Origin of the sequence: Croceicoccus sp. Ery5 (assembly GCF_020985325.1) — a bacterium.
Taxonomy (GTDB): Bacteria; Pseudomonadota; Alphaproteobacteria; order Sphingomonadales; family Sphingomonadaceae; genus Croceicoccus.
The window spans coordinates 1,578,165-1,634,730 of record NZ_CP087587.1 but is presented as its reverse complement, the minus strand read 5'-3'; the positions used below and the strand labels follow the sequence as shown (position 1 = coordinate 1,634,730).

Here is a 56,566-nt window from a genome sequence, read left to right as displayed (position 1 = left end):
CCCCCACCGACACTGGCGCATGGAACAGCATCTTATCCATCGCCACGGTCACCGCGCGCCCCTTGCCGCGGCGCGAGGCAATCAGCCCCGCCGCATTATCCATCACGCTGACCAGCCACCCGCCGAAAATATCGCCATAGACATTGGTGTCGGCCGGCATGGCGACCACGCGGATCGCCGGTTCGCCTTCGGGCGGCTGTTCGTCGGCGCTGGCCATGGGCAGTCCGCTGTTACGCCAGCATGCCCAGCGGGTTTTCGACCAGTTCCTTGAATGCAGCCATCAGGCGCGCACCATCGGCACCGTCGATGGCGCGGTGGTCGAAACTGCCGGTCGCGCTCATCATCATGGCAGGCACAATCTCGCCGCTTTCGTCCACGATGGCGCGCTTTTCGCCTGCACCAATGGCAAGAATCATACCCTGCGGCGGATTGATCACGGCCTCGAACTGCTTGATGCCCATCATGCCCATGTTCGACAGGCTGGCAGTGCCCCCCTGATATTCGTCGGGCTGCAGCTTGCCTTCGCGGGCGCGGCCGGCCAGATCCTTCATGGCCTTGGCGATCGAGCTGACCGAACGGCCATCGGCATCGGAGACGATAGGCGTAATCAGGCCCGCGGGGATCGACACGGCGACCGAGATATCGGCACGCTCGTACTGGATCAGCTCGTTACCGGCGAAGGCGACATTGCATTCGGGCACGGCGATCAGCGCCTTGCCCAGGGCTTTCACCAGCAGGTCGTTGACCGAAACCTTCACCCCCTGGCTTTCCAGCGCCTTGTTCACCTCTGCCCGCAGCGCCAGCAGCTTGTCGAGCCGCACATCGACGGTGAGGTAGATATGCGGAACCTGCTGCTTGGATTCGGTCAGGCGGCGCGCGATGGTTTTGCGCATGCCCGACAGCTTCGATACCTGATGCGGAATGCGGGCATCGAGGATCGCGCGGGTTTCGTCTGCCATCTCGACACCGGAAGCGGGTGCGGCGGCAGCGGGCGCAGGCGATGCTGCGGGGGCAGCTGCCGGTGCGGCGGTGGCCGTGCCTTCCTTAGCGCCCTCGATATCGGCCTTTACGATCCGGCCATGCGGACCGCTGCCCTGCACCTGACCCAGATCGACCTTCTTTTCCGCAGCGAGGCGGCGTGCCAGCGGCGATGCGAATACATGTTCGCCCGAAGCCGCGGGCGCTGCCGGAGCGGGTGTTGCGGCCGGTGCCGATGCTGCGGGCGCAGGTGCGGCATCCGCCGCGGGAGCGGGAGCGGGAGCCGGTGCCGGTGCCGGTGCTGCGCTGCCACCGCTCTTGGCGGCTTCCTCGACATCTTCGCCATCCTCGGCAAGGATCGCGATTACGGTGCCGACTTTCACATTCTCGGTCCCTTCGTCGACCGAGATGGCAGCAATCGTGCCTTCGTCAATGGATTCGAATTCCATCGTCGCCTTGTCGGTCTCGATCTCTGCGATAATGTCGCCGGGTCCGATCTTGTCGCCCGCTTTCACGAGCCACTTGGCCAAGGTGCCCTCTTCCATAGTGGGGGACAGGGCTGGCATCTTGAGAGAGATGGGCATGATCGTCAGCGTTCCTGGTTCGATTGCCGCCCGTGCCGCCGGAATGGGCAGGGCGTTTGAAGAAAGATTTCGTCGCTTATCTCTAGCCTTAACCGGCAAGGGTCAAGGCCCCAGTTGCCGCAGCACACTTGCGAAAACCCGCGCCGTGCCGCAGTCTTTGCGTATAGCTCAACTGGCAGGCCGATAATCGCAATGCGCATCTATCTCGTCATTATGGACGAAACCCCCGAATCCCGCACGGCATTGCGCTTTGCCTCTCGCCGCGCGGCGGACACGGGCGGATCGGTCCATATCATCGCAGTCGTGCCCAAACAGCAATTCGTGGCGTTCGGCGGTGTGCAGGCGACAATAGAGGACGAAGCCAAAAGCCGCGCCGAAGTGCTGGTGATGGCGGCGGCGGGCTCGCTGTTCGAGGAAGTGGGCCGCATGCCGTCGATTGCCGTCAAAGTCGGCGATGCGACCAAGGTGGTACAGGACTATCTGGCCGAACACGAAGGCATCGCCGCGCTGGTGCTGGGCGCAGCCGCCGACGGCGCGCCGGGCCCCTTGGTGGCGCATTTCGCCGGTCACCGCGCGGGCCAGTTGCCCTGCCCGCTGATGATCGTGCCGGGCGGTCTGACCGATGAAGAGATCGACGCGCTGAGCTGAGACCTACTTCTTCCGGCCCTGATGCCGGATATTGCCCGGCCTGCCGCGCTTGCCCACCATATGCTTGCCCTTGTGTTTCAGCGGCGGACCGCCGCGCTTCTTGCGGGCGGCAGGCCGGCTGCCGCGCGGCTCGATGCTGCCGGCAAACTCGGGCGGCTCGAACTTCAGCGCGCCCGACAGCGGATTGGCTTCGGCCAGCCGCAGGGTCAGCCGGTCGCCCGCGCGATAGACCGTCCCGCTTTCCTGCCCGACGAGCACCTGCGCCTTGTCGTCATAGTTGAAACGTTCGTCGCCCAGCACCGAAACGGGTACCAGACCGTCACCGCCGACGCCCAGAATGGTCGCAAACAGGCCGAATTTCTGCACGCCGGTGACGCGGGTTTCGAATGTTTCGCCCACGCGGCCCGACAGCCATGCCGCGACATAGCGGTCGATGGTATCGCGCTCCGCCTCCATCGCGCGGCGTTCGGCGCGGCTGATCGCCTCGGTCACGCGGTCGAGCGATTCGCGGTCAAGGTCTGACAGACCGCTGCCCGCCGGGATCGCATTGCCCTGCGGCTTCGGCTGTTCCAGCCGGTACGCATCGACCAGCGCGCGATGCACAAGCAGGTCGGCATAACGGCGAATGGGCGAAGTGAAATGCGCATAGCTGCCCAATGACAGGCCGAAATGCCCCGCGTTTCGCGGCCCGTAATAGGCCTGCATCTGCGTGCGAAGGACCTGCTCCATGATCAGCTCCTTTTCCGCCACATCGGCCACATCCTTGATGAGGCGGTTGAACAGCGAAGGGGTGATCACCTGCCCTAATGACAGGCTGCGATCCATGGTCTTCAGATAATCGCGCAGCGACACCAGCTTTTCGCGGCTCGGCGTCTCGTGCACCCGATAGACGACCGGCGCGGCCTTGGCCTCCAGCGCCTTGGCGGCGGCGACATTGGCGGCGATCATGAAATCCTCGACCACGCGATGCGCGTCGAGCCTTTCGCGCACGACGATGGCGTCGATCCGCCCCTTCTCATCCAGCACCACGCGCCGTTCGGGCAGGTCGAGATCCAGCGGCTCGCGGTCATCGCGGGCAGCGGCCAGCAATTTCCAGCAACCCCACAGGTTCTTCAGATGCGCGGGCGCCTGATCGCTGTCGATCCGTTCCTGCGCATCCTCATAGGCGATCACTTCGTGAATGCGGACGATGGCGCGGGTAAAGCGGAAGTTCTTCACCCGCCCGTCGGCATCGATGGTCAAATGGCACGCCATCGCCGCGCGGTCTTCCCCCTCGCCCAGCGAACAGACGTCGGCGGACAGGACTTCGGGCAGCATGGGCACGACGCGGTCGGGGAAATAGACCGAATTACCGCGCTTGCGTGCCTCGCGGTCGATCTTCATGCCGGGGCGCACATAGAAGCTGACATCGGCAATCGCGACCAGCGCCTTCCATCCGCCCGCGTTGTCGGGATTATCGTCGGGCGCGGCCCAGATCGCATCGTCGTGGTCGCGGGCATCGGCAGGGTCGATCGCGACGATGGGCAGCGCGGTCAAATCCTCGCGCTGCTCTTTCGACAAGGGCAGGCGCGCCGATGTCTCCGCTTCGTCCAGCACCTCGTTGGTGAAGACATGCGGGATTTCATATTTATGGATCGCGATCAGGCTGAAGCTCTTGGGCGCAAGCGGATCGCCCAGCACCTCGGTCACCTTCACACCCGAACGCGGCGATTTGCCCGCCGGTTCGGCCAGCACAAGCTGTCCTTCCTCGGCATCGGCCAGATCGGCGATAGGGATCGAATTGCGCACCGACTTGTCGGTCGGCGCCAGCCAGCCCTTGCCGCTGCCGTCGATCTCCACCACGCCCATCAGCACATCCGCCCTGTCGGGCAGCTTGCGCATCACATGGGCAAGCCAGCCCTTCCCGACCTCTTCTGTACGGGCAAGGACGCGGTCGCCCTTGCGCAAGGCAGGGCCCGCGCGTTTCGCCTTGCCCTTGGGTTCGACCACGCGCAGCCGCGGGGGCGCCTGCCCGCTGTCGGGGTCCCATGTCTCGGGCACGGCGATCGCCTCGCCATCCTCGATCTCCACCACGCGCAGCACCGTCACCTTGGGAACGCCGCCCATGCGGTGATAGGCCGTGCGCTTGCCGTCGATCAGCCCTTCCTCTGCCATGTCTTTCAACAGCGCTTTAAGCGCGATCTTCTCTTGCCCCTTCAGCTTGAAATGGCGCGCAATCTCGCGCTTGCCGACGGGCGTGTCAGAGCCTTTGATCAGCTCCATCACCTGCTCCTTGCTGGGCAGGCCTTCGAATTTTCTTGGATTAGCCATCAGCGCCTATGTGGCCCTGACGGCGGCGCTTGCCAAGCGGTGCCTATTCGCTTTCCGGCGCTTCTTCCTTTGGCAGGGGATAAAACGCCCCGCCGGGCACTGCCGCCGCAACGGGGCTTTCCGCGCCATTGCCCGCGATGGACGATACGCCAACGATCCAGTCGTCGCCGCGCAGATCCAATGTCGTGCTGGTGGTCGACGCCGGAAGCTCGCGCACGCGCTGCCACGCGGCATCGTCTGTGCGCCGCCGCCAGACGGCATAGCCGGTCGCACCCTCGGCACTGTCCCACTCGACCAGAGTATCGGTGCGTACGGCGGCATCGGCCTTTACCCGCGGCGGCATGGGCGTGCGCGCCAGCCGTGCCAGTGCCAGCGTGTTCAGCCGTGTGACCCGCGCCAGATAGGGAAAGTCCATTTCCGCAGGCACGTCGCCATAGAATGTCCCGCCTTCGGTCCGCACATTCTGGTGCTGGTGTTCGTAATCCTCGACCGCGACCGAAATGCGCACGGCGGGAAAGCCCTTGTCCAGCATCGGCAAATGATCGCCGCCCCGTCCCATGCGATCGGCACGCCAGACCTGCCGCACGCTCAACGCATCGTCGCCGTCATTTTCCGACAAGTCCGCCAGCCAGCGCGACAGATTGCGCGACGGGGCATCGTTCTCGCCCCCGTTGCGGCGCATATCGGCGCGCTCTCCATCGCCTGCATCGGCGCGAACCGCTTCGGAAAAAACCCGCACATGGGCATCGTCGACAATGCCGTCCGAACCATGGCTGCCGCCGACGATGTCGTTGTTCAGAACGGCCTTGACCACCCAGCCCTGCTCTTCGGCGTAATCGGCCAGCAGCTTGCCGCCATACAGGCCCTGCTCCTCGCCCGAAAGGACGGCATAAACGATGGTGGTCGGAAATTTGAAGCGCGACAGATTGCGCGCCGCTTCGAACACCAGAACCGTGCCCGAACCGTCATCATTCGCGCCGGGGGCGTCGGTGGTCGCATCGGTGGGATCGGACGCCATCGAATCGATATGGGCCGAAACGATCACTACCTCGTTCGGGCGCTCCGTTCCCGGCTGGATGGCCAACACGTTGACGAGGCGGGTCGGCTGCGCGATGCGGCGGCCCTGCACCATGCGTTCGGGTAAAGCGATTTGCAGGCAATCGCCGCAGTCCGCCGAAATGCGGCGGAACTCTGCCTCTGCCCAGCGGCGCGCCGCGCCGATCCCGCGTGTGGGGTGATCCTGTACCGACAGCGTGTTGCGCGTTCCGAACCTGACAAGAGTATCGATATCGGCCCGCAGCCGCTCTTCCGATATGGCAATATCCGCCTCGCTTTGCGCGAGCGCGGTGGCGGGAATGACGGGGGCGCACGCCAGCGCGGTCAGCGCGGCGGTTATCAGGCGGATATTCATGCCCCGCACTGTGATCTGCGCCCCTCGCCTTGGCAAGAGGGTCGCCGGAAAAGCGGACCGCTTAGTAAGAGCGGGCGATATAGATATATTCGGACGCATCCCCGCCCGTGAAGATGCACGGTTCCTCCGGCTTGCCGCCGTCGACAGGCGTGTTGCGCATGGTCAGTTTCAGCGTCTTCAACTGTTCGACGATCTTGTCCAATGCTGCGCCGGTAGGGCGCGACCATGCTGCACGGATCCAGCCCGGCTTGACCGCGCCTTCCGCGAAATATCCGGCCACACCGTCCCAGTCGGTAATATCGGTGCGGATCGAATCGTCGCGGCGGGTTTTGGCCTCGGTGAACAAAGCTTCCTGAATTTCCTCCAGCAGGCCCGCTGCATTGAACAGGAAATCGTCACGGCCTTCGCCATTGATGTCGGCCTTCCCATCCTCGCGCCACAGGCGATCGCGGCGCAGCACCGAAACCTGCTCGCTCGCCATATCGCGCGGGCCGACTTCGACGATGATGGGCGCACCCTTGCGCACCCAGTCCCACCGCTTTTGCGCCGCCTTGCCGGGCCGCTGGTCCAGCAGCACACGCACGGGCTCGCGGAATGCGTCCTGCGCGGTCAGCGTTTTGCGGATTTCCTCGCAATAGGCGATCAGGTCGCTGTCGCCTTCCTTGCCGCGCAGCATGGGCAGCACGATGATCTGATGCGGCGCGATACGCGGCGGCACGCGCAGCCCGTCATCGTCGCCATGCGTCATGATCACGCCGCCGATCAGCCGCGTCGAAACGCCCCAGCTGGTGGTGTGGCACAGCTGCTCGACCCCCTGATCGTCCTGATATTTGATGTCGGCCGCCCTGGAAAAGGTCGTGCCCAGATAGTGCGAGGTGCCGGCCTGCAAAGCCTTGCCGTCCTGCATCATCGCCTCGATCGAATAGGTCGCATCAGCGCCCGGAAAACGCTCGTTCTCGGGCTTTTCGCCTGCGATGACCGGCATCGCCAGCACGTCTTCGGCAAAGCTGCGATAGACTTCCAGCATCAGCAGAGTCTCGTCCATCGCGTCTTCACGGTTGGCATGGGCGGTATGCCCTTCCTGCCACAGGAATTCGCTGGTCCGCAGGAACATGCGGGTGCGCATTTCCCAGCGCACGACATTGGCCCACTGGTTCAGTTTCAGCGGAAGATCGCGCCAGCTTTGCACCCAGCGGCCCATCGCCTGCCCGATCACCGTTTCCGATGTGGGGCGTACGACCAGCGGCTCCTCCAGTCTGGCATCGGGATCGACGACCAGCGATCCGTCCTGCGACTTCAGCCGGTGATGGGTGACGACTGCCATTTCCTTGGCAAAGCCTTCGACATGCTCGGCTTCCTTGGCGAAATAGGACAGCGGGATGAACAGCGGGAAATAGCAATTGTCGTGGCCGGTTTCCTTGATCCGGTCGTCCAGCAGGCGCTGGATACGTTCCCAGATGCCCCAGCCCCACGGCTTGATCACCATGCAGCCGCGCACGCCCGATTCCTCGGCCATGTCGGCCTGGCTGATCACCGCCTGATACCACGCGGCGAAATCGTCCTTGCGCGAAATGTCGAGCGCGTGGCGGATCGTCGCCTTCTGGGGCTGGTTCTGTTGGGTCGAGGGCGCGTTCACGAAGCGGCAAACCTTGGAAATTGGGGCCCTGCGCCTTGGGCGAAACATCGGCGCATCGGACCGGCACGAAAAAAGGGGCCCGAAACGAGCCCCCATATGACCGCGCGGCACCCTTGCCAAGGGGCAGCGCGCGTGAAGAACCTTTGTTTTCCGCCGCGCACCGCACGATGCAGGCGCGGCGGATGGAAATTCAGCTGCTGAGCTTGTCGATCTGCTCTTTCATGGCGGCCATCTGCTTGCGCAGCTCGTCCAGCTCGTTACCCGATTGCGGAGCGGCAGGCTTGTCTTCGCCTTCGGCCCCTTCTTCGTCGCCCATGCCCTTGGCAACGCCGGGCATAAAGGCATCGGTCGCCGCCTTGAACATCGCCATGTTCTGCTGCGCCAGCTTGGCCAGCGGATTGCTGCCCATCGAATCCTCGAACGCCTTGCGCATCTTCATCTGGTTGTCGCGAAACTGCGACATCGACATTTCCAGATAATGCGGGACCATCGCCTGCATCGAATTGCCATACATGCTGATCAGATCGCGCAGGAAAGTGACGGGCAGCATCTGCGAACCGGCCGCTTCCTCGTCCATGATGATCTGGGTCAGGATCTGGTGCGTAATATCGGCGCCGCTTTTGGCGTCGATCACCTGAAATTCAACACCCTCGCGCGTCATCTCCGCCAGATGATCGAGCGTAATATAGCTCGACGAATCGGTGTTATACAGACGCCGGTTGGCGTATTTCTTGATGATGATCACATCACCGGATTTTTCTTTGTCCGCCACATATCCCCCAAGATAGAATTGCGCCCCAGACTAAAATTGCGGATGCAACCCGAACATCTCTAGCTAATGCTGCGCAAGTTTGCTGCAAATGCTAATAGCACGGTGTAGCCGCCCCCCGCAAGCTATCCGGCCCGCAGCCTTGGCCCCGCCAGCGTCAGCAGTTCATACTGCGACAATCCGGACATTTCCGCCGCTGCGGGCAGATCGTAACCGGCGCGCAGCCAGTCTCCTTCACGCAAATGCGGCGCTGCGGTGATATCGACGGCGGTCAGGTCCATCGAAACCCTGCCCAGCACCGGCAGAACCGCTCCGTCCGTTGCCGTAAATTCCCCCTTGCCCGACCAGCAACGCAGATATCCGTCGGCATAGCCCAGCGACAGGATCGCCACGCGCATATCCGACGCAGCGGTAAAGCTGGCACCATAACCGATGCTCTCGCCCGCAGGCAGCGTGCGGATTTGCACGATGGCGGCTTCGGGCGCGATCACCTGTTGCAGATCTTGTGCAAGTTCACCGCGCGGAACGCCGCCATACAGCGCAAGACCCGGACGGGTCAGATCGAAGTGATACCCCGCACCCAATGCTATTCCCGCACTATTGGCAAGGCTGGCGCGGCGATGCTGCAATTGTGGCAACAGCGAAGCGAAAATACTCCGCTGCCGGTCGTTCAGTGCGGACTCTTCATCTGCGCAGGCGAGATGGGACAGCACTATATCGATATCGAGCGCAGCGATGGCCGGATCGCCCAGTTCTTCGGGCCGCACTCCCAATCGGTTCATGCCCGTATCGACCATCAGATCGCATACGCCCCCGCCCGCCGCCGTCCACCGGCGCGCCTGTTCGATGCTGTTGATCACGAGGCGCACCCCAGTCTCGCGCGCAAATCGCACATCGGCATCGCCCATCGGACCAAGCAGGACCGAAATGGACGATGAAGGTGCGTAATGGCGCACGGCTGCCACTTCGGACCAGTGCGCGACAAAGAAATCGCGGCACCCCGCATCCCACAGCGCCGGCATCGCCCGGTCGATCCCTATGCCATAGGCATCGGCCTTGACCGCCGCGCCGGTCCGCGCCTTGCCCGAAAGCCGGTCCATCGCGCGCCAGTTCGCCGCAAGTGCCCCGCCGTCGAAGGACAGGCGAAGCGGGGATGGATGGGATCGGGGCAGCTCGCCGGTTTCAGCCGTCATTCGCCGCCGTTCGCATATCCCCGCCCTGCACACCAGACCCCTATGCGTCGAATTCGCTTTCGTGGAAATCTTTGGGCGGCCCGCCCTTAAGCCCGATGACTGCGAAGATCAGTCCCAGCAGCATGAACACCCACGTATACCACAGCCCCGCATAGGCATCGCCCGTGCGCGCAATGATATAGGCCGCGATCAACGGCAGGAACCCGCCGAAATAGCCCGCCCCGATGTGATAGGGGATCGACATCGAGCTATAACGGATGCGCGGCGGAAACATTTCCGCCAGCAAGGCCGCAACCGAGCCATAGGTCAATGCCGACAACACCGATAACACGACCAATGCCCCGAGTATGCCTGCAATGCGCGCCCAGCCCGGATATTGCGTGCCGAAGTCGTAACCCGCCCGTGCCAGCCGTTCCTGCAAGGCAGCGCGGCGAAGCTGCGGATCGTCCGCCGGGTAGGACGGCACGGCGCTGCTTTCGGCGCCGACCGACAAGGTCAGTTCGGGCGCTTCGGTCAGGCTATAGGGCACGCCGCTGACGGTAAGGTCCTCGATCAGGCGGCCGCAATCGGTGGCCTGCGCATCGGCAAAGGGATCGTAGCTGCAATCGGGCCCTGCCACCACAACGGGCGCGCTTTCGGCCGAAGCGACCATGCCGGGATTGGCCATTTGTCCCATGAACCAGAACACCGGAAACAGCAGGACCAGCGACAATATCTGGCCGATCACGATCGGCTTTTTGCGCCCGACCCGATCGGACCACTTGCCGACGATGACATAGAGCGGCATGGCGATGAGCCCGCCCGCGAACAGCATCAGTTCGGTCGTCAGCGCGTCGACCCGCATCGGCCCTTTCAGGAACGACAGGCTGGAGAAAAACGCAGTGTACCAGATCGTCGTCAGCGATCCGGTAACCCCGAACAGGGCGACGACGATCCGCCATTTATTGCCGGGATAGGTAAAGCTTTCGACGAAGGGGTTTTTCGCTGTCTCTCCTGCTTCCTTCATCGCCCGAAAGACGGGGCTTTCCGACAGTTTCAGGCGCATCCACAGCGACACCGCCAGCAGCACCAGCGACAGCAGGAACGGCAGGCGCCAGCCCCATGCCGCGAATTCATCGGCGGGGATAAGGAAGCGGCAAGCCAGCACGACCGCGATCGACAGCACGAAGCCGCCCACGACGCTGGCCTGAATGAAAGAGGTATAAAACCCGCGCTTTTCGGGCGGCGCATGTTCGGCGACATAGATTGCCGCACCGCCATATTCGCCGCCCAGTGCGAGCCCCTGCAAGATGCGGAGCAGTATGACGATGATCGGCGCCGCGATGCCGATCGTCGCGGCAGAGGGGATCAGACCGACGCCCGCCGTTGCCACGCCCATCAATGTCACGGTGACGAGAAACGTATATTTGCGGCCCAGCCGGTCGCCCAGAAATCCGAACAGGATCGCGCCCAAAGGGCGGAACCCGAACCCTACTGCAAAGCCTGCCCACACCAGCAGCAATTGCAGCGTTTCGTTACCCGAAGGAAAAAAGGCGGCCCCGATCAGACCGGCCAGCGTGCCGTAGATGAAGAAATCGTACCATTCGAAGATCGTCCCTACCGAGGAAGCCCCGATCACCAGCCGAACATCCGATCCGCTCAATTCCTTGTCGAAAGCGGTTTCACCACCGCCCTGCGACTGGCCCGCTTGCGTCATTCCCGTCTCCCGTTCCCTTTTGCCGATCACTAGCGCGGGAAAGCGGCGTTTGCCAAGAAGCCTTGGGACTGGCCCTGCCGGTCAGGCCAGAGCCTTTTCGGCGGCATCCCATGCCAGCAGGATCGCGCCGTGTCGTGCGGGATAGGCACGCGCCGGCGCGATCAGCTCCAATCCGGGCCAATCGGGAAGCGGCGCATCGCCAGCCAGCCAGGCGCGCAATCCCCTCGACGCCGCGGCGATGCGCGCAGCATTCATCCCCGCCGCATGTTCGGCAAAGATCGCCGCCGATGCCTGACCCACCGCGCAGGCCTGCGCCGCAATACCGGTACGCGTAATCACGTCGTTACCGTCGGTTGCCAAACCCAGCGTCAAAACGCTGCCGCAACTGGCAGACCGCGCTTCGCCACGAAGCGGCAGATCGTCCGTCAACGGAAACCGCGCCAGCGATACTGCCGCGGCCAGAACCTGCGGTGTGTAAAGACGGGCCGCATTCATCGCCGGTGAAGCCTGAACAAGAGGCGCATCAGATCGAGTCTGCCGCGTCCTGCAATTCCTCGCGCCGTTCCGCGATGGTCTCTACCAGCGCATTGCTGGCTGAGTTCACAAAGGGATAGCTGCGCGCAAGCTTGATCCAGTCGGGCCTCCCCTCGGCCCCCCAAGCCATGTCGTAACCCAGCGCAAGGATAGAGAAGGACAGCACCACAAGGATCGCGCCCTTCACCACGCCGAAACCCATGCCCAGCATCCGATCGATCGGGCCCAGCACCGAATTGCGCGATTTACCCCCTGCCCAGCGTGCAATCAGCTTCATAACGGCATAGGGCACTAGCAACAGCAGCACGAATGCCAGCAGCCCCGCATTGGTTTGGTTATCCTCGAAAAACTCGGTCAGCATCGACGTCAGCGGCTCGTGGAGGAAATAGATCGCGGCAATCGCGGCGATCCATGCGCCCAGCGCCAATACCTCGTGCACGAAGCCGCGCAGCAGACCGCCAACGGCAGCCAGCCCCACGATCACCAGCACGGCAAGGTCGAAACCGGTAAAATCCATTCCGGAAATTTCCATGAAATCAGTCTGCGCCCACTACCCTGTCGACGAGCCCTATCAGAAGGTCGAGCGGATCATACCGTCCCGTCCCTTGTTCGGAGCTTAACGAAGCCGAGTTTAGAGACGGTCCGAAAGCCTTGTCAAAGCCCAGCTTGGCCGATTCCCGCAATCGCAGGGGCGCGTGGGCCACCGAACGGATCTCGCCCGATAACGAAACCTCTCCGAACCATACCGATTGCTTGGGCAAAGGCTTGTCCGCCAGAGCCGAGACCAATGCCGCCGCCACGGCCAGATCGGCGGCAGGATCGGAAAGGCGATAACCGCCCGCCACGTTCAGATAGACTTCTGCCGAAGAGAAATTCAGCCCGCACCGCGATTCCAGCACGGCCAGCAACATGGCAAGCCGCCCCGAATCCCAACCGACGACAGCCCTGCGCGGTGTTGCGCCGGATTGCAGCCGCACGATCAGCGCCTGTATCTCGACCAGAACGGGCCGCGTGCCTTCCAGCGCCGGAAAGACCGCACTGCCCGCGACAGGCTCGTCACGGCTGGACAGGAACAGGGTCGAGGGATTGGCCACTTCGGTCAGGCCCGCCCCTTCCATCGCGAACACGCCGATTTCATCGACCGCGCCAAAACGGTTTTTCAGCGCGCGCAGCACGCGATACTGGTGCGACCGCTCCCCCTCGAAACTCATCACCACATCGACCATATGTTCGAGCACGCGGGGCCCTGCGATAGTGCCGTCCTTGGTCACGTGGCCGACCATCACCAGCACACAGCCCGATTCCTTGGCATAGCGGATCAGTTCCAGCGCGCAGCCGCGCACCTGGCTGACCGTGCCCGGCGCGCCCTCGATCTGGTCGGAATGCATGGTCTGGATCGAATCGATCACCAGCAAGGCGGGCGCGTCCATCCCCCCCAGAGTCGTCAGAATATCGCGCACCGATGTCGCGCTGGCGAGCTGGATCGGCGCATCGGCCAGACCCAGACGCCCGGCACGAAGGCGCACCTGCCCCGCCGCTTCCTCGCCGCTGATATAGACCGCCGCCTTGCCCGCCCGCGCCACGCTCGCGCTTGCCTGCAGCAGCAGCGTCGATTTGCCGATACCCGGATCGCCGCCCATCAGGATCGCGCTGCCCGGCACCATGCCGCCGCCCAAAGCACGGTCGAACTCCGCCATGCCGGTTGGCTGGCGCACCGGCAAAGGCGTCTCGGCATCCAAGGGCGTGAACGCGATCGGACGCCCGCCGCCCGACAAATCATGCTTGGCCGCGAACACCGTCGCGGGCGCTTCCTCGACCAGCGTGTTCCATTCTGCGCAATCGGCGCATTGCCCCTGCCAGCGGTGGGCGACGCTGCCACAGGCCTGGCACACGAATCTGCGTTTGGGTTTCGCCATGGCCTCGCTTATCCGGAACGGATCGGGAACGCAATTGCCGATGGGTGTGATTTTCCCGTGCAATTTGCTTGGCTTTTTGAACCCGCTGCTGTCACAATCATGCGATGCGGGAGAAGGAACTGAGGATCGCGCTGGTTTGCTACGGCGGAGTCAGCCTTGCGGTCTATATGCATGGCGTCACCAAGGAGCTTTGGCATTTCGCCCGCGCCAGCCATGATTTCCGCAGCGGAGAGCCCTCGGGCAATCCGGTCCAGCGCGCCTATCGCGATCTGCTGACAGCCATTGCCGATCAGGGCGAAACGCGGCTGCGTGTGATCCCCGACATTCTGACAGGCGCCAGCGCAGGCGGACTGAACGCGATCTTTCTGGCCGAGGGGCTGCTGACGGGCCGCTCGCTCGATCCGCTGACCCGATTGTGGCTTGAACGCGCCGACAGCGACGTTCTGGTCGCGCCCGAAGCGCGTCCGGGCAACCGCTTTTCCAAGCTTTGGGCGCAGCCCATCGTCGAATATGCGCTGCGCCGTCCGGGCAATGCCGTGTCACGCACCGTGGCCGTCGAAACGCGCGAGGAAGTGCGCGCGAAGCTGTCGCGGCTGATCCGGTCGCGCTGGTTCGCGCCGCCCTTTTCGGGGATCGGCATGGCGCGCATGATCGACGACGCGCTGGTCGCCATGGCCGAACAGGAGGACGGCCCGCCGCTGGTACCGCCAGGCCATCCGGTCGATCTGTTCGTTACGGCCACCGATTTCCGCGGCAGCCGCGTACCGCTGCGGCTGCATTCCCCCGCGCTTGCAACCGAGACCGAGCATCGCCTGCCCATATCGTTCCGCGCGCATGGCGGCGATACCACGCTGGCGCCGCGGCCCGAGCTTGTTTTCGCTGCCCGCGCCACCAGCAGCTTTCCCGGTGCATTCCCGCCGCTGACCGTGGCCGAGATCGAAAGTCTAGCCAGCGAGCGCCGGTTGGACTGGAACAGCCGCGATGCGTTCTTGTCGCGCATCATGCCGCATCATGCCCATGCGCATGATCTGGATCAGGTCGCACTGATCGATGGCGCGGTGCTGGTCGGCGCGCCCTTTGCCGAGGCGATCGCTGCGCTAAGTGGCCGCCCTGCCACGCGAGAGGTGGACCGCCGGTTCATCTATATCGATCCTCGCCCCGACCTGCGCATTACCGGCGCGGGCAACGACCGGCAGGAACAGAAGGAAGTCGGCTTCTTTTCTTCGATCTTTGGCGCCCTGTCGGCCATTCCGCGCGAACAGCCGATCCGTGACGATCTGGAACGCATCGACGCGCACAGCCGCGAGGCGGCACGCCTGCGCGCCATCGTCGAAGGCTTGCGCCCCGAAGTGGAGGCGACGGTCGACCGTCTGCTGGGCCGCACATTGTTCCTCGACCGCCCGACGCCCGAGCGTTTGACCAAATGGCGCCGCCGCGCGCAGCAGGCCGCGGCCGAACAGGCAGGCTTTGCCTTTCATTCCTATGCCCGCAGCAAGTTTACCGGCATTGTCGAACATCTGGCAGGGCTGATCCACCGCGCCATCCCCGGCGACAGACCGGTGCGCGAAAGCGTGATCGGCGCGCTGACCGGTCATTTCGAGCGTGAGGGACTGGGCAGCCTTTCAGGCGGAAAACTGGGCGCGAGCGGAGATGCGATCGATTTCTTCCGCGCGCATGATCTGGGCTTTCGCATCCGCCGCCTGCGCCTGTTGGCCCGCCGGTTATCGCCCAATGACATCGGCGGCACGCTCCCCCCGCCCAAGCGCGAGATTGCACGCAAGGCGGTGTATGACGCTTTGTCGATCTATACGCGGCTCGACGGGATCGAGGTACTGGGCGACGAATTTCCCGATCTGGCCGGGAAAGTGCTGTCGCAGCCGGATGGAGCCATTGCCCATATCGCAGAAACCCGCGATCTGGCGGCGACCGACCCTGTGGTCGATGCGCTGCTGGCCGAGGGGCTGGCGCAATTGCCGCGCGAGCAGCGACGGGCGATGTTGCTCGCCTATCTGGGCTTTCCGTTTTACGACATTGCCACGCTGCCCCTGTTGGGCGCGCGCGGCTTTGACGAGTTCGAGCCGATCAAGATCGACCGCATATCGCCCGAAGACGCCTCTGCCATCCGGCCCGGCGGCGCCTCGACCTGCCTGCGCGGGATCGAATTCTATAATTTCGGGGCCTTCTTCAGCCGCGCCTATCGCGAAAACGATTATCTGTGGGGCAGGCTGCACGGCGCGGACCGGATGATCGACATCGTCGCCTCTACGCTGGAGCCCGAACAGACCCTGCCCGAAACCACGCTGACCGCCATCAGGCGCGAGGCGTTTCTAGCGATCCTGGACGAAGAGGAAAAGGCCGGACTGTGCCGCACATCGCTGGTTACCGCGCTGCGGGCCGAGGTCGAGGAAAAGCTCCCCGCCTGACCCGCGACCGGTTTAACGCTTGCCCCAGCCGGACTTGATCCGCTCGAAAAAACCCATCGCATCGGGGCACTGGGCCTTGGTCTCGCTCTGCTGGAATTCGCGCAGCAGTTCCTTTTGCTTCGACGACAGCTTGCGCGGGGTTTCGACCTGAATGTCGACCACCAGATCGCCGCGCCCGCGCCCTTGCAGCACAGGCATGCCATCGCCGCGCTTGCGCAATTGCTTGCCCGACTGGACACCGGCGGGAATGTTCACCGTGATCCATTCGCCATCCAGCCCCGGCAGGCTGACCGTACCGCCCAGCGCTGCCTTGGTGAAAGTGATCGGTACCTTGGTGAACAGATTGGTCCCGTCGCGTTCGAACACTTCGTGACGGCGGACATGCATGAAGATGTAAAGATCGCCCGCTGGCGCACCTTGCGGTCCCGCCTCGCCCTTGCCGGACAGGCGTATACGCGTTCCGGTTTCGACGCCGGGCGGAATCGTGATGTCAAGGTTCTGAACCTTGTCCACACGTCCTTCCCCGCGACAGGCGCTGCACGGCGTTTCGATGACTTCGCCGCGTCCGTGACAAGTGGGGCATGGCCGTTCGACCACGAAGAAACCCTGCTGCGCGCGGACCTTGCCAAAGCCGCCGCAAGTATCGCAGCCACGCTTGCCTGTGCCGGGTTCGGCGCCCGAACCGCTGCACGGCTCGCAGGTTTGCGAGACTTCGATCGAAATCTCGGTATCCTTGCCATGGAACGCCTCTTCCAGCGTGATTTCCATGTCATAGCGCAGGTCGGCCCCGCGACGCGGTCGTCCGCCGCTGGCACCGCCACCAAAGGCAGATCCGAAAATGGTCTCGAAAATATCGCCGATGTCAGAGAAACCCTGACCGCCGCCCTGGCCACCGCCGCTCGCTGCCTGTTCATAGGCCTCGTGACCGAACCGGTCATAGGCAGCGCGCTTTTGCGGGTCTTTCAGGCAGTCATAAGCGCGGCTGATCGCCTTGAAACGCGCCTCGGCATCCGCATCGCCCGGATTGCGGTCCGGGTGAAAGCGCATGGCCAGCTTGCGATAGGCGGACTTGATCGTCTTATCGTCCGCCGAACGCTCGACTTCCAGCAATTCGTAAAAGTCGACTTCGGTTTCCACTCAGCCTCCGTAACGTCCGGCCCGCGCCCTGCGGTACCGGATCGGCAAATCATCCAACACTGCGCGAGAAACGACCCGCCCCGCGATCGCGCATAACAATGGCAGCAACCCCATACGATCACAGCGCCGGGCCGCATCGAAATAGACCCGCAGGCCTATCGGCAAGGTTAACAGGGCGGGTTAACCGTGTGTTGCCTAATAGACCTGCGGGCCGGTTTTCAAGTCCGCACCCGCAAGGGGCACGGATCGTTACGCCGGTTTATTGTCGTCGCCGTCGCCGTCGACTTCCGAAAATTCGGCATCCACGACGTCTTCGTCGGCCGCATCCGCTTCGGGCGCACCCTCGGCGGCAGAGCCTGCCTCGGCCTGCTGCTTTTCGTAAATCGCCTGCCCCATCTTCATCGCCTTTTCGGCAAGGGCCTGCGACTTGGCGTTGATGTCATCGACATCCTCGCCCTCAAGCGCGGTCTTGGTCTCGGCAATGGCGGCCTCGATCTCGGACTTGAGGCCCGCGTCGATCTTGTCGCCATTTTCCTTCAACTGCTGCTCGGTCGAATGGACAAGGCTGTCGGCCTGGTTACGTGCCTCGGCACGCGCCTTGCGCTGCTTGTCTTCCTCGGCGAACTTTTCGGCGTCCTGCACCATCTGGTCGATGTCGGAATCCGACAGACCGCCCGATGCCTGGATGCGGATCTGCTGTTCCTTGCCGGTGCCCTTGTCCTTCGCGGACACGTTCACGATACCGTTGGCGTCGATGTCGAAGGTCACCTCGATCTGCGGAACGCCGCGCGGTGCGGGCGGAATGCCGACCAGATCGAACTGGCCCAGCAGCTTGTTGTCCGCCGCCATCTCGCGCTCACCCTGAAACACGCGGATCGTCACGGCCTGCTGATTGTCATCGGCCGTCGAATAGACCTGTGACTTCTTGGTCGGGATGGTGGTGTTGCGGTCGATCATCTTGGTCATGATGCCGCCCAGCGTCTCGATACCCAGCGACAGCGGGGTCACGTCGAGCAGCAGCACGTCCTTCACATCGCCCTGCAGAACGCCCGCCTGAATGGCAGCGCCCATGGCCACGACTTCATCGGGGTTCACGCCCGTATGCGGTTCCTTGCCGAAGAAGTTCTTCACCACTTCGCGAACCTTGGGCATGCGGGTCATACCGCCGACCAGCACGACGTCGTCGATTTCCTTGGCGGAAACGCCGGCATCTGCCAGCGCCTTCTTGCACGGCTCCAGCGTGCGCTGGATCAGACGGTCGACCAGACGCTCCAGATCGGCGCGGCTGATGTTCTCGACCAGATGCAGCGGAGTCGTGCTGCCACCTTCCATGCGGGCGGTGATGAACGGCAGGTTCACTTCGGTGGTCTGCGCGCTCGACAGCTCGATCTTGGCCTTTTCGGCAGCTTCCTTCAGGCGCTGCAGGGCCAGCTTGTCCTTCTTGAGGTCCATGCCTTCCTTTTTCTGGAAGGCTTCGGCCAGATATTCGACGATCGCGCTGTCGAAATCCTCACCGCCCAGGAAGGTGTCGCCATTGGTCGACTTCACCTCGAACACGCCGTCGCCAATCTCGAGGATCGAGATGTCGAACGTACCGCCGCCAAGGTCGTAAACGGCAATGGTCTTGCCGTCGTTCTTGTCGAGGCCATAGGCCAGCGCCGCCGCGGTCGGCTCGTTGATGATGCGCAGCACTTCAAGACCTGCGATCTGGCCGGCATCCTTGGTCGCCTGGCGCTGCGCGTCGTTGAAATATGCGGGAACGGTGATCACGGCCTGCGTGACGGTCTCGCCCAGAAAACTCTCGGCGGTTTCCTTCATCTTTTGCAGCGTGAAGGCCGAAATCTGCGAGGGGGAATAATCTTCGCCGCCCGCCTTGACCCATGCGTCGCCGTTCTTGCCCTTGACGATGTCATAGGGGACCAGCTCCATGTCCTTCTTGGTCATGGGGTCTTCGAAACGGCGGCCGATCAGGCGCTTGACCGCAAAGATCGTGTTGTCGGGATTGGTCACCGCCTGACGCTTGGCAGGCTGGCCGATCAGACGCTCGCCATCCTTGGTAAAAGCGACGATCGATGGCGTGGTGCGCGCGCCCTCGGAATTCTCGATCACCTTGGGCTTGTCGCCATCCATCACTGCCACGCAGCTGTTGGTCGTGCCGAGGTCGATACCGATAACTTTAGCCATTGAGTAAATTCCACCCTTCTACTTGCGGACACCGCGTTTGGCACACTCCCCATCGGGGCAAGCGAGCGCTTGCGGCTCTTCGATTGTGGGGGCGATATAGGGGCGGTTTTCGGTGGCACAAGTCTGCAAGGCCGCCTATCTGGCCGCCATCACCAATTGCGTTCAAGGAACCGGCTTTATCATGCGATCCTGTACCACATTGCTCTGGCTGGCTGCCGCAGCCCTTCCCCTTGCCGCTTGCGGAGACAGCACGCCCTCCGATGACACGGCGCAACAGGATGCCGCCGCGCCCTCGCAGCTTGGCATGGTGCTGGACAATGCCGCCATCCGCCTTCCCGCCGTGTCGGGCCGTCCGGCCGGTGCCTATTTCACGCTGCAATCGTTGCGGGATGAACCCGTGCGCATCGCTGGCGTCGATGTGACCGGAGCGGGAGAGGCCGAACTGCATGAGACGAAAGTGGTCGACGGCGTTTCGATGATGGCGGCAGCAGGCACGATCGTGCTGGAGCCACGCGAAACCGTACAATTCGCACCCGGCGGTTTTCATGTGATGCTGTTCGATATCGATCCCGCGCTGGTCGCGGGGGGCACGACCGATCTGACGCTGACACTGGAAAACGGCGACAAGATTTCGGCGACAGCGCAGATCGTCGGACCCGCCGATCCGCTGTCCGCAGCACTTGAAGGCGCAAAGGAAGCCATGCCCGCCATGGACCATTCCGCGCATGAAGGAATGGCGCGCTGAGTACACCCATGCAATCACATGCCTGCCCCGTCGGCGGCACACGCGGTCTGACCGATGGCGAAAAGGCAATGGTCGCATCCGTCTTCGGATCGGCCATAGACCTCGAACCGGTGACGGTCCGGCGGAGCAAATGGTTTCCCCTGCAGCCGCGCAACACGGTGATGGCGCCCTGCGGACATATTCATTTTCCGACCGGTCACACGCAATATTGCGACGATTTTGCTTACGCCTCGCTATCTGCGCAGGGTCTGTTCATTCACGAAATGACGCATGTCTGGCAGGCGCAGCAGCGCGGCAAATACTGGCTGGTGCTGATGCGCCATCCTTTTTGCCGTTACGACTATGCCATAAGGCCCGGCCTGCCGCTCGACCGCTATGGGATCGAACAACAGGCCGAAATCGTGCGCCATGTTTTTCTGCTGAGGCAAGGCCACAAGCTGCGCGGTGCGCCGCCGTTGAAGCAGCTTGAAACTATCCTGCCCTTCGAACCGGCCGGTTAGGCAGGTTCGGGTTGGCCGGACCCTAGCGACAGTCGTTGTCGAGGTATCCTGCGTCGTTGTAACCGTCGCACGTATCGTTCTTGTCGGTGAAATAACCGATCGCCCCGCCCGCCGCCGCGCCAACCGCGGCCGAGGTTTCGAGATCGGCACCCGTTACCGCGCTGACACCCGCGCCCGCCGCCGCGCCCAGCGCCGCGCCTTCGACCGCGTAATTATCCGCGCATCCGGCGGTCGCCAATGCTGCCGTAGCCGCGAGCGGGAGGGTCAATTTCCTGATGTTCATGGCAAATTCTCCGCATGGGGTAAGTTACCCACCCAATGCGGAGACATGCCGAAACGTTCCTGAAAACCCCCGATGCCGTCGCCGGAGCGTGGCGTTCGAAGGTCAGGCCGCTTGCCCGGATAGCCCGATCAGTCCGGCTTTTTCGCGACGCCGACCATGGCGGGGCGCAGCAGACGGTCCTTGATCATGTAACCCGCCTGCATTTCCTGCACCACGGTGCCGGGTTCGGCATCGTTGGTCGGAATTTCGATCATGGCCTGATGTTGGTTCGGGTCCAGCGGCAGACCCTTGGCTGCAATCCGGCTGATCCCGTGCGAAGCGAAAACCTTGTCGATTTCGCGCCCTGTTGCTTCGATACCCGCGATCAGGCCCTTCCACTTCTCATCCTCGCGCAGATCGGCGGGAATGGCGTCGAGCGCACGGGCAAGGTTATCGGACACCGACAGGATATCGCGGGCAAAACCGGTCGCGGCATAGGCGCGGGCGTCGGCGATTTCCTTTTCCATCCGGCGGCGCAGATTCTGCGTGTCGGCGCGGGCATAAAGTACTTGCTGCTTCGCCTCGTCCAGCTCGGCACCCAGCTTGGCCAGCGCCTCGTCGACGCTTTCTTCCGGGTTGTCGCCAGCGTTTTCGTTCTCGATCATGTCCTCGGGAACGCCCTTCAATTCGTTCTCGACTGCTTCGTCGCGCGTTTTATCGTCGCTCATGGCGCTGTTTCTGTTCCTGACTGTCTCGAAAAAATCCCTGTCGCCAAACCGGTTACCAGGGGGAAAAGATCCCGCCTAGCGCCCCGCATGGCCCACGCGCGCATCCAGGCTGAGGCCAAGGCTGCGCGCGGTGAAATCCACCATGGGGACTAGGCGCGCGTAATTCAACCGCGTCGGCCCGATCACGCCCACCACGCCGATCACCTTCCCCTCGCGGTCGCGATAGGGCGAGGCGATGACCGATGAGCCCGAAAGCGAGAACAGCTTGTTCTCGGACCCTATGAAAATCCGCGCCCCGTCCGCCTCGCGCGCATTGTCGAGCAGGGCGGCGACCTGTTCGCTGCGTTCGATATCGTCGATCAGCATCCGCACCCGTTCCAGATCGCCCACGGCGCTTTCGTCCAGCAGGTTCGCTTGTCCGCGCACGATCAGCACGGGGCGCCGCGCCGCATCCTCGCTCCACACGGCAAGGCCACGCTCCACCAGATCGCGCGCCGCAGCGTCCAGTTCGGCACGCTCGTCGGCGATTTCGCGATGCATGGCGCGCGCAGCCTCGGCCAGAGTGCGGCCCTGCAGCCGCGCGGTGATGTAATTGCCGGCTTGCACCAGTGCGGCAGGATCGGTTCCGGCAGCCAGCGGGACGACGCGGTTCTCGACATCGCCGTCCTCTCCCACCAGCACGGCCAATGCGCGGTCATCGCCCAAAGGCACCAGACTCATCTGCTGGAGCCGCGGTTCGCGGGCAGGCACCATGACCACGCCTGCACAGGCAGACAGGCTGGACAACAGCGCCGATGTCCGCGCCAAAGCCGTTTCGACCGGCCCGCTGCCCGACAATTCCCGCTCGATCGCGGCGCGTTCGGCGGCGCTCGGCTCTGCCACCTGCATCATCCCGTCGACGAACAGGCGCAGCCCCGTTTCGGTCGGCAATCGTCCCGCGCTGGTATGTGGCGCGGCCAGCAGGCCCAGCCGCTCCAGATCGGCCATGACCGACCGGATCGATGCCGGAGACAGGTCCAGCCCGCCCGCAAGGCTCTTCGACCCGACCGGCTGGCCGTCCCCCAGATAGCCTTCGACGACGAGACGGAAAATCTCGCGCGCGCGGTCGGACAGTTCGAGGAGCGGCGGGCCTGGCATAGGGGTGATCTAGGAAGTGCGACCCGATCGCTCAACCGGATTCGTCACCCTGCCGCTCGGATATGACTTATCGCCCACCGGGCGGCACGCCGTTCTGTTCCAGAAAGCGCACGATATTGCCGTAATAGTGCTGCGTGATGACCGGACCCGACACCACATGGCCAAAGCCGGGATACAGCATCATTTCGAACGGAACATTCGCTTCCTGCATGGCGGCGACCATGGCGGTGGTATTGTCCAATACCACATTGTCGTCGCTCATCCCGTGGCTGATCAGCAACGGATCGCTGATCTCTGCCGCATCGGCGATGGTATTCGACGCCTCATACGCATCGGGCACCTGACGCGGATCGCCCATATAGCGTTCGGTATAGAACGTGTCATACAGTTCCCACTTCGTCACCGAAGAGGCCGCGATGCCCGCAGCGTAAAAACCGGGATCGGCCTCCAGCTGTTTCAACGTCATATAGCCGCCATAGCTGGACCCGAAAATCGCGATCCGGTCGGGATCGACGAAAGGCAGCGTTTTCAGCCAGCTGCCCCCGGTTTTCTGGTCGACCACCTCGACCGAGCCCATGGCCTCGCGGATCTGCTTTTCAAAGGCGACGCCGCGATTGTCCGATCCGCGATTGTCGATCTGGAACCAGATATATCCCAGATCGACGAAATATTGCGAAATGGCCGAATCCCATGAATGATCGACCACTTGCACATGCGGGCCGCCATAATGCTGGAACAGCACCGGATAGCGCTTCCTCTTCTCCATCTTCGGGGTCAGCATCTTCCAGTAAAGCGTGCTGCCGTCTTCTGCCGTCAGCGTGCCGAAACGTGCGGCGGCATGGCTGGCGGCGAATGGCGCATAGGGGTGATCGGCGTCCAGCGCGTTTTCCATCAGCCATGTCAGGCGCTTGCCGGTGTTATCGGCCAGATAATATTGCGTCGGCTGCGCGGGATTGGACCGGTTGACGATCATGGTGCGCCCCGCCCCGTCCATCGACCCGCCATAGAACCAGCCCTTTTCGGTCAGGCGTTCAGGCGCGCCGCCATTGGCATAGTCGAGGCGATAGAGATGGTCTTCCAGCGGGCTGTCCATCCGTCCCTTGAACCATAGCGCGCCCGCTTCCTCGTCCACGCCCAGCAGGCCGGTGACGACCCAGTCGCCGCGTGTCAGCTGCGTCCATTCCCCGTCGGCAAAGCGCCAGAGATGGCCGAAACCGCTGCGCTCCGAACGCCAGATCAACGAGCCGTCGTTCAGGAAGCGATAGTCGGACGACTGGTTGATCCAGTGCCCGTCCTCGGCCGTTTCGGTAAAGACCAGCGTGCTGGCGCCGGTCGCCGGATCGACCTTCAGCATGTCGAGCCGGCTTTGCGCGCGGTTCTGGCGCTGCACATACAGTGCGCCATCGGGCGCCCAGTCGACACGGGTGATATAGATATCGCGCTCAGCCCCCAGATCGGCCTTGATCCGGTTGCCGCCATCGGGATCGATCACATACAGGTCGATCAGCACGTTATCGGTGCCCGCCAGCGGATAGCGCTGGTCATAGGTGGTGGTGCTGCCCGCGCCGATCGATGTGCGCGTGACGACCGCGACCGGTGCCTCGTCATAACGCAGCACGGCGATGCGTTTGCCGTCGGGGCTCCATTTATAGCCGTAGTCGCGGTCCATTTCCTCCTGCGCGACAAATTCCGCCTCGCCCCAATGGACCGTATCGCTTGCCTCGTCCGGCGTGACCGCCGCAGGCTCGCCGCCGACCGGTGCGACCAACAGCCGCCCCTCGCGCACAAAGGAAACGCGCGCATTATCGGGTGAGATCGCGGGATTGAGCTCGCCCTCCTCGCTATCGGTTAGGCGGGTGACGGTGCCGTCCAGCTTTGCCAGAAACAGATCGCCGTCCAGCGGGACAAGGATGGACTGCGCATCCTGCGACCATTCATAGGACACGATCCCCTTGAGGCTGGCGATACGCGCGCGTTCGCGCTGCATCTTCTCCGCCTCCGACAAGGCGCGGCCCGGGCCGAATGCTTCGGAATCGACCAGCATCGACCATGTTCCGACCTGCCGGTCATAAGCCCACAAATCATAGCGATAGCGGTCATCGTCGCGCGCGCGCAGCAGGGTCAGCCAGCGGCCATCGGGCGACAGCTTCATCGCACGCGGCGACGCCCCGTTCAGCGACGGACTGCCTGCGATCCGCTCCAGCGTCAGATCCTTTTGCGGCACATCGGGCACCGCCATTTCCTGCGCCTGCGTGCCGGGCAAGTCATAGGTATCTTTCGCCATGGCCGTCGTGCCCATCAGAAAACCGAGCAGCATGGCGGACGCGCCAAGGCGCGAGAAGCGGGAACGGGTAACTGGCATGGGTGCGACCGATCTGAACTGAATGAACTGCCGATGCTCATTGGCCAAAGCAATTTCAATTGCAACCGTCGATCCATCACTTAGAGCACCCCTGCAACGTAGAGCACCAGTACGATCGCCGCCGCCAGCGCGAATATCGCCGCAAGGCCACTGATCCAGAACCGCGTGACGCGGGCCTGCCATGCGATGGCATTGACCAGCGAGAAGACGAGCAGGAAAACGAAGCTCGCACCCTCGACCAGTTGCTCGATCCCGCCGATGATGGCGAGCAGCATGGCCAAGCCGGAAATGACCAGCACGCCGACATAGGGGACGCCGCCACTATCCGTGCGCGCGAATGCGGCGGGTAGCTCACCGTCGCGCGCGGCTGCTCCGGCCAGACGCGCCGTGGCAAAGACGGTCGCATTGATGGCGCTCGCAGTCGAAAACACGGCGGCGATGGTGATGGCAACGACGCCGGCCGTGCCCAGAGCCGCCCTTCCCGCCTCGGCCAGCGCGATTTCCTCGCGCGCGACGATCTGTTCTGCTCCGGCCAGCATGGGCGCGCCGATGGCGACGAGGATATAGGTCGCGGTCGTCGCCGCAATCGAAAGTGCCATCGCGCGGCTGATCGTGCGTTTGGCATCGCGCATCTCGTCGTAGTCATAGGACAGGAGCTGAAACCCCTCATACGCCATGAAAACAACCCCGACACCGGCCAGCGCACCTAGCGGCCCCACAGCCTCGCCAGCCGGAAGCGCTAGCCTTTCCGGAGCCCAGCGCCAAAGGCCAAGGGCAGCAAGCCCGAGCAGAATGACGAGTTTCGTCCAAACAGCGAACAGTTCCACGATCGTCGCTTCTTTCGCGCCCATCAGGTTGATGCCCGCGATCATCGCAATCGCTCCCGCCGATGCAACCGCCGCAACCCATTCCGGCGCGCCGAAGGCATTGGCTGTATAGGCGCCGAACGTGAAGCCATAGACCGCGACAGTCAGGACATAGCCTGCGATCAGCGCCCAGACGACAAGTCGTGCGAGCCGGTGATGGCCCAGATCGCGCAGAAATCCGTACGATCCGCCCGGCGCATCGCGCCTTACCGTCAGCCGGGCATAGGAATGGCCGGTGCCATAGGCGATCAATCCGCCAATCAGGAAGGAAAGCGCGGCCCATTTTCCGGCGACGGAAATGACGACGCCCAATGTAGAGAAAATGCCGCCACCGATCATCCCGCCCACAGCCATCGCCCAGGCCCCGCCCAGCCCCATGACCTTGCGGCCGGGAACCGTCTGGCCCGGCCGCTTCCGGGCTACACTATTGGTCGGGGCGTAATCGCTGTCTGGCTGGCTCAAGAACAAGGCTCCGGCAGAATCGAAAAGGGCGGCTCCCGCAGGAACCGCCCTTCGTGTAGCATGAAGCTCTCTCGCCTGAAGGCTTAGGCCTGCTCGCGAACCGTCTTGCGCTCGGCAATACGGGCGCTCTTGCCGGTACGGCCGCGCAGGTAATAGAGCTTGGCACGACGCACGACGCCGCGGCGGACCACGGTGATGCTGTCGATATTGGGCGAATAGAGCGGGAACACACGCTCCACGCCTTCGCCGAAGCTTATCTTGCGAACGGTGAAGTTCGAACCCATGCCGCGGTTCGAACGTGCGATCACGACGCCTTCGTAGTTCTGCACACGTTCACGCGTGCCCTCCACGACGCGCACGCCGACGCGCACGGTGTCGCCCGCACGGAATTCCGGAATTTCCTTGGAGAAGCCGGCAATGGCTTCTGCCTCAAGCTGCTGGATCAGGTTCATATGCCTGTGCCTTCATCATCGTGCCGCGCGCCAGAGGCAGGCTGGCCCCGAACGTCACCATGACGTTCCCAAAGGTCCGGCCTGCGTAACCGTGTATCGTCCTCGCCGCGTTGCTTTCGCCACGCCGCGATCTTCGCATGATCCCCCGATCGCAGCACTTCAGGGATCGTGCGCCCTTCCCATTCGACAGGTCGGGTGTAGTGCGGATATTCGAGCAAACCGTTCTCGAACGATTCCTCGACTCCGCTTGAAGCGGCGCCCATTACGCCGGGAAGCAGCCGAATGCAAGCATCGAGAAGCATGATGGCCGCAGGCTCTCCGCCCGACAGGATGATGTCGCCAACCGACACTTCCTCGACGTCGCGGCCCGCAAAGATACGCTCGTCGAACCCCTCGAACCGTCCGCACAGCACGATGGCGCCCGGCCCCGATGCCAGTTCGCGCACGCGGACCTGCGTCAACGGCTTGCCCCGCGGCGTCATCGCCAGCACCGGCGCCCCCGGGTTCAGCGCGCGCGCATGGTCGATCGCGGCGGCCAGCACATCGACTTTCAGCACCATGCCCGCGCCCCCGCCCGCCGGCGTGTCGTCGACGGTGCGATGCTTGTCGGTGGCGAAATCACGGATCTGGACCGTCTGCATCGCCCACGATCCTGCTTCCAGCGCGCGGCCCGCAAGGCTGATGCCAAGGGGGCCCGGAAACATTTCAGGATAAAGGGTCAGGACGGTGGCTGCAAAACTCATCGCGCGGCGTTAGCGGCGCCGGTCATCCACCGCAACCGCCACAACCGCCGCCTCCGCAGCCGCTTCCGCCGCCATCGCTGCCGCAGCCACCCGACGAATTATTTGCGAACATCTGATGAAACGGGTTCAGCGCCGTTCCCGCCAGCGCGGCAGGGCCGAACAACGCCACCGCCTGCGCCATCTCGGGCTCGCGCGGGGCGCGGCGCAACCGCTCGCCGCGCACCTTTGCGGCCGCAACCTCGGCCTTACCTTGCACCGTCGCCGGATCGATCGCGAAAAAACGCAGCAGCATGGCGATGGCAGTCGCAATTTCGAAAAAGACCAGAAAGCCGATGGATTCGTCGCGGATCACACCCAGCCGCATACGCTCCAGCCCGAACAGCAACAGCATGAACAGGGGCGCGGCCTGGGTAAACCGGATCAGCCGCTCGTCCCCGCTGTCCATCATCAACCCACGCATCTGCAAGTCGCGCTTTACGCCTTGCAAAGGCTCTCGCATCACGCGTTTGAGCTGGCGCAGTTCGATCATGCCCGGACGGCCCAGCATCATCCGCTCCGCCGCCGTGGAACCTGCCGACCCCGCGCCGGCCATGGCGGGTCGCATCAGCCGTTTGCCGTTATCGGCCATCACCAGCCGCCCGTCCGCCAGCAGGGCGGTGGCGACCGCTTGCAGAAAACGGATCGGTCCGCCTGCCAACAGGGCGGTATCCTCGGCCCCTTGCAGCACGCCCGCGCGCCCTTCGGGTCGCATGCCGTTCTGGATCGCCGCACCAAGGATCAGACAGGCGACGAAAGCCATGGCATGAAAGCCCAGATAGGCATTGGCGCTCCAGTCGAGCGGATTCCATCCTTGCATCGAGCGCTCCCCCCTCTGGCGGCTCTTAACGGATCAGCAGAACCGCCATAATGCCAAGTGCTAACAGAATTGCTACCGCCAGCGTGCGCCGCCTGGGCAGGATCCAGAAATCGCGGGGGTTGACGCGGCGGGCCTGCGGATCGCGATAGAGCCGTTGCATGGCCGCTGGCCATATATCGGGCGGTGACGGGCCGAAAAAGCGTTCATAGCTGGCAAGCGTATCGGCATATTGGCGATAGTACCGGTCCCGCTCGACCTTGCCGCCCGCCGTGGGGCCGTGATGCAGCGGCGCGCCCAGTATATCGGGGCAGAAGCGTTCCCAATAATCGCGGCTGTATGTCAGATGCAGGTGCCATGCCTGATCCACGGCATCCGATGGCGTTACCTGATGGCCCGCGCGCATCGCCAGAAAGCAGAAACGGCGGTACTCCTCCATCACGCGGTCGGCATGGGATTCGCTCCACCCGTTTTCGCAGGCCAGACGTTGAATGAAACTGAACTCGGCATCGGCGGGACCGACCCGATACCGGTCAAGGCGCTGCCACAGGGCGGTGGTGCGATAATCCTCTCCACCCGCCATGAATGGCCTAGTCCATATGCTTCAGGCCGACACGCAGATAATCCCAGCCGGTCACCACCGTCAGCGCCGCCGCCGCCCACAGACATGCAAGCCCCGTCAGCCTGATCCATTCCATATGCGGCAAGGCGCCCGCCAGTATCAGCGCGCCCAGCGCCACGATCTGCGCCGTCGTCTTCCATTTCGCCAGTTTCGACACGGGCACCGAAACCTGCACGCCTGCCAGAAATTCGCGCAGGCCCGAAACGGCGATTTCGCGCAGCAAAATCACCAGCCCCGCCAGCGCATGCAGATCGCCCACATACGGGCCCGACAATCCGCCCTTGGCCGTCAGCACAAGGATCACCGCACCCACCATCAGCTTGTCCGCAATGGGGTCAAGGAAGATGCCCAGACGGCTGACCCGCCCGCTGGACCGCGCGAGATAGCCGTCGAAATAATCGGTTATGCCCGCCAGCGAATAGATCACAAAGGCGATCGCATGCCCCAGCGCCCATTCGGGCCACCACAGGAAACCGACCAGCAGCGGAACGGCGAAAATGCGCGAAAGCGTCAGAAGATTGGGAAGTGTCAGCATAGATTCGTGAAAGCCATGTAGCGCGAAAAGAATGAAAATCCCAAGACGACACGCATCGCCGCCAACCGATTTTATTGCACCGATGTGCCGCGCGGGCTTGTGCAGCGCGGTATGGTCGGTAAGGACGGGCGCCGACAGATCATGCTGACCTCACCCGATCTCCTTACCAGGCGCCGTTTCCTGCCGCTGTTCGTCACCCAGGTGCTGGGGGCGTTCAACGACAATCTGTACAAGAACGCAATGGTGCTGTTCGTCGTCTATGCCGTTTATTCCAGCGCGGCAGAGGAAACGATGTTCTCTGCCGTGGCGCAGGGCTTGTTCACCCTGCCATTCGTGCTGTTTTCGGCGCTGTCGGGGCAACTGGCCGACATGCGCGACAAGGCGATGATTATCCGGCGGGTCAAGCTGGCCGAAATTTTCATCATGATCGTCGGCGCGGCGGGCCTGATCATGGCGGCGATGGATATTGCGGTGCATGGCGTGGCGATCCCGCTGCTGCTGGCGGCCCTTTTCGCGATGGGCGTGCACTCCACCTTCTTCGGCCCCATCAAATACGCGATCCTGCCGCAACATCTGGAAAAACAGGAAGTGCTGGCCGGAACCGGACTGGTCGAGGCAGGCACCTATCTGGCGATTCTGGCAGGCACGATACTGGCTGGCTGGATTTCGGTGGAGGTGGCCGCAGTGCTGGTCATCGGCCTTGCCGTGCTGGGCTGGTTTGCCGGCAAGCAGGTGCCCCCCGCACCCGCGCAGGGCACGGTCGAGCCGATCGACTACAACATCTGGCGATCCTCGGTAAACGTGGTCAAGGGTTCGATGCAGGACGCGCGCGTGTTCTACGCCATTCTGGCGATCAGCTTTTTCTGGACCATCGGGGCGGTGCTGTTCATCGAATTCCCGCCGCTGGCGAAAAACGTGCTGACTGCCAGCAAGGAAGTCGCCAGCCTGTTTCTGGTCGTATTCTCCATCGGCGTCGCCATTGGATCGGTGTCGATCAACATGCTGCTCAAGGGAGAGGTATCGGCCCGATATTCCCCGGTCTCGGTGATCGTGATGGGGCTGTTTGTGGTCGCCTTTCACGTGGTGTGCCGCATGTGGCAGCCGCATGTCGGCGGGCTATACGATGTGGCCGAATTCATCGCCCTGCCGCTGGCAGCGCCGTTGCTGCTGTGCCTGTTGGGCATTGCCATCGCGGGGGGCATGTTCGTTGTGCCGCTCTATGCGTTTCTGACGACAGTGGTCGACAAATCGCAGACCGCGCGCGCGGTGGCGGCCAATAATCTGGTGAACAGCTTTGCGATGGTCGGCGGATCGGCACTTGCCATGGGGCTGAACGCGATCAATGTCTCTATCGTCGATCAACTGCTTCTGGCTGCCGCGATGAGCGTGATTTCAGCCTATCTCGGCTGGGTCCTCTATTGCGCGGAACGACGGCTGGCGGCTGCCTGAGGATCGGGCCGCCAATTCAGGCGATGAAACCGATCACCGCCATGAAGCACGCGCAATAGGCCATCAGGAATTCCTTGGCGTCGCGCGTATTCAGACCCCAGAACAAGGGCTGCGGCCGGTCTTGCGCCACCTGTTTCATCAGCGGTTGTACCTTACGGCCGAACCAGCCCTGCATGGCCGCGCGGCGCTTGGCGACCGGTTGAACCACGGGAAGCCGGATCGGCGTGCGCATGGCGGGCGTGGCGGCGTGAATCATCGGCGTCGAATTCCTCGCTTGGCTGGCTACTGGCTTACCGGAAACGAGCAAGCGCGGTAACGGTTTCTTAACCAAGCTTAACGGACGCGATCTGCAAAGCGCCACCACGCGCCCCGCCCCGTATCGGGACAGGAGCGTTCACATCCACCATAACCCCGAATAACCCGTCGGCGGGTCGGGATTCAGCCTGCCTTTTTGGCGTTGGCTTTCGCCATGGACAGGATTTTCCTCCATTCCTCGGGCCGGACCTCGCTGACCGACAGGCGCATCAGCTTGACCAGTTCCATCTCGGCCAGCGATTCCTCGGCCTTGACCTGCTTCAATGTGACGGGCGCGGGCAGCTTCTCGACCGGCTTGACCTTGACCGCGGACCATTTGCCCGTCTCGTCCGTGGGATCGGTAATGCCGTCCACACTGATTTCGCAAATACCGACGATCTCCAGCCCGATGTTGGAGTGATAGAAGAACGCCTTGTCGCCCTTTTTCATTGCGGCCAGATTGTTCTTGGCGCGATGGTTGCGCACCCCGTCCCACGTCCCCTCGCCCTCTGCGACAAGATCGTCCCACGAATAGACGTCGGGTTCGGATTTCATCAGCCAGAAACGCTTGGCCATGCAGGCGACCTCCAATCATGTAACGGCGTCGGACAGCTCGGTTCACCTTGCGGCCCCGCCGGATGCCCGCGCCTTTAGCCAGCAGCAACCGACCGGCGCAAGGGCCGCGGACACGCAAAAGCGTGCAGGTTGAACCGGCTGCATTTGGTGACTAGATTCCTGCGACCGGCCGCAACGCATCCCGCGTCGGCCTCCGGTTTCTTGCGGAATAGTTCCTCCATGGCCACACAGACGATCCTTGTCGTCGAAGACGATCCACAGCTTCGCGTCCTGATTTCGCGCGCATTGAAAGAGCATGGCTATGATGTGCGCTCTGCCGCGACCGGCGCCGAAATGCAGGTCCAGCTGGAAGACGGTCGCCCTGCCCTGATCGTGCTGGACATCATGCTGCCGGGCACGAACGGCATCGAGTTGCTGCGCCGTCTGCGCACCACAAGCGATATTCCCGTTATCTTCGCCAGCGCGCGCGGGGAAGAGGCCGATCGCGTCGTCGGGCTGGAACTGGGTGCCGACGATTATCTCGCCAAGCCGTTCGGCACGCGCGAGTTACTGGCACGGATTTCTGCCGTTTTACGCCGCCACGGTAACGGAAATGGCGGCGCCAGCACGCAGCGGCACGATGAAATCGCCTTTGACGGATGGTCATTGTCGTTGTCGCGCCGCGAATTGCGGTCCCCCACCAAAGCGCTGGTCGAACTGACCACGGCCGAATTCGATTTGCTGAGCGCTTTTGTCCAGTCGCCCCAGCGCGTGATCAGCCGCGAAAGGCTGATCGAATTGTCGCGCACGCGTATCGGCGATTCGTCGGACCGCAGTGTCGACGTTCTGGTCAGCCGCTTGCGCCGCAAGCTGACGACCGCTGGCCACGAAGCTCCGATCGCCACCGTGCGCGGCGTGGGATATATGTTCACGGCCGAGGTTCGGACCTCGTGAGTTTTCCCCGAATGCCAAACGCCGGTCTTCTGGGCCGGCTGTTGGGTATCCTGTTGCTGGTCGTCGCGCTGGAATTCGCGCTGAACGCATTCGTCTTTGAACGGGCGAACGAGTTTTCGCTCCAGGAAGAAGACGCAGCCAGCATTTCAGACCGGCTTGTCGTCGCGTATCGCCTGCTGGATCAGGCCCCGGTCGAACTTCGCGCCGATGTCGCGCAAGAGTTGTCCACCCACCATTTTCGCATCCGCTGGTCACAGGATACCGCCCGCCGTGCGGCCAGTCTGGAACTTGATGCCCTGCGCGGCCAGATCGTCGAACAGCACGCCGAACTGGGCCGCGCGGGCCTGCGCCTCCATCTCGAACCGCTAAGCGGCGGCGGCGATATTGCAGGCAGCATGACCTTGTCGGACCAGTCCGTGATGAAATTCACGGCCGAGGTGCACGAAACGTTCAAGCTGAATGCCCAGCGGGTGATCATGCTGCTGCTGCCGACCGCCATCCTGATGCTGGTTGGCGGACTGTTGGTAGGGGCCGCCTTGCGCCCGCTGCGCAATCTGGTCGCCGCTTCGCGCAAGGTGGGCGAACTGGAAGAGCCCGAACCCGTTCCCGTTGCCGGATCGCAAGAGGCACGCGACCTGATCCATGCCTTCAACGAGATGCAGGAACGTATCCATGGGCTGCTTCGCAACCGGCAACTGACGGTCTCTGCGATTGCGCACGATCTGCGCACCCCGCTTGCCCGCTTGCAGATGCGGCTTGATCAGGATGCGCCCGACCGGGATGCCATGGCTGCCGACGTGGCCGAAATGGGCATGCTGCTACAATCGCTGCAGACCTTTAACGAAGGCCGCGACCACAGCGGCCCGGTAGAGCGGATCGATATTGCCGCAACTGCACAGACACTGGTGGATGATGCGATCGATCGCGGCTTCGACGCGGCCTATAACGGTCCCGAACACCTTGAAATGCTGGGCCGTGCACTGGCGCTGCGGCGGGTGATGTCCAATCTGGTCGAAAATGCGCTTCATTATGCGGGCAATGCCTGCATCCAGCTGCGTCTGGACGGCGAAGAGATTGTCATTTCGGTCCTCGATAACGGCCCGGGAATCGCGGATTCAGAAATAGTTGAGGTGATGAAGCCCTTTGTCCGGCTTGACCATGCACGCAGCCGGAACACGCCGGGCATGGGGCTTGGCCTTGCCATCGTAAACCGGATTGTCCGTTCGCAGCGCGGCCACTTCACCCTTGCCAATCGGGAACAGGGCGGACTTTGCGCAACGATCCGTCTGCCGGCGCGCGGGCCGGAATAACGCCGCGAGAATGCGCTTTGCCGCATTTCGCATCCGCAGCAACAAACTCTTACAAAGCCGAACATTTCGCGAAACACGGGATCGATAATCCTCTGACCCATCCGCTCTTGCGTGATGAAAATCCCTCCGGATGCAGTCAGAAGGACTTTCCCGATGAACGAACTGATCGGCCGTGTTTTCAACTTCGAAAAGACCGTCTTCCCCAATAGCAGCGAGCTTTACGGCACGCTCGCCCGCGACGGGCAGAGCCCTAAGGCGCTGATGATCTCGTGCGCCGATTCGCGCATCGTACCCGAAGAAATCATGCAGGCCCGCCCCGGCGACCTGTTCGTATGCCGTAACGCGGGCAATATCGTCCCGCCCTATGCCTCGATGCTGGGCGGCGTGTCGGCCACGGTCGAATATGCCGTTGCCGCGCTGGGCGTGCGCGACATCATCGTGTGCGGCCACACCGATTGCGGCGCGATGAAGGCGCTGGCCAATCCCGCCGGGCTTGAAGAAACCATGCCCAATGTCGCCGCGTGGCTGAAACACGGCAGCGCGGCGCAGACCGTGGTGAACAGCTGTCAGGGCCATCTGGAAGGCGACGCCCGCGTTCGCGCGATGATTTACGAGAATGTCGTGGCGCAGCTTTCCAACCTGCGCACCCACCCTTCGGTCGCACGCGCCATGGCTGCGGGCGAGATGAGCCTGCACGGCTGGGTCGTCGACATTCACGAAGGTCAGGTTCTGGGTCTAGAGGGCCAGACCGGCCAGTTCGTGCCGCTGCGCGACAATGAACCGCTGCCCGTCGCCGTGTCGGCGCAGGCACGCTATCCCATGGCGGAGGCCGCCGAATGAGCAGCGCCGCAGCCCCCGTTGTGGAAGCGGAAGAAAAGGGCGGCATGTTCGCCCATTTCGGCCGCGATTTCACAGCCTCCATCGTCGTGTTCCTGGTGGCCATGCCCTTGTGCATGGGCATCGCGATCGCATCGGGCGTTCCGGCCGAAAAGGGCCTGATCACCGGCATCATCGGCGGCATCGTGGTGGGCCTGTTCGCAGGCTCGCCCTTGCAGGTGTCCGGCCCCGCGGCCGGCCTTGCCGTCATCGTGTTCGATTTCGTAGCCAATAACGGCATCACGGCCCTTGGCCCGATGCTGGTGCTGGCGGGCGTGCTGCAATTCATCGCGGGACAGATGAAACTTGGTGCGTTCTTCCGCTCCATCAGCCCTGCCGTGGTGCATGGCATGCTGGCGGGGATCGGCGCGCTGATCGTGATCAGCCAGTTCCACATATTGTTCGACGCAACCCCGCTGTCGGATGGCATTTCGAACCTTGCCGCCATGCCCGCACGCCTGCTGGGCCTGTCGCCGTTCAATGTGGAACAGGCCGAAATGGCACTGGGCATCGGCCTTTTGACCATCGGCATCATGATCGCATGGGAAAAATTCAAGCCTGCCAGGATGGGCCTGCTTCCCGGCGCGCTGCTGGGCGTGGTGGGGGCGACCCTCGCTTCGATGGCGCTGGGTCTGGACATCACGCGCGTCAATGTGCCCGATTCGATCTTCGGTGCCGTAACCGCACCCGATGACAGCTTCCTCGGCTTGCTGACCAGCCCGACGATCATCATCGCCGCCATCGCCGTTGCCTTTATCGCCAGCGCGGAAACGCTGCTGTCAGCGGCTGCGGTCGACCGGATGCATGATGGCGTGCGCACCAATTACGACAAGGAATTGAGCGCGCAGGGCATCGGCAACTTCCTGTGCGGCCTTGCCGGCGCATTGCCGATGACGGGCGTGATCGTGCGTTCGTCGGCGAATGTGCAGGCCGGTGCAAAGACCCGGCTGTCGACCATCATCCATGGCATCTGGATCCTGGGCTTCGTCTCGCTGCTGCCGTTCGTGCTGAGCGAGATCCCGATGGCGGCACTGGGCGGCGTTCTGGTCGTGACCGGCTGGAAGCTCGTCAGCCTCAAGCATGTGCGCCACCTCTATTCCAGCTATGGCGCGCTTCCGGCGGTCATCTGGACGGCGACCTTCGTGCTGGTGGTAACTGTCGACCTGCTGACCGGCGTGCTGGTCGGCCTTGCGCTGACGCTGCTGGAACTGATCCCGCATCGCCGTTCGCTCAAACTCGGCTTCGACAAGAATGACGAGGGCGAGGAATGCGACGTTCATCTGTCGGGCAGTTGCACCTTTGTCAGCCTGACCGGCCTGACCCGCAAGCTCGAGGATATTCCCGGCACGCGTCCCGTGCGCGTGAACCTCGCCAATGTGCAGGGTTTCGACCACACCTCGGCCGAGCAGTTCAAGGAATGGGTCGGCCGTCGCCGCAAACTGGGTCATCCGATCGAACTGACCGGTCCAAGCCACCTCGTGGATCGTTTTTCCTGACATAACGATTCACTGCCGACTGGGCCGGGCGCTACCCTCAGCGCCCGGCCCTTTTTTTGTGCCGCAAGCAGGCGTGCACCGGGCGCGCATCAAAAAGGGCCGTAAAAACGGCCCGCATGCGGTTCGGAATAAAAGAGAATATCTGCGATGGTGGAGCCGAGGGGGATCGAACCCCTGACCTCTACAATGCCATTGTAGCGCTCTCCCAGCTGAGCTACGGCCCCGATCTTCATCGCGTCCCTTGGGACATGCGGCACACTGGGAAGGTGCCGCGCTCTCCGTCGTTTCGCGTGCTTTATTGCGGCGCGTCCGTTGCGGAGAGCGGCTCTCTAGGCAGGGATTTCGCCGGTTGCAAGAGCTAATTTCAACCGGCGAAAATTCTGCAACGAACGATCAGTTATCGTCGTCGTTATCGTCGTTGGAACTGGCGACGCCCAGATCGTCGTCGCCGCCCAGATCGACATCGTTATCCGGCGAATCGTCGTCATCGTCGACATCGATGTCCAGATCGTCGTCGCCCAGATCCTCGTCGTTCTCGGGCTTTTCGGTTTTCGCTTCCTCATAGGGAATCGGCTGCTTGGACTTCAGTACGGGTTCGGGCGTCCATTCGTTACCGCATTCGATGCAGGTAACCGGATCGTCCTTGCCGAGATCGTAAAAGCGGGTGCCGCATTTCGGGCAGCTGTGCTTGGCACCCCATTCGGGCTTGACCATGAAAACCTCTGTGACTTCGCGCCGGAATGGCGCATTCGCAATTGGTGGAATTCGGGCACCGCCGGCAAGAATCGGGCAGTGCCGCCCTTCCCGCCTTTGGCACGAAGCGCGCGCCTTGCCATAGGGCTTGCGCGCTGTCAAAAGCCAGCGCCAATCCAGCCCAATGATTTCCGTTGCACCGGCAGTTCGCCGGTCCGGTTCCTGCCCGCAAAGGTCGTCCAGCGTGAGCCATTCTGCATCCGCCCCCTCTCCGCGCCGTTTCACTGCCGGGGCCGCGCTGACGGGTCGCATCCGCGTACCGGGCGACAAATCGATCAGCCACCGGTCGCTGATGTTCGGCGCGCTGGCAGTGGGCCGCACGACCGCGCGCGGACTGCTTGAGGGGGAGGACGTGATGGCTACCGCCGCCGCGCTGCGCGCCATGGGCGCGACGATCGAACGGCAGGACGACGGCACATGGGTGATCGACGGTGTCGGCGTGGGTGCCTTGCTCCAGCCGGAAACCGCGCTCGACATGGGGAACTCGGGCACCTCCACCCGCTTGCTGATGGGACTGGTCGCCAGCCATCCGGTCACCGCCACGTTCACCGGCGATGCCAGCCTGTCGAAACGCCCGATGGGCCGCGTGATCGATCCGCTGTCGCAGATGGGCGCCGAATTTACGTCCTCGCCCGGCGGCCGCCTGCCGCTGACGATGCGCGGCGCTGCGCCCGCGGTTCCCATCGAATACCGCCTTCCCGTCGCTTCGGCACAGGTGAAAAGCGCGGTCTTGCTGGCGGGCCTCAATACGCCGGGCATTACCCGCGTGATCGAACCTGTGCCCACGCGCGACCACACCGAACGCATGCTGCAAGGGTTCGGCGCCGATCTGACGGTCGAGGAAACCTGCGGCGAGCGCATTATCGAGATTCGTGGTCAGGCCGAATTGCGCCCGCAAGACATTACCGTCCCCGGCGATCCGTCCAGCGCGGCCTTTTTCGCCGTCGCCGCGCTGCTGGTGCCAGGATCGGATCTGGTGATCGAGAATGTCGGCCTGAACCCGACGCGCGCGGCCTTGTTTACCGTGCTGCGCCAGATGGGTGGAGCGATCGAGGAAATGGACCGCCGCGACGTGGGCGGCGAGCCGGTGGCCGATCTGCGCGTGCGCCATTCGCGGCTGACCGGCATAGACGTCGACCCCGCCCTCGCCCCTGCCATGATCGACGAGTTTCCCGTGCTGTTCGTCGCCGCCGCGCTGGCCGAAGGCCGGACGGTGACGACCGGCCTCGACGAATTGCGCGTCAAGGAATCGGACCGGTTGGCCGCCATGGCCGCCGCGCTCACCTCTGCGGGCGCGCAGGTGGAAGAGCGCGAGGACGGGCTGGTCATCACCGGATCCGGCGGCACGGCGCTGCGCGGTACGGGGAACGCACCCGTCGTGACCCATCTCGACCACCGCATCGCCATGAGCATGGCGGTCGCGGGCCTTGCCAGCGAACATGGCGTGGATATCGACGACACCGCCCCCATCGCCACCAGCTTTCCCAATTTCATGGCGCTGCTGGAACAGGCGCAAACTGCCGCGCCGGCATGATGCTTGCTGCCATGATGCCTGCCGCAATGCCTTATATCGATTGGCCCACCATGGTCGGATTTGGCGGCATGGGGTGCATCATATGGGCCTATTGGTACATCACCGCGCGGGATGCGCCGAACCCGTTCGTCCAGCACGGGGTAAACCTGATGGGGGCGGCGCTTTTGACGGTGTCGCTGATGTATCACCTCAATCTCGCCTCGCTCGTGCTGGAAGGGTTTTGGGCCTCCATCGCGATCTGGGGCCTGTGGAAGGCTTTCAGAAAGCGGAAAGCGTTCAGTAAAAGGAAAAACGCATGATCATCGCCGTCGACGGGCCAACCGCCAGCGGAAAAGGCACCATCGCCAGGGGGCTGGGAAAGCATTACGGCCTGCCGGTGCTGGATACGGGCCTGCTCTATCGGGCGGTGGGCCTGCAGGCGCGCAAGATGGGCCTCGACCCCGACGATCCGGTGGAGGCTGCGCGGGCGACAGGCTTTCCCGATGCCCTGCTGGCAGAGCCCGAGTTGCGCTCGGTCGCATGCGGCGCGCTGGCATCGCGCGTTTCGGTACACAAGCGTGTTCGCGCGGCCCTGCTCGAACGCCAGCGCCAGTTCGCCGCGCAACCGGGCGGCGCGATCCTCGACGGGCGGGACATCGGCACGGTGATCGTGCCCGACGCCGATGTGAAACTGTTCGTAACCGCCAGCCTCGATGCACGCGCAGCGCGCCGCCATGCGGAAAGCACAAGCCGCGGAGAGAGCCTCACGCTGGAGCATGTGATCGACGACCTCGCCCGCCGTGACGAGCGGGATCGCAACCGCGCAGAGGCTCCGCTGGTGCAGGCCGCCGATGCAGAGCTGATCGACAATACCGATATGAGCGCGGCACAGGCGCTGGAGGCCGCCATCGCGATCGTCGATGCCCGCATGGCCCGCCACGCCGCCAAAGGCGCTTGACGCATTGCGCGCGCTGCCCGCGCAGCCTGGCAAGGCGCGCTTTCGCTTGCGTTCACACCCATTAGCGCCTAAGCGCGCGCGGTCCTGACGGCCAAAGGCTCCGGCTCGCGGTCGTTACGGATATTCGCAGGTGCAATCGGCCCTGCGGATGGTTCGGCCCTTTTTGGCCCGCCGATGCAATGGTGCGGATGGCGGAGGAAAGACCGGCGGAAAAACCGCCCGGCCGGAAAAATCGATTGAACGGGAATACCATCCTAATGGCAACTTCGCCTAACCCTACCCGCGATGATTTCGCGAAAATGCTTGACGATATGCTGGGCACCGAAGCCGATGGCGGCTTTGAAGGCCGCGTCGTCAAGGGCACCGTCACCGCCATCGAAAACGACAAGGCCGTCATCGACGTCGGTCTGAAGAGCGAAGGCCGCGTGCGCCTTTCGGAATTCGCCCGCAATGCGGACGAGCACGGCCTGAAGGTCGGTGACGAAGTGGAAGTTTTTGTCGACCGCGTCGAAAACGCCGACGGCGAAGCGATGCTGTCGCGTGACCGCGCCCGCCGCGAAGCCGCATGGGACCGCCTTGAGAGCGAGTTCGGTGAAGGCAAGCGCGTCGAAGGCAACATTTTCGGCCGCGTCAAGGGCGGCTTCACCGTCGACCTCGATGGCGCCGTGGCCTTCCTGCCCGGTTCGCAGGTCGATATCCGCCCCGTGCGCGACATCACCCCGCTAATGGGCATTCCGCAGCCGTTCCAGGTCCTCAAGATGGATCGCCGCCGCGGCAATATCGTCGTGTCGCGTCGCGCCGTTCTGGAAGAAACCCGCGCCGAACAGCGCCAGGAACTGATCGGCGAGCTGAGCGAAGGCCAGGTCATCGACGGCGTGGTCAAGAACATCACCGATTACGGCGCCTTCGTGGATCTGGGCGGCATCGACGGCCTGCTGCATGTCACCGACATGAGCTACAAGCGCGTCAACCACCCCAGCGAAGTGGTGGAAATCGGCCAGACCGTCACCGTGCAGATCGTCCGCATCAACCAGGACACGCAGCGCATCAGCCTTGGCATGAAGCAGCTGGAAAGCGATCCGTGGGACGGCGTCGCCGCCAAGTATCCGGTTGGCGCGAAGCTTTCGGGCGTTGTCACCAACATCACCGAATACGGCGCCTTCGTCGAACTGGAACCGGGCATCGAAGGTCTGGTCCACGTTTCGGAAATGAGCTGGACCAAGAAGAACGTCCACCCCGGCAAGATCGTTTCGACCTCGCAGGAAGTCGAAGTCATGGTGCTGGAAGTCGATGCCGACAAGCGTCGCATCTCGCTTGGCCTCAAGCAGGCCCAGTCGAACCCGTGGGACGATTTCGCAGAGAAGTTCCCCGTCGGCTCGACCGTCACCGGCGAAGTCAAGAACGCGACCGAATTCGGCCTGTTCATCGGCCTTCCGGGCGACGTCGACGGCATGGTCCACATGTCGGATATCGCATGGGGTATTTCGGGCGAAGACGCGCTGGCCCTGCACCGCAAGGGCGAGGAAGTCGAAGCTGTCGTTCTCGATGTCGACATCGAGAAGGAACGCATCAGCCTTGGCATGAAGCAGCTTGAAAAGGGCGCGCCGGCCGTTGGCGGCGCTGCCGCTTTGGGCGCTGGCCTGCGTCGTAACGAAGTCGTCACCGTCACCGTTCTGGAAGTCCGCGATGGCGGCCTTGAAGTGCAGGTCGGCGAAGACGGCGCGACCGGCTTCATCAAGCGTTCGGACCTCGGCCGCGACCGCGACGAACAGCGTCCCGACCGCTTCCAGACCGGTCAGAAGATCGACGCCATGGTCACCGGTTTCGACCGCACCAAAAAGCCGAACTTCTCGATCAAGGCGCGCCAGATCGCCGAAGAAAAGCAGGCTGTCGAGCAGTACGGTTCGTCCGATTCGGGCGCATCGCTGGGCGACATCCTCGGCGAAGCGCTGAAGGGGAAGAACTAAGCCGTAGAGGCGGAAGGCGCAGCCCCGCTGCGCCTCCCTGCCTCAAGGCCGGCCGGCGGTGGTCCCGCCACCGTTCGACGTCGCGGGATTTACTCCCGCGACGGCCGCTTCACCTGAACTCAAAACCCGAAAGGCCCGCCCGGTTCATCCGCGGCGGGCCTTTTGCTTTGCGCGCTTCCCGCCTACATCAACGGGCGAAGGAGCGTGCCATGATCGAAGTCCACCAGTTCCCCTGCCTCTCCGACAATTACGGCTTTCTGCTGCATGACACGGACAGCGGCGAAACCGTGTGCATCGATACGCCCGACGCAGCCGTCTATCTGGCCGAGGCGGAGACGATGGGCTGGACCATTACCCAGGTATGGAACACGCACTGGCACCCGGACCACGCAGGCGGGAACGAGGATATCAAGACGGTCACGGGCTGCATGATCACTGCCCCCGCAACCGATGCCCCCAAGATCGCGGCCACCGACCGCATCGTGGAAGGCGGCGACACGGTCTCCATCGGAGCACACAAGGCCGAAGTGATCGACGTGGGCGGCCATACGAAAGGCCATATCGCCTATTACCTGCCAGACGCGGGGATTGCTTTTGTCGGCGACAGCGTGTTCGCCTTGGGCTGCGGGCGCATGTTCGAAGGGACGCCCGACCAGTTTTGGGCGAGCCTGAAGCGGATAAAGGCCCTGCCGCCCGGGACGCGTTTGTTCTGCGCCCATGAATATACCGCGGCCAACGCGAAATTCGCGTTGCATGCCGACCCCGACAATGCCGCGCTGGCCGATTATGCCGAGGAGGTCGCCGCCCGCCGCGCGCAGGACCTGCCGACCGTGCCGACACGGCTGTCGCGCGAACTTGCGACCAATCCCTTCCTGCGCGCCGACGATCCCGCGATGCAGGCGCGATGGGGCGGCGGTGATGCCGTCGCGACCTTTGCGGCCCTGCGCGCCGCCAAGGACAGCTTTTAAGGAGACTGGCGGCCATGGACGCAGATGACGCCCTCTTCCGCCTCGCCCCCGACCATCACCGCGCCCGCGCCGATGCCGAACAGCTTTACCGCAGCGTATCGCAGCGCCTGATCCGCTTGCTCCCCACGGGGAGCGAGATCATGCATGTCGGCGCGACCGCGATTGCCGATTGCCTGACGAAGGGCGACCTTGACATCATGGTCCGCGTCGATGCCGGTGAATTCGACGAGGCCGAATTGGCCCTTGCCAGCCTGTTCGCCCGCAGCCGCTCCGATCCTGCCGACGGTTTCGCCGGTTTCGAGGATGCAAGTGCCTCCCCTCACCTCGGCATCCAGCTCGTCGCGCGCGGCGGCGCGTTCGACATGTTCGAGAAGTTCCGCGACCGCCTGAATGCCAGCCCCGCCCTGCTGCGCGAATATAACGCGCTGAAACGCGACCATGACGGCGCCGCAATGGAGGCCTATCGTAGCGCGAAGGACCGGTTTATCGCGCGCACATTGCGCTATTGACCGGACCGGTTCAGGCGGGTTTTGCCGACAATACACGGCCAGCAAGCATCGCGGCCATCCACGCCGCCAGCGCCGCGATCCAAAGCGCGTGCGTTCCCATGCCAGCGAAAAGCGCGGCACCGACAGCGGCCCCCGATGTCAGCGCAAGCCACTGCCACAGAAACGGCGGCCAACGGTTATGATGCGATCCCAGCAAGCCATCGGCAAAATGGCTGCCCAGCTTGACCAGCGTGCCCGTCATATAGGTCAGACCGATGCGGATATCGCCGCTTTCCTCGAACACAAGATTGAGCGCTCCCATCGCCATCGCCAGCAAAACGAACGGGGCCAGCCCGTCCAGCCACATGCCCATCATCGCGGCAAGGCTGATGCCAGTGGCGACGCAGGCCAATATGGACTGCGGCCTCGCGAACAGGGCAATGCGCCGCTTCGCAAGAGTGCACAGCACCACGCCCAGCACAAAGCTGCCGATCAACAATGCCGCCGGCCATGCCGCGGCCAACCGTTCGGCAAGGCCCACGCCCAAACGTGTCGAATTCCCGCTCATGAAAGAGACGAAATAGCCGCCCGAACCCAGAAATCCGATCCCGTCGATCATGCCAGCCAGCGCGGCCAGCAAGCCCGCCAGAACACGAGAGCGACGATCGTGGCGATACATTCCAGCAGATTACGGAAGCCGGCCCCGACATTCAATCGCGCGGCATGTCCTGTCCGCAATCGCCAAACAAAAACCCCCGCACATGGCGGGGGCGTTCGTTTGATTGCGAGGCGAACCCGATCAGATCGAGCCGATCGCCTGATCCACCAGCGCCTTGTCGGCATCCGCGCCATAATTCCTGGCGATCAGATCGGCCGAAGCGGCAGCCGATGCCTGTGCGGCGCGGACGCGCAATTCGTCCATCACCCCGCGTTCGGCAGCGGCGATCTTTTCCTCGGCCATTTTCTCGCGGCGGGCGACCATGGCGGTCGCATCGCTCTCTGCCTTGGCGACGATGGCGTCAGCCTCGGTGCGGGCGTGGTCTAGCATCGCGGCCGCGTCTTTTTCGGCATTCGCGATCTTGTCGGCATATTCCTTGCGGAGCGCCTCGGCCTCGGAACGAAGCTTCTTCGCTTCCTCAAGCTGGTTCTTGATCTCGGCAATACGGTTGTCGAGGCCGCCCGCGATCTTCTTGTGCGCCTTGGCATAGAAGAACGCGATGGCCAGCAGCACGATCATGGCCGAGCTGACGACCGCAGCCGGCGGGGCAATGCCCAGCAGTGCGGGTTCGACGTGATGTTCCTCGGTCATGCCTTCTGCGGTGGCGGCATGATCCAGATGCTCTTCGACGGCCTGCGATGCCGCGGGCAGTTCGTGCGTTTCGGCAGCCATCAAGCGAGCTCCTTCCTGACCGCGCCTAGCGCGGCGGCATTATCGACCGACAGGCCCGACACGCGAGCGACGATCGACTGGGTCGCTTCGGCAGCGATCCCCTCGATCTCGGCAGCGGCCTTTTCGCGGGCTTCGGCAATTCGGGCCTCGGCGGCGTCCAGCTTTGCATCGATACCCGTCTGGGCAGCACCCAGCCTGGCTTCGGTTTCGGCCGCGGCCTCGGCCTTGGCTTCGGCAATCAGTTCCTGGGCCTTGGCGCGGTTTTCATTCTCGCGCTGGCGCCATGCCTCTTCCTGCTCGTCAGCGGCCTTGCGGGCAGCTTCGGCAGCGGAAAGATCGTCGGCGATCTGCTTGTCGCGCATCGCCACGGTGTCCATCACCTTGGGCACCATGCCGCGCCCGATGACGAAATAGGTCAGGCCGAAAAAGATCAGCAACCAGAAGACCTGGCTCGCATAGGTTGCGGCTAGCTGGGAAATTTGTGGCATGGCCAGACCCTAAAGATAGATCAAATTCATGACGCCCGGCCATATCACAATGGCCGGGCGAAATTCAGTATCGTTCGATCAGGCGACGAAGATCAGGATCATCGCGACGACGAACGAGAGCAGGCCCAGAAGCTCGGCACCGGCGAAACCGATGAAGAGGCGGCCCTGCTGGCCGTCGGCAGCACCCGGATTGCGCAGCGCGCCTTCGAGGAACTTGGCGAAAACGTTACCCACGCCGATCGAGGCGAGGCCCGCACCCAGAGCGGCGAGACCGGCACCGAGCAGCTTTGCGGCTTCTGCGTCCATTTCAAAAACTCCTTTGGAAAACTTGATTAGATGATGGAAGGATCAGTGAAGATTTTCGGCGTCGTTCAGATAGACGCTGGTCAGCAGGGCGAACACATAGGCCTGGATCCCGGCAACCAGGATTTCCAGTGCGCAAATGCCCACCATGAGAAGGAAGCTCGGGATACCGGCCAGCGCGAAGATGCCCGCGCTGTGGTTGCCCGCGCCGATCACGAAGCTGGAAAGCACTTCCAGCAGCACGTGCCCTGCCATCATGGCCACGAACAGACGCAGGCCAAGGCTGAAGGGACGCACCATGAAGCTGATAAGTTCGACCACGAAGATCACGGGAATCATGGGAACCGGCGTGCCATGCGGCACGAACAGCGAGAAGAAGTGCAGACCGTGCTTCGCGAAACCGACAATCAGCACGATCGAGAAAGAGATGATCGCCAGCACGCCCGTAACGGTGAAATGGCTGGTGAAGGTAAAGGGATGCAGCCCGATCACGCCCAGCGGCAGCAGGCCGAGGATATTGGCGAACAGGATGAACATGAACAGCGAGAAGATATAGGGCACATATTTGCGCCCTGCCTTGCCCACATTGGCTTCCAGCATGTCGTCGATAAAGCCGGTGAAGCTTTCCACCGCCATCTGCCAGCGGCCCGGCACCAGCTGGCGCTTCATCCCGCCCGCGACGAACACCCAGAGCACGACGACCGAAATGGCCATCCAAAGCGCGCTGTTGGTGAAAGCAATGTTATAGCCGCCGATGGCCCACGCATCCGAACCGAACATCGGTTCGATGGTGAACTGGTGCATCGGATCGACCTTGGCTTCGCTTGCCACTTGCTGAAAATCCCTATTGCCCCAAGGGAACCGTGCGGTCCCCCGGTCCGTAACAGACCTTAAGCCCTTTGCAGAAAGACGCCCTTTCGTGAACCCCCGCAAGGAGGATCAGTCCCTCCATCGGAAGATTCAATCAGGGCGCCGGTTTGCGAGCCGGATGATGTTCCTGAAGGCGACGACAATCCCGAGTGCGAGCATCACCAACAGACCCCAGGGCGACGTATCCGCGAATCGGTCTATGACAAGTCCGATCAGCGCACCGCCGACAAGGCCGCCCAGCAAATCCGCCAGCACGCGGGAACCCATACGATAATTCTCGTCGGTTCCCTGCACTTGCGGCCTGATCCGCGCTTCCTCGCGCTGACGCGCGGCTTTCAGCCGTTCGTCGAGTGCGTCGATGCGCTTATCTTCGCCAAGTGGCTCCCGTCCGGACTGCTCGTCACTCATGTCAGGCTCCCGTCAAGACCCCGTCACGCGCGGCATAGCTGCCCGTCTAGGGCGCGGCCCCTTTAGGAAAGGGGTCTGGCCAAGTCAACACGGCCTAATCAGCCATTCGTCTTATACTTGTTGGTGATCGCACGCGCGCAAAATCGCCCCGCCCGCCAGGGGCTGCCGCCGAACGGCCCGCAATCGCGTCCTAACCGACCGACGGACAGCGCGGATCGAGCCGCGCCGCGCCCGATCCGCGGGTCTGCCAGCTTCCGTCGGGCGCCTGGTATTTTTCGCCCGCACTGGTGCGCGCGATCAGGATGCACCCTTGCGCGAATGCGAATTCCTCGATCGTCACGCCCTCGGCCCGCGCCTTGTCGGCATAGCTGGCCTTGCGCCGGATGTTCAGGTCGTCGACCAGCTTGCGCAATGCCGCGTCGGGAGAGCCGACAAAGCCCAGATATCCGTCCATCTTCTCACCGATCGCGCCATTCGCGCGCGCGGCGGCATAGGCGGGATCGCGCTGCACGGCAGAGGCCGGAGCGGCGATCATGCCGGTTGCGGTGACGGCAGTGGCGGCGATGGCCACCACAGCCATGCCGGCAGCGGACAGAATTCTATTACGAGCCATCAGAAAATCTCCGGATTATCCTCTATGTTCTGCTCGGCGGAATCGACCAGCCGGTAGAGCACTTCCTGTTTGATATTGATGTTGAGCTCGATCACGATCGCATCGTTGGGTGCGTTCACATTAATGCACCCCGCCAGCGGCGCGGCCATTGTCAACGCCAGTGCGATATTGCGCAAAGCCCGATATCCAGATCCATGCTCCTTCATCGCGGGACCAGTCGCAGCGCGTATTGCCTGCGTCAATCCGGTCGACGCTTCTATGGCACGGTTCATGGCACGGTCTCGCTTTCGGCATTGTGAATGGAGGGTTTAACCGGCGGCAAGCCAGCGACCAGATCGCCTTGCGGAGCCGGAGGGATTTCGGGAGCTTCGGGGTCGGGCACCAGTGCGCCACCCTCTTCCTTCAACAGGCCCAGTTCGCGCGGATCGCGCACCGAAGCCGGATCGTACAGCGATTTCAGGCTGGAAAGCAGCTGGTAGAAGGGCGCGCGTATATTGACGTTGAAGCGCACCGGCAGGCTGGCCAGCTTGCGGGTCAGAATATTCTTCGACGCGGCCTCTCCCTGGCTGACCCCGTCGATCCGCACGCGGGTGACGATCTCCCCCTCCAGCGCGCCGTCCATGCCGATGGTCATATTCTTGTAATCCAGCGATTTCAGCGCATCGAAGGCGAAATTGGTGATCGCGGACATATCCTCATAGCTGAGCGCCCCGACATAGGAGAGATTGCCGCCCGGCGCGCGCGATTGCAGGAACCCTTGCTCGATCCGCCCGCCCGCCTTGTCGAACACCACCGGCAGGGTGCCGTCGAACGTGCCGGTTGCCGACAGATTGGCCATTTCCATCCTTTCGAGGAAGCGCGCCGCATCCAGCCCCTCGATCACGAAGACATAGCGCCGCGTCTCGTCCGCGCCCAAGGTCATGCGCACGGGCCGCAATTCCAGCGTGCCGCCGACAAAGGGCCATTTGCCCGAATGGAAGGCAAAGACATTCCCTTCCTCAAGAGCATAGCGGATCACGCCGTTTTCGACCGGAATGCCGGGATTGATTTCGGCCACGGTGATCGTCTGGTCGGGCGCGGTGACCATGCCCATCAGATCGGTAAAGCGGATCGTTCCCGCCATGCCCTTGACCGGTCCGAATGCCGCCGCGAAATCGAGCGAGGCCGTGGTGAACTGGCCGGTGGACGTAATGCCTTGCGCGCTCCAGTCGATCCGCCCGCTGCCATCGACCCGCCCCTGCATATTGGCGACCACGCCCAGCGCCAGCGGGGTGATATCGGTCGGTTGCAGGCCCTCATCGAAACGCAGCCCGTCAACCGTCAGATCGGCATGGCCAGTCCCGCTGCCCAGATCATGCGCGATATCGACGGCGGTAACCTGTCTGCCGGTCGTTTCCTCGCGCAGCAGGGCTTGCGCCGCGATCCGGTTGTCGGCCAGCTTTAAGGTCGCCCCTTCGCTCACCATCGGATTGAACCGGGCCGAAGCCGCGCGGTCGGTCATCCGAAGGCTGACGTCGTCCAGCGCCAGCACGCCATCGTAATAGGACCATTGGCCCGATGCCCGCGTAATATCGTGCGGCACGGCGGCCATGCGCATTTCGGCATCGGCAAAGCTGCCGCCGATCGCGCTGCCCAGATCGGCTTTCAGATCGCTCAACACGAATTGCGTTTCCGATCCGCCCTCACCCAGTTGCACATCCAGATCGCGCGCTGCCATGGAGCCGGGAAAGGCAAATCCCACCGGGCCGCCATTCACGCGCACCGGCGTGTCGCCCAGACGCCCCGCCAGCGCCAGTTCGGGCACGCCCGCCGCGAAACGGGCGCCGTTTTGCGTCACGCGCAGCATCGCGCCGTCGCCTGGCGGACACAAAGTAATGCTTTGCCGAACCATCGACAGGCTTGCCAATGTCAGCGCGTCGAATCGCGGCGAAATGCACGCGGTGCCCAGCGCCAGCCCGCTCCGCTCGCTCCATCCGCCCGCGACCGGCAGGTTCAACGCATCTACCCTCCCGCCGGGGAACGCGCCGCTGGCGATAAGGCGGCCGGCAATCGAAACCGCGCCCGAAGCGTTTTGCACGAGGCGCATGTCGGGCACGGCCAGCGCCGCGTCGCGGGCGCTATATTCCGCCATGGTCAGCCGCATCGCGCGAACGCCATCCTTACGCTCTTCCATCCGGCCCGTGATGCGCGGCAACCCCGCGCCGCCGGTGGAAAAATTGCCCGCCACTTCGGCAGGCCGGTCGCCGCCAAACCCGTATTGCCCGCGCGAGAGCGCCAGCAGCGTCTCTCCGCTCGTGCCCCGCCAGCGCGCCTGCGGCACGATCAGCGTCGTGCGGCCATCTGCAAGGCGCGCCTGCATATCCGCCGAGAAACTGCTGCCCTTACCCTCTGCCGCCAGGCCGCTTTGCAATTTGGCCAGCAAAGGCTCCGCCAGCGTTCCCGCGGCCGATTTGCGCCATCCCGCCATCAGTGTATTGAGATCGCCCGCAGCTTGTAGCCCCTTACCCTCAAGTCCGCCGTTGAAGGCCACATGCGACAGGTCCGACCGCGCGCGGACGCGCCCTTCCAGCCGGACGGTTCGCCCCTTGATGCCCGATGCTTCCACCCCGCTGGCGGACAAGTCGAAATTCGACATCAGAGCGCCCTTGCCGTCGCGGGTCAGCGCCAGATCGCCCGTCAGCGCGTCGGCATGCGCCATATCATGCGTCAAACCGCGTCCGTTCAGGCGTCCACGCAGCGCGAAACTGGCGAAATCCTGCGTCTCGGCATGCAATTGCAGCGCGTTTTGGCCCATGGCCTCGCCGGACGCGCATTGCAGGCTGGCCAGACGCACCGGACCGTCAAACGCCAGTCGCCCCCTGCGCGTCGCCAACGTGCCATAAAGGCTCCCCCCCTCGCCCATACAATCGCCCAGCGCCATCCGGGGTATGACCGCACCCGCCACGCCTGCAAAGCCGCTGGCCAGATTGCCGCGGCCTTCCAGCTTGGCACCGACATCGCCCCAGGGACTGCGCACCAGTGCCCGCCCGTCCGCAATCGCAAGGTCCAGATCGGGCAATGCGAACGGCCCGTCGCTCGCACTGTCGTAAATCACCCTGTCGAGAGCACCGAAACTGACCTTTTCGCCATCCCAGCGCCCGTAAAGCCGCGGCTTTTCCAGCCTGACGCCGCCGATGGCGGGCGTGCCAAAGCGATAGGCGATCGTCACCACGGCCCGCTCTACCGTCAGGTCGGGGTCAAGGGGATCGCCCACCACGATATTGCCGATCACCTGCTGCTGCGGCCCGATCGAAATCACCTCATAGCTCGCCGGAACGCCATATTCGGCCAGCGTCGAATCGATCAGATCACCGGCCAGCCTTTCGCGCGTAACGTAAAGCCCGGCAAATATGCCCAGCGAGATCGCGAAAAATACCAGCGCCACATCGGCGAAAAACCGCCGTTTGCGATATCGGCGCGCACGAACGGGGGCATCGACCGGTTCGCCGGTCGGCACTTCTCCCGCCTGTTCGTTATCGTCCTGTTCGCTCATGCCGCCTGCGCAATCGAATATCGGCGCCCTTGCAGCTGGCCGAATGCTGGGCCGAACTTGCGCATTCGTCCGGCAAAAGGCAATGACCGCACAGGGATGCGCACGATTTCGTGCCGCCGAAAGGGGACGTTTACGCCATGGCCGACGGGCAGGAACCGCTGCCGATCGATGCGCCTGCCATACCGCCGCAGGCCAGGCCGCAGGACGGCACCGATCCGCGCGGCCATCGCGCGCGACTGCGCGAAAGGCTGCTGTCAGGCGGGATCTATGCGCTGGGCGATCATGAAATCGTCGAATATCTGTTGATGACAGCGATCCCGCGAAAGGATGTGAAACCGATCGCACGCAGCCTTTTGCAGCGCTTCGGCAGCCTGGCGGGCGTTTTCAATGCCGACCGCAAGGCGCTGGCCGACCATCCCGGTATGGGAGAGACCAGTGCCGCGGCGCTGAAGATCGTGGGGGTTGCGGCCCGTCGGCTGGCGCGCAGCCAGGTGCAGGAAAAGCCGATTCTGGGCAGCTGGCAGGCGCTGATCGATTATCTGACGATCGATATGGCGCATCTGACGGTCGAACGGGTGCGCGTCCTCTATCTCAATGCGCAAAACCGGTTGATTCGCGACGATCATGTCGGCGACGGCTCGCTGGACGAAGCGGCCATCCACCCGCGCGAGGTAATCAAGCGCGCGATGGATCTGGGCGCGGCGGCGCTGATCCTTGTCCACAACCACCCCAGCGGCAATCCCGAACCGAGCAGGGCCGATATCCAGATCACCAATCGCATTGCCGAAGCAGGCCGGTTGCTGGGCGTGACGGTGCACGATCACATCATCGTGGGCCGCAGCGGCCATGTGTCGCTGCGTTCGAAGGGGCTGATATAGCAGGAAAATACATCTTCGGGGGCGGACATCGGAAACTGCCCACCCCCGCGACGTCACCGCCGCCTCACCCTTAAAAATGACCATCCGGGTCGCAGAAAGACAGTCATTCCCGCAGGCAAGCCATTGCGGCCGATATGCGAACGGCAGAGCGCATCGCGACCGGGGTCGGGAAAGCTGAAATCATTCAACGGAATTCCGGCAGCGTGCACGTCCCCCGCACGCCCGACGACCCGTCAACGACGGTGCCGACCTGTCACGCCAATGCCTGAACCTTCCCCAACCCGTCTGGTCCACGCCTGCCATCGCGGGCCATGACCCCGACGGAATGTAACATTTCATGCACCGTGGACGTATCGGTAACCGTTCATCGCGCGTAAAGGCAAGGAAATTCTTCAAATCCTAAGCGATCCGAAGCCTTCCCTGCCTGCGGGCGTTAACGATTTTCCTAAACGAGCCGCGACTGTTCCAGTGCCGCTTTGATGAATCCGGCGAACAGCGGATGGGGCGCGAATGGACGGCTCTTGTATTCGGGATGGAATTGCACGCCGACGAACCACGGGTGGTCGGGGCGTTCCACGATTTCGGGCAGCAGACCATCGGGCGACATGCCCGAAAACAGCAAGCCGCCCTGTTCCAGCGCTTCGCGGTAGGCGACGTTCACTTCGTAACGGTGGCGATGGCGCTCGGAAATCTCGGTGCTGCCATACAGATTGGCCGCGCGGCTGTTGCCCGCCAGCTTCGCGTCATAGGCGCCAAGCCGCATCGTGCCGCCAAGGTCACCGCCCTCGGCGCGCTTTTCAAGCCCTTCGGCGGTCATCCATTCGGTGATGATGCCGACGACAGGCTCGCTCGTTTCGCCGAACTCGGTCGAACTTGCGCCGGCGATTCCCGCCGTGTTGCGGGCGCCTTCGATGCAGGCCATCTGCATGCCGAGGCAGATGCCGAGGAATGGCACATCGCGTTCACGGGCAAAGCGGACGCTCTCGATCTTGCCTTCGCTGCCCCGTTCGCCAAAACCGCCGGGGACGAGGATGCCGTGCATCGGTTCCAGCGCCGCCACGATGTCCGATTCATCCTGCTCAAACAATTCGGCATCGATCCATTTCACATGGACCTTGGTGCGATTGGCCATTCCACCGTGAATCAGCGCTTCGTTCAGCGATTTATACGCATCGGGCAGGCCGACATATTTGCCGACCACGCCGATGGTCACCTCGCCCTCCGGATTCTCGAACCGGTCGACGATGTCGTCCCAGCCCGCCAGTTCGGGTGCCGGTGCATCCATCCGGAAATGGCGCAGAACCTCTGCGTCCAGACCCTCGGCATGATATTGCAGCGGCACCGCATAGATGCTGCTGGCATCGAGCGCGGGAATGACCGCTTCTGTCCGCACGTTGCAGAACTGCGCGATCTTGCGGCGTTCGCTTTCGGGCAATTCATGTTCGCAGCGGCACAGCAGCAGGTCGGGCTGTACGCCAAGGCTGGTCAGCTCGCGCACCGAATGCTGGGTGGGCTTGGTCTTCAGCTCGCCCGCCGCCTTGATATAGGGCACCAGCGTCACGTGAATCGCGGCGGTCTGTTCGCGCGGCAGTTCGTTACGCAGCTGGCGAATCGCCTCGATAAAGGGAAGCCCCTCGATATCGCCGACGGTGCCGCCGAATTCGCACAGGACGAAATCCAGCCCCTCGGTATCGGCAAGGGCGAATTGCTTGATCGCGTCGGTCACATGCGGGATCACCTGAACGGTCGCGCCCAGATAGTCGCCACGCCGTTCCCTGGCGATGATCGACTGATAGATCCGCCCGCTGGTGATATTGTCGCCCTGATGCGCCGACACGCCGGTAAAGCGTTCGTAGTGGCCGAGATCGAGGTCGGTTTCGGCCCCGTCGTCGGTCACGAAAACCTCGCCGTGCTGATAGGGGCTCATCGTCCCCGGATCGACATTGAGATAGGGGTCGAACTTACGAATGCGGACCTTGTAGCCACGCGCTTGCAAAAGGGCAGCCAGCGATGCCGCCATAAGACCTTTGCCGAGCGAGGAGACCACGCCGCCGGTGATGAAAATGTACCGCGCCATGGGAGTTGGGCCTTAGTCGAAAGAATCGAAAAGGGGCAAGCTTCGTGTGAAGCCTGCGGCCGCTTTTCGTCAATTTAATGGGGATGGACCGGATAAGCGCTCCGGTCCGGTGCTGATTTCAGGGCTGAACCCTATGCGGCCCGGTTATTCGGCCGAACCGGCCAGCGGATCTGCATCGGCAGCCGGCGCCGCCTCGCCCGCAGGCGCGGGGGTTGCGGCAGGAGCGGGGGTTGCGGCAGGAACGGCAGGCGCCAGCGGATCGGGCGCTGCGGCGGGGATCGTACGGTCGAGCGAGGTATCGATTTCGCTGCCCTGCGTGGTTTCGACGGCAATCGCCGCCAGCGCGATCGACAGCACGACGAACAGAACCGCCAGAATGCCGGTGGCCCGCGTCATGAAATTGGCCGCACCGCGCGCGCTCATCAAGCCGGACGGGCTACCGCCCACGCCAAGCCCGCCGCCTTCCGACTGCTGCATCAGGATCGCGCCGACCAGCGCCGCACCGACAATCGCTTGAACGATGGTAAGAAACAGGAAAAGCGACATCGATTGATCCGGTTATGCAGTCAGACAACAAGTTTGCGAAAATAGGAGCCGCGCGTGCCTATGCAAGCCCGTGCGCCGATCCAAGGCGGCGGCTCTTACCGGCAGCGGCCCGAACATGCAAGCAACCCGAACTGGCAAGCAACCCGAACTGGCAAGCAAATGCGCGCGCGCAGGTTTCGGGCGTTCAGCCTTCGTCCAAAGAGGATGCCGCCGCGATGATCGGTACGAAACCGTCCGCCGTCAGGCTGGCTCCGCCGACCAGCGCGCCGCCCACTTCGGATGCCGACAGCAATTCGGCCGCGTTATCGCCCTTGACCGAACCGCCATAGAGAATGCGGATTTCCTTCCCCTCGTCCCCGTAACGGTCCATCAGCACCGCACGCAGCCATTTATGCATTGTACCCACATCCTGAACCGACGGGACGCGGCCCGAGCCGATAGCCCAGATCGGTTCATAGGCGACCGACAGGCGCTGCGGCGAATCGGGCAGGCAATCAGCCAGCTGGCGCGCGACGATCTTCTCCGCCTCGCCCGAATCGCGCTGCTCCGCGCTTTCGCCCACGCACAGGATCACGCCAAGGTCGATAGCCTGCGCCGCTTCGGCCTTGGCCTGGACGTCCGCATTGGTCTCGCCGTGGTCGGCGCGGCGCTCGGAATGGCCGACGATCACGAAATCGGCCCCCGCCTCGCGCAGCATGGCGGCCGAAATATCGCCGGTATGCGCACCCTTCTCGGACGAATGGCAATTCTGCGCGCCCACGCCGATTTGGTTCACCGCCTCGCGCAGTGCCGAAATCAGCGTCGCGGGCGGCGCGATCGCCACCTCTACCTTGGGCAGGCGCGACGAAGCGCGGTCGATGGCGCGCGCCTCGCTAAGATCGGCGCGCATGCCGTGCATTTTCCAGTTTCCGACTACATAGCAACGTTGTGCCATCGATTACCCGTCCACCCTGTTTGTGATCCGTGCTGTCACAATGACAACGCCCGAAGGAATGACCCGGGAAGAATGACCCGGGAAGAATGACAGAGTCGATAGCCCTGCCGGTCGGCGGCGGCTAGCCCATGGAGGGTTTTGTGTCAAAACGGTAGCGGACCGGTCGTGCCCGCTTTGCGGGGACGGTGTTGCAGCGCGGCCATCACCCGCCTAAAGCCGTGCGCCAATGCATCGCGCCGGTCCGGTTTTACGCCGGGCCGCGCGAAGAAAATGACGGCCCCCTTACGGCCAAGTTACGGATTGCCAGTCACCATGATCCAGGGTTTTCGCAAGCTTTTCCAATCCCCGCTCGGCCTTGCGCTGACTTTGGGCTTTGTCGCGCTGATCGCTTTGGCGTTTGCCAGCGCGGATATCACCGGATCGGGCTTTGGCGGCATCGCGGGAAGCGAGCGCGTGGCGACGGTGGGCGACCAGAAAATCACCACGTCGCAATTGCGCACCACCGTGGGCAGCGCGTTCGAACAGGCGCGGGAAAATAATCCGACCGCCACCATGGAGGATTTTCTCGAGGCCGGCGCGATCGACAATCTGCTGGACCAGATGATCGAACGCTATGCGCTTTACGATTTCGGCCTGTCCAAGGGGATGCGCATCGGCGATTCGCTGATCGGCAGCGAATTGACGCAGATGGCCGCGTTTCAGGGCCCCGACGGAAAATTCAGCCAGGACCTCTACAATCAGGCCATCCAGCGCCGCGGCCTTTCGGACCAGATGGTGCGCGAGGATATCGGACAGGGCCTTGTTTCGCGCATGTTGCTGGTGCCCACGACCTATGGCGACAAGGCGCCGCTGAATGTCGCGCGCCGATATGCAGGGCTGCTCAATGAAACGCGCCATGGCGGCGTGGCGCTGATCCCCAGCCCTGCCTTTATCGATCAGGAACCGGTCGACGATGCGGTGCTGAAAAAATATCTCGCCGACAATCGCGACACCTATATGCTGCCCGAGCGTCGCACGATCCGCCTTGCGACTTTCGGCGCGGAAGTGCTGGGGGATGCGGCCAGGCCGACCGAGGCCGAGATTGCCGAACGCTATAAAGCGAATGCCAGCCAGTATGCCGCCCGCGAAGAGCGCGAGTTCGAGCAGTTGATCGTGCCCACCGAAGCCGCGGCAAATGCGCTGAAAGGGCAGATCGCTTCCCCCTCGCAATTGCGGGCCGTGGCGGAAAAGCAGGGGCTGGAGACGAATACGGTTACAGCC

Annotated in this window: 54 protein-coding genes, 1 tRNA gene and 1 pseudogene (2 of these 56 only partly in view); 17 read left to right on the top strand and 39 right to left on the bottom strand. The window is 63.3% G+C overall.

Annotation, left to right across the window (positions count from 1 at the left end; translation table 11 throughout):
* Both LOZ74_RS07550 and LOZ74_RS07545 read right to left on the bottom strand, forming a co-directional pair.
* Positions 1-217, bottom strand: the 5' portion of a protein-coding gene (locus tag LOZ74_RS07550; protein ID WP_230281232.1) for an acyl-CoA thioesterase. 173 nt of this gene lie to the left of the window's left edge; the window shows 217 of its 390 coding nt (coding positions 1-217); it begins with the start codon at positions 215-217; the stop codon falls past the left edge of the window.
* A 13-nt stretch (positions 218-230) separates the two neighbouring features.
* The gene (locus LOZ74_RS07545; protein ID WP_230293528.1) at positions 231-1,562 is read right to left on the bottom strand and encodes a pyruvate dehydrogenase complex dihydrolipoamide acetyltransferase; all 1,332 of its coding nucleotides are present in this window, start codon (positions 1,560-1,562) and stop codon (positions 231-233) included.
* Positions 1,563-1,754: 192 nt separating this feature from the next.
* Between LOZ74_RS07545 and LOZ74_RS07540 the strand changes: the two genes are divergently transcribed.
* The gene (locus tag LOZ74_RS07540) at positions 1,755-2,210 is read left to right on the top strand and encodes a universal stress protein (RefSeq protein ID WP_230281234.1); all 456 of its coding nucleotides are present in this window, start codon (positions 1,755-1,757) and stop codon (positions 2,208-2,210) included.
* Positions 2,211-2,213: 3 nt separating this feature from the next.
* Here the strand turns inward: LOZ74_RS07540 and rnr are convergent, their stop codons facing one another.
* The 9 genes and pseudogenes from rnr to radA all read right to left on the bottom strand — a co-directional run bounded on the left by rnr (position 2,214) and on the right by radA (position 13,675).
* A complete protein-coding gene (rnr, locus tag LOZ74_RS07535) occupies positions 2,214-4,520 on the bottom strand; it encodes a ribonuclease R (protein ID WP_230293527.1) in 2,307 nt (768 codons plus the stop codon).
* Positions 4,521-4,563: 43 nt separating this feature from the next.
* Positions 4,564-5,931: a M28 family peptidase gene (locus tag LOZ74_RS07530; protein WP_230293526.1), complete on the bottom strand. Its 1,368-nt coding sequence runs from the start codon at positions 5,929-5,931 to the stop codon at positions 4,564-4,566.
* 61 nt (positions 5,932-5,992) lie between these two features.
* The gene (proS, locus tag LOZ74_RS07525; RefSeq protein ID WP_230293843.1) at positions 5,993-7,522 is read right to left on the bottom strand and encodes a proline--tRNA ligase; all 1,530 of its coding nucleotides are present in this window, start codon (positions 7,520-7,522) and stop codon (positions 5,993-5,995) included.
* Positions 7,523-7,757: 235 nt separating this feature from the next.
* Entirely contained in the window at positions 7,758-8,339 is a 582-nt protein-coding gene (gene phaR, locus LOZ74_RS07520) for a polyhydroxyalkanoate synthesis repressor PhaR (RefSeq protein ID WP_230293525.1), read from the bottom strand.
* A 122-nt stretch (positions 8,340-8,461) separates the two neighbouring features.
* Positions 8,462-9,529, bottom strand: a complete 1,068-nt coding sequence (gene alr, locus LOZ74_RS07515) for an alanine racemase (RefSeq protein ID WP_230293524.1) — start codon at positions 9,527-9,529, stop codon at positions 8,462-8,464.
* Positions 9,530-9,569: 40 nt separating this feature from the next.
* Positions 9,570-11,153, bottom strand: a pseudogene (locus LOZ74_RS07510) (MFS transporter); the annotation flags it as partial.
* Between the two features lie 153 nt (positions 11,154-11,306).
* Positions 11,307-11,720: an iron-sulfur cluster assembly scaffold protein gene (locus LOZ74_RS07505; RefSeq protein ID WP_230293522.1), complete on the bottom strand. Its 414-nt coding sequence runs from the start codon at positions 11,718-11,720 to the stop codon at positions 11,307-11,309.
* Positions 11,721-11,748: 28 nt separating this feature from the next.
* Complete coding sequence (locus tag LOZ74_RS07500; protein WP_230293521.1) at positions 11,749-12,291, bottom strand: CvpA family protein; 543 nt, start codon at positions 12,289-12,291, stop codon at positions 11,749-11,751.
* A gap of 4 nt (positions 12,292-12,295) precedes the next feature.
* Positions 12,296-13,675 (bottom strand): DNA repair protein RadA, encoded by a 1,380-nt coding sequence (gene radA / locus LOZ74_RS07495; protein WP_230293520.1) that lies wholly within the window; start codon positions 13,673-13,675, stop codon positions 12,296-12,298.
* A gap of 104 nt (positions 13,676-13,779) precedes the next feature.
* Between radA and LOZ74_RS07490 the strand changes: the two genes are divergently transcribed.
* On the top strand, positions 13,780-16,098 hold the full coding sequence (locus LOZ74_RS07490) for a patatin-like protein (protein ID WP_230293519.1): 2,319 nt from the start codon (positions 13,780-13,782) through the stop codon (positions 16,096-16,098).
* A 12-nt stretch (positions 16,099-16,110) separates the two neighbouring features.
* Here LOZ74_RS07490 and dnaJ read toward each other — a convergent pair whose 3' ends face one another.
* Positions 16,111-17,235 carry a molecular chaperone DnaJ gene (gene dnaJ / locus LOZ74_RS07485; RefSeq protein ID WP_230293518.1) on the bottom strand — a complete coding sequence of 375 codons (1,125 nt, stop codon included), beginning with the start codon at positions 17,233-17,235 and terminating at the stop codon, positions 16,111-16,113.
* Positions 17,236-17,484: 249 nt separating this feature from the next.
* A complete protein-coding gene (dnaK, locus tag LOZ74_RS07480; RefSeq protein ID WP_230293517.1) occupies positions 17,485-19,419 on the bottom strand; it encodes a molecular chaperone DnaK in 1,935 nt (644 codons plus the stop codon).
* A 112-nt stretch (positions 19,420-19,531) separates the two neighbouring features.
* On the opposite strand from dnaK, the gene LOZ74_RS07475 reads away from it, so the two are divergent.
* Together LOZ74_RS07475 and LOZ74_RS07470 are read left to right on the top strand one after the other, a co-directional pair.
* The gene (locus LOZ74_RS07475; protein WP_230293516.1) at positions 19,532-20,164 is read left to right on the top strand and encodes a copper chaperone PCu(A)C; all 633 of its coding nucleotides are present in this window, start codon (positions 19,532-19,534) and stop codon (positions 20,162-20,164) included.
* A gap of 8 nt (positions 20,165-20,172) precedes the next feature.
* Positions 20,173-20,664 carry a vgr related protein gene (locus LOZ74_RS07470; protein WP_230293515.1) on the top strand — a complete coding sequence of 164 codons (492 nt, stop codon included), beginning with the start codon at positions 20,173-20,175 and terminating at the stop codon, positions 20,662-20,664.
* A 22-nt stretch (positions 20,665-20,686) separates the two neighbouring features.
* Here LOZ74_RS07470 and LOZ74_RS07465 read toward each other — a convergent pair whose 3' ends face one another.
* The 10 genes from LOZ74_RS07465 to pgsA form a co-directional block, all read right to left on the bottom strand.
* Positions 20,687-20,947 carry a YMGG-like glycine zipper-containing protein gene (locus LOZ74_RS07465; RefSeq protein WP_230293514.1) on the bottom strand — a complete coding sequence of 87 codons (261 nt, stop codon included), beginning with the start codon at positions 20,945-20,947 and terminating at the stop codon, positions 20,687-20,689.
* 128 nt (positions 20,948-21,075) lie between these two features.
* Positions 21,076-21,654: a nucleotide exchange factor GrpE gene (gene grpE, locus LOZ74_RS07460; protein WP_230281249.1), complete on the bottom strand. Its 579-nt coding sequence runs from the start codon at positions 21,652-21,654 to the stop codon at positions 21,076-21,078.
* A gap of 75 nt (positions 21,655-21,729) precedes the next feature.
* Positions 21,730-22,791 carry a heat-inducible transcriptional repressor HrcA gene (hrcA, locus tag LOZ74_RS07455; protein ID WP_230293513.1) on the bottom strand — a complete coding sequence of 354 codons (1,062 nt, stop codon included), beginning with the start codon at positions 22,789-22,791 and terminating at the stop codon, positions 21,730-21,732.
* A 67-nt stretch (positions 22,792-22,858) separates the two neighbouring features.
* Complete coding sequence (locus LOZ74_RS07450; protein ID WP_230293512.1) at positions 22,859-25,153, bottom strand: S9 family peptidase; 2,295 nt, start codon at positions 25,151-25,153, stop codon at positions 22,859-22,861.
* Positions 25,154-25,233: 80 nt separating this feature from the next.
* A complete protein-coding gene (locus tag LOZ74_RS07445) occupies positions 25,234-26,481 on the bottom strand; it encodes an APC family permease (protein WP_230293511.1) in 1,248 nt (415 codons plus the stop codon).
* A gap of 83 nt (positions 26,482-26,564) precedes the next feature.
* Positions 26,565-26,933 (bottom strand): 50S ribosomal protein L19, encoded by a 369-nt coding sequence (gene rplS, locus LOZ74_RS07440; protein ID WP_230281253.1) that lies wholly within the window; start codon positions 26,931-26,933, stop codon positions 26,565-26,567.
* A complete protein-coding gene (trmD, locus tag LOZ74_RS07435; RefSeq protein ID WP_230293510.1) occupies positions 26,930-27,676 on the bottom strand; it encodes a tRNA (guanosine(37)-N1)-methyltransferase TrmD in 747 nt (248 codons plus the stop codon). The genes rplS and trmD overlap by 4 nt, the downstream gene beginning before the upstream one ends.
* Before the next feature lie 22 nt (positions 27,677-27,698).
* Entirely contained in the window at positions 27,699-28,532 is an 834-nt protein-coding gene (locus LOZ74_RS07430) for a TIGR04222 domain-containing membrane protein (RefSeq protein WP_230293509.1), read from the bottom strand.
* Between the two features lie 25 nt (positions 28,533-28,557).
* Entirely contained in the window at positions 28,558-29,112 is a 555-nt protein-coding gene (locus LOZ74_RS07425; RefSeq protein ID WP_230293508.1) for a hypothetical protein, read from the bottom strand.
* A gap of 7 nt (positions 29,113-29,119) precedes the next feature.
* Positions 29,120-29,686, bottom strand: coding sequence for a CDP-diacylglycerol--glycerol-3-phosphate 3-phosphatidyltransferase (pgsA, locus tag LOZ74_RS07420; RefSeq protein ID WP_230281257.1), 567 nt, complete (start codon positions 29,684-29,686; stop codon positions 29,120-29,122).
* Between the two features lie 141 nt (positions 29,687-29,827).
* Between pgsA and LOZ74_RS07415 the strand changes: the two genes are divergently transcribed.
* Positions 29,828-31,135, top strand: a complete 1,308-nt coding sequence (locus tag LOZ74_RS07415) for an MFS transporter (protein ID WP_230293842.1) — start codon at positions 29,828-29,830, stop codon at positions 31,133-31,135.
* Between the two features lie 16 nt (positions 31,136-31,151).
* On the opposite strand, the gene LOZ74_RS07410 is transcribed toward LOZ74_RS07415, so the two are convergent.
* Together LOZ74_RS07410 and LOZ74_RS07405 are read right to left on the bottom strand one after the other, a co-directional pair.
* The gene (locus LOZ74_RS07410) at positions 31,152-31,391 is read right to left on the bottom strand and encodes a hypothetical protein (RefSeq protein ID WP_230293507.1); all 240 of its coding nucleotides are present in this window, start codon (positions 31,389-31,391) and stop codon (positions 31,152-31,154) included.
* Positions 31,392-31,573: 182 nt separating this feature from the next.
* The gene (locus LOZ74_RS07405) at positions 31,574-32,005 is read right to left on the bottom strand and encodes an EVE domain-containing protein (RefSeq protein WP_230293506.1); all 432 of its coding nucleotides are present in this window, start codon (positions 32,003-32,005) and stop codon (positions 31,574-31,576) included.
* A 219-nt stretch (positions 32,006-32,224) separates the two neighbouring features.
* On the opposite strand from LOZ74_RS07405, the gene LOZ74_RS07400 reads away from it, so the two are divergent.
* The 4 genes from LOZ74_RS07400 (at position 32,225) to LOZ74_RS07385 (ending at position 36,620) form a co-directional block, all read left to right on the top strand.
* Complete coding sequence (locus LOZ74_RS07400; protein WP_230293505.1) at positions 32,225-32,938, top strand: response regulator; 714 nt, start codon at positions 32,225-32,227, stop codon at positions 32,936-32,938.
* A gap of 41 nt (positions 32,939-32,979) precedes the next feature.
* On the top strand, positions 32,980-34,248 hold the full coding sequence (locus tag LOZ74_RS07395; RefSeq protein ID WP_230293504.1) for an ATP-binding protein: 1,269 nt from the start codon (positions 32,980-32,982) through the stop codon (positions 34,246-34,248).
* A gap of 153 nt (positions 34,249-34,401) precedes the next feature.
* Positions 34,402-35,088: a carbonic anhydrase gene (locus tag LOZ74_RS07390; RefSeq protein WP_230293503.1), complete on the top strand. Its 687-nt coding sequence runs from the start codon at positions 34,402-34,404 to the stop codon at positions 35,086-35,088.
* Positions 35,085-36,620 (top strand): SulP family inorganic anion transporter, encoded by a 1,536-nt coding sequence (locus tag LOZ74_RS07385; RefSeq protein WP_370638886.1) that lies wholly within the window; start codon positions 35,085-35,087, stop codon positions 36,618-36,620. Before LOZ74_RS07390 ends, LOZ74_RS07385 begins: the two co-directional genes overlap by 4 nt.
* 148 nt (positions 36,621-36,768) lie before the next feature.
* On the opposite strand, the gene LOZ74_RS07380 is transcribed toward LOZ74_RS07385, so the two are convergent.
* Positions 36,769-36,844 (bottom strand) — tRNA-Ala (locus LOZ74_RS07380).
* A 169-nt stretch (positions 36,845-37,013) separates the two neighbouring features.
* Complete coding sequence (locus tag LOZ74_RS07375) at positions 37,014-37,334, bottom strand: FYDLN acid domain-containing protein (RefSeq protein ID WP_230281263.1); 321 nt, start codon at positions 37,332-37,334, stop codon at positions 37,014-37,016.
* Positions 37,335-37,557: 223 nt separating this feature from the next.
* On the opposite strand from LOZ74_RS07375, the gene aroA reads away from it, so the two are divergent.
* From aroA to LOZ74_RS07345, 6 genes are all read left to right on the top strand, one after another.
* Positions 37,558-38,907, top strand: coding sequence for a 3-phosphoshikimate 1-carboxyvinyltransferase (aroA, locus tag LOZ74_RS07370; protein ID WP_230293502.1), 1,350 nt, complete (start codon positions 37,558-37,560; stop codon positions 38,905-38,907).
* Positions 38,904-39,206 carry a permease gene (locus LOZ74_RS07365; RefSeq protein ID WP_230293501.1) on the top strand — a complete coding sequence of 101 codons (303 nt, stop codon included), beginning with the start codon at positions 38,904-38,906 and terminating at the stop codon, positions 39,204-39,206. Before aroA ends, LOZ74_RS07365 begins: the two co-directional genes overlap by 4 nt.
* Complete coding sequence (locus LOZ74_RS07360) at positions 39,203-39,844, top strand: d(CMP) kinase (RefSeq protein WP_230293500.1); 642 nt, start codon at positions 39,203-39,205, stop codon at positions 39,842-39,844. Before LOZ74_RS07365 ends, LOZ74_RS07360 begins: the two co-directional genes overlap by 4 nt.
* A gap of 257 nt (positions 39,845-40,101) precedes the next feature.
* The gene (rpsA, locus tag LOZ74_RS07355; RefSeq protein ID WP_230293499.1) at positions 40,102-41,811 is read left to right on the top strand and encodes a 30S ribosomal protein S1; all 1,710 of its coding nucleotides are present in this window, start codon (positions 40,102-40,104) and stop codon (positions 41,809-41,811) included.
* Positions 41,812-42,020: 209 nt separating this feature from the next.
* Entirely contained in the window at positions 42,021-42,779 is a 759-nt protein-coding gene (gloB, locus tag LOZ74_RS07350) for a hydroxyacylglutathione hydrolase (protein WP_230293498.1), read from the top strand.
* Positions 42,780-42,793: 14 nt separating this feature from the next.
* Positions 42,794-43,288 carry a GrpB family protein gene (locus LOZ74_RS07345; protein ID WP_230293497.1) on the top strand — a complete coding sequence of 165 codons (495 nt, stop codon included), beginning with the start codon at positions 42,794-42,796 and terminating at the stop codon, positions 43,286-43,288.
* A 10-nt stretch (positions 43,289-43,298) separates the two neighbouring features.
* Here the strand turns inward: LOZ74_RS07345 and LOZ74_RS07340 are convergent, their stop codons facing one another.
* The 9 genes from LOZ74_RS07340 to LOZ74_RS07300 form a co-directional block, all read right to left on the bottom strand.
* Entirely contained in the window at positions 43,299-43,946 is a 648-nt protein-coding gene (locus LOZ74_RS07340) for a YoaK family protein (RefSeq protein ID WP_230293496.1), read from the bottom strand.
* Between the two features lie 120 nt (positions 43,947-44,066).
* Entirely contained in the window at positions 44,067-44,657 is a 591-nt protein-coding gene (locus LOZ74_RS07335) for a hypothetical protein (protein WP_230293495.1), read from the bottom strand.
* On the bottom strand, positions 44,657-45,145 hold the full coding sequence (locus LOZ74_RS07330) for an ATPase (protein ID WP_230293494.1): 489 nt from the start codon (positions 45,143-45,145) through the stop codon (positions 44,657-44,659). The genes LOZ74_RS07335 and LOZ74_RS07330 overlap by 1 nt, the downstream gene beginning before the upstream one ends.
* Before the next feature lie 78 nt (positions 45,146-45,223).
* Complete coding sequence (locus LOZ74_RS07325) at positions 45,224-45,451, bottom strand: F0F1 ATP synthase subunit C (protein ID WP_066770184.1); 228 nt, start codon at positions 45,449-45,451, stop codon at positions 45,224-45,226.
* A 42-nt stretch (positions 45,452-45,493) separates the two neighbouring features.
* Entirely contained in the window at positions 45,494-46,252 is a 759-nt protein-coding gene (locus LOZ74_RS07320; protein ID WP_370638906.1) for a F0F1 ATP synthase subunit A, read from the bottom strand.
* A 156-nt stretch (positions 46,253-46,408) separates the two neighbouring features.
* On the bottom strand, positions 46,409-46,726 hold the full coding sequence (locus tag LOZ74_RS07315; RefSeq protein WP_230281274.1) for an AtpZ/AtpI family protein: 318 nt from the start codon (positions 46,724-46,726) through the stop codon (positions 46,409-46,411).
* Between the two features lie 190 nt (positions 46,727-46,916).
* Positions 46,917-47,339, bottom strand: a complete 423-nt coding sequence (locus LOZ74_RS07310) for a YdbL family protein (protein WP_230293493.1) — start codon at positions 47,337-47,339, stop codon at positions 46,917-46,919.
* Positions 47,339-47,611, bottom strand: coding sequence for a YnbE family lipoprotein (locus LOZ74_RS18300; RefSeq protein ID WP_370638885.1), 273 nt, complete (start codon positions 47,609-47,611; stop codon positions 47,339-47,341). Before LOZ74_RS18300 ends, LOZ74_RS07310 begins: the two co-directional genes overlap by 1 nt.
* On the bottom strand, positions 47,608-50,871 hold the full coding sequence (locus tag LOZ74_RS07300) for a YdbH domain-containing protein (protein WP_230293492.1): 3,264 nt from the start codon (positions 50,869-50,871) through the stop codon (positions 47,608-47,610). The genes LOZ74_RS18300 and LOZ74_RS07300 overlap by 4 nt, the downstream gene beginning before the upstream one ends.
* Positions 50,872-51,008: 137 nt before the next feature.
* On the opposite strand from LOZ74_RS07300, the gene radC reads away from it, so the two are divergent.
* Positions 51,009-51,749 (top strand): DNA repair protein RadC, encoded by a 741-nt coding sequence (radC, locus tag LOZ74_RS07295; protein ID WP_230293491.1) that lies wholly within the window; start codon positions 51,009-51,011, stop codon positions 51,747-51,749.
* A gap of 445 nt (positions 51,750-52,194) precedes the next feature.
* Here the strand turns inward: radC and LOZ74_RS07290 are convergent, their stop codons facing one another.
* The 3 genes from LOZ74_RS07290 to tpiA all read right to left on the bottom strand — a co-directional run bounded on the left by LOZ74_RS07290 (position 52,195) and on the right by tpiA (position 55,306).
* Positions 52,195-53,826 (bottom strand): CTP synthase, encoded by a 1,632-nt coding sequence (locus LOZ74_RS07290; protein ID WP_230281278.1) that lies wholly within the window; start codon positions 53,824-53,826, stop codon positions 52,195-52,197.
* A gap of 144 nt (positions 53,827-53,970) precedes the next feature.
* On the bottom strand, positions 53,971-54,372 hold the full coding sequence (gene secG / locus LOZ74_RS07285; protein ID WP_230293490.1) for a preprotein translocase subunit SecG: 402 nt from the start codon (positions 54,370-54,372) through the stop codon (positions 53,971-53,973).
* Between the two features lie 184 nt (positions 54,373-54,556).
* Positions 54,557-55,306 (bottom strand): triose-phosphate isomerase, encoded by a 750-nt coding sequence (gene tpiA, locus LOZ74_RS07280; protein ID WP_230293489.1) that lies wholly within the window; start codon positions 55,304-55,306, stop codon positions 54,557-54,559.
* A gap of 312 nt (positions 55,307-55,618) precedes the next feature.
* Between tpiA and LOZ74_RS07275 the strand changes: the two genes are divergently transcribed.
* A protein-coding gene (locus tag LOZ74_RS07275; RefSeq protein WP_230293488.1) for a peptidyl-prolyl cis-trans isomerase crosses the window boundary here: on the top strand, positions 55,619-56,566 show its start. The gene runs 990 nt beyond the window's last position; the window shows 948 of its 1,938 coding nt (coding positions 1-948); its start codon is at positions 55,619-55,621; its stop codon lies beyond the right edge, outside the window.

What these genes read in the sequence shown, in the direction of transcription:
- LOZ74_RS07545 (WP_230293528.1), bottom strand. Translation starts at nt 1,562, where the DNA reads ATGCCCATCTCTCTCAAGATGCCAGCCCTGTCCCCCACTATGGAAGAG.
- LOZ74_RS07540 (WP_230281234.1), top strand. Translation starts at nt 1,755, where the DNA reads ATGCGCATCTATCTCGTCATTATGGACGAAACCCCCGAATCCCGCACG.
- rnr (WP_230293527.1), bottom strand. Translation starts at nt 4,520, where the DNA reads ATGGCTAATCCAAGAAAATTCGAAGGCCTGCCCAGCAAGGAGCAGGTG.
- LOZ74_RS07530 (WP_230293526.1), bottom strand. Translation starts at nt 5,931, where the DNA reads ATGAATATCCGCCTGATAACCGCCGCGCTGACCGCGCTGGCGTGCGCC.
- alr (WP_230293524.1), bottom strand. Translation starts at nt 9,529, where the DNA reads ATGACGGCTGAAACCGGCGAGCTGCCCCGATCCCATCCATCCCCGCTT.
- LOZ74_RS07505 (WP_230293522.1), bottom strand. Translation starts at nt 11,720, where the DNA reads ATGAATGCGGCCCGTCTTTACACACCGCAGGTTCTGGCCGCGGCAGTA.
- LOZ74_RS07500 (WP_230293521.1), bottom strand. Translation starts at nt 12,291, where the DNA reads ATGGAAATTTCCGGAATGGATTTTACCGGTTTCGACCTTGCCGTGCTG.
- radA (WP_230293520.1), bottom strand. Translation starts at nt 13,675, where the DNA reads ATGGCGAAACCCAAACGCAGATTCGTGTGCCAGGCCTGTGGCAGCGTC.
- LOZ74_RS07490 (WP_230293519.1), top strand. Translation starts at nt 13,780, where the DNA reads ATGCGGGAGAAGGAACTGAGGATCGCGCTGGTTTGCTACGGCGGAGTC.
- dnaK (WP_230293517.1), bottom strand. Translation starts at nt 19,419, where the DNA reads ATGGCTAAAGTTATCGGTATCGACCTCGGCACGACCAACAGCTGCGTG.
- LOZ74_RS07470 (WP_230293515.1), top strand. Translation starts at nt 20,173, where the DNA reads ATGCAATCACATGCCTGCCCCGTCGGCGGCACACGCGGTCTGACCGAT.
- LOZ74_RS07465 (WP_230293514.1), bottom strand. Translation starts at nt 20,947, where the DNA reads ATGAACATCAGGAAATTGACCCTCCCGCTCGCGGCTACGGCAGCATTG.
- grpE (WP_230281249.1), bottom strand. Translation starts at nt 21,654, where the DNA reads ATGAGCGACGATAAAACGCGCGACGAAGCAGTCGAGAACGAATTGAAG.
- hrcA (WP_230293513.1), bottom strand. Translation starts at nt 22,791, where the DNA reads ATGCCAGGCCCGCCGCTCCTCGAACTGTCCGACCGCGCGCGCGAGATT.
- LOZ74_RS07450 (WP_230293512.1), bottom strand. Translation starts at nt 25,153, where the DNA reads ATGCCAGTTACCCGTTCCCGCTTCTCGCGCCTTGGCGCGTCCGCCATG.
- rplS (WP_230281253.1), bottom strand. Translation starts at nt 26,933, where the DNA reads ATGAACCTGATCCAGCAGCTTGAGGCAGAAGCCATTGCCGGCTTCTCC.
- trmD (WP_230293510.1), bottom strand. Translation starts at nt 27,676, where the DNA reads ATGAGTTTTGCAGCCACCGTCCTGACCCTTTATCCTGAAATGTTTCCG.
- LOZ74_RS07430 (WP_230293509.1), bottom strand. Translation starts at nt 28,532, where the DNA reads ATGCAAGGATGGAATCCGCTCGACTGGAGCGCCAATGCCTATCTGGGC.
- LOZ74_RS07425 (WP_230293508.1), bottom strand. Translation starts at nt 29,112, where the DNA reads ATGGCGGGTGGAGAGGATTATCGCACCACCGCCCTGTGGCAGCGCCTT.
- pgsA (WP_230281257.1), bottom strand. Translation starts at nt 29,686, where the DNA reads ATGCTGACACTTCCCAATCTTCTGACGCTTTCGCGCATTTTCGCCGTT.
- LOZ74_RS07415 (WP_230293842.1), top strand. Translation starts at nt 29,828, where the DNA reads ATGCTGACCTCACCCGATCTCCTTACCAGGCGCCGTTTCCTGCCGCTG.
- LOZ74_RS07410 (WP_230293507.1), bottom strand. Translation starts at nt 31,391, where the DNA reads ATGATTCACGCCGCCACGCCCGCCATGCGCACGCCGATCCGGCTTCCC.
- LOZ74_RS07405 (WP_230293506.1), bottom strand. Translation starts at nt 32,005, where the DNA reads ATGGCCAAGCGTTTCTGGCTGATGAAATCCGAACCCGACGTCTATTCG.
- LOZ74_RS07400 (WP_230293505.1), top strand. Translation starts at nt 32,225, where the DNA reads ATGGCCACACAGACGATCCTTGTCGTCGAAGACGATCCACAGCTTCGC.
- LOZ74_RS07390 (WP_230293503.1), top strand. Translation starts at nt 34,402, where the DNA reads ATGAACGAACTGATCGGCCGTGTTTTCAACTTCGAAAAGACCGTCTTC.
- LOZ74_RS07385 (WP_370638886.1), top strand. Translation starts at nt 35,085, where the DNA reads ATGAGCAGCGCCGCAGCCCCCGTTGTGGAAGCGGAAGAAAAGGGCGGC.
- LOZ74_RS07375 (WP_230281263.1), bottom strand. Translation starts at nt 37,334, where the DNA reads ATGGTCAAGCCCGAATGGGGTGCCAAGCACAGCTGCCCGAAATGCGGC.
- LOZ74_RS07365 (WP_230293501.1), top strand. Translation starts at nt 38,904, where the DNA reads ATGATGCTTGCTGCCATGATGCCTGCCGCAATGCCTTATATCGATTGG.
- LOZ74_RS07360 (WP_230293500.1), top strand. Translation starts at nt 39,203, where the DNA reads ATGATCATCGCCGTCGACGGGCCAACCGCCAGCGGAAAAGGCACCATC.
- rpsA (WP_230293499.1), top strand. Translation starts at nt 40,102, where the DNA reads ATGGCAACTTCGCCTAACCCTACCCGCGATGATTTCGCGAAAATGCTT.
- gloB (WP_230293498.1), top strand. Translation starts at nt 42,021, where the DNA reads ATGATCGAAGTCCACCAGTTCCCCTGCCTCTCCGACAATTACGGCTTT.
- LOZ74_RS07345 (WP_230293497.1), top strand. Translation starts at nt 42,794, where the DNA reads ATGGACGCAGATGACGCCCTCTTCCGCCTCGCCCCCGACCATCACCGC.
- LOZ74_RS07340 (WP_230293496.1), bottom strand. Translation starts at nt 43,946, where the DNA reads ATGTATCGCCACGATCGTCGCTCTCGTGTTCTGGCGGGCTTGCTGGCC.
- LOZ74_RS07335 (WP_230293495.1), bottom strand. Translation starts at nt 44,657, where the DNA reads ATGGCTGCCGAAACGCACGAACTGCCCGCGGCATCGCAGGCCGTCGAA.
- LOZ74_RS07330 (WP_230293494.1), bottom strand. Translation starts at nt 45,145, where the DNA reads ATGCCACAAATTTCCCAGCTAGCCGCAACCTATGCGAGCCAGGTCTTC.
- LOZ74_RS07325 (WP_066770184.1), bottom strand. Translation starts at nt 45,451, where the DNA reads ATGGACGCAGAAGCCGCAAAGCTGCTCGGTGCCGGTCTCGCCGCTCTG.
- LOZ74_RS07320 (WP_370638906.1), bottom strand. Translation starts at nt 46,252, where the DNA reads ATGCACCAGTTCACCATCGAACCGATGTTCGGTTCGGATGCGTGGGCC.
- LOZ74_RS07315 (WP_230281274.1), bottom strand. Translation starts at nt 46,726, where the DNA reads ATGAGTGACGAGCAGTCCGGACGGGAGCCACTTGGCGAAGATAAGCGC.
- LOZ74_RS07310 (WP_230293493.1), bottom strand. Translation starts at nt 47,339, where the DNA reads ATGGCTCGTAATAGAATTCTGTCCGCTGCCGGCATGGCTGTGGTGGCC.
- LOZ74_RS18300 (WP_370638885.1), bottom strand. Translation starts at nt 47,611, where the DNA reads ATGAACCGTGCCATAGAAGCGTCGACCGGATTGACGCAGGCAATACGC.
- LOZ74_RS07300 (WP_230293492.1), bottom strand. Translation starts at nt 50,871, where the DNA reads ATGAGCGAACAGGACGATAACGAACAGGCGGGAGAAGTGCCGACCGGC.
- radC (WP_230293491.1), top strand. Translation starts at nt 51,009, where the DNA reads ATGGCCGACGGGCAGGAACCGCTGCCGATCGATGCGCCTGCCATACCG.
- LOZ74_RS07290 (WP_230281278.1), bottom strand. Translation starts at nt 53,826, where the DNA reads ATGGCGCGGTACATTTTCATCACCGGCGGCGTGGTCTCCTCGCTCGGC.
- secG (WP_230293490.1), bottom strand. Translation starts at nt 54,372, where the DNA reads ATGTCGCTTTTCCTGTTTCTTACCATCGTTCAAGCGATTGTCGGTGCG.
- tpiA (WP_230293489.1), bottom strand. Translation starts at nt 55,306, where the DNA reads ATGGCACAACGTTGCTATGTAGTCGGAAACTGGAAAATGCACGGCATG.